The sequence below is a fragment of the Bradyrhizobium sp. USDA 4506 genome (genome assembly GCF_054058795.1).
The window spans coordinates 1321154-1377222 of sequence record NZ_JBSSBM010000002.1 but is presented as its reverse complement, the minus strand read 5'-3'; the positions used below and the strand labels follow the sequence as shown (position 1 = coordinate 1377222).

53 protein-coding genes (1 of these 53 cut by a window edge) are annotated in these 56069 nt (G+C 64.9%); 15 read left to right on the top strand and 38 right to left on the bottom strand.

All coding sequences use genetic code 11. The features are described 5' to 3' along the window. Window positions 1-963 carry the 3' portion of an ATP-binding protein gene (locus ACVIHF_RS08630; protein WP_307720409.1) on the top strand. 795 nt of this gene lie to the left of the window's left edge, so the window shows 963 of its 1758 coding nt (coding positions 796-1758); its start codon lies beyond the left edge, outside the window; its stop codon occupies window positions 961-963. 9 nt (window positions 964-972) lie between these two features. Here the strand turns inward: ACVIHF_RS08630 and ACVIHF_RS08625 are convergent, their stop codons facing one another. After that, a complete protein-coding gene (locus ACVIHF_RS08625) occupies window positions 973-1677 on the bottom strand; it encodes a TetR/AcrR family transcriptional regulator (protein WP_456791896.1) in 705 nt (234 codons plus the stop codon). A gap of 156 nt (window positions 1678-1833) precedes the next feature. Between ACVIHF_RS08625 and ACVIHF_RS08620 the strand changes: the two genes are divergently transcribed. After that, window positions 1834-3018 (top strand): HlyD family secretion protein, encoded by a 1185-nt coding sequence (locus tag ACVIHF_RS08620; protein ID WP_253609432.1) that lies wholly within the window; start codon window positions 1834-1836, stop codon window positions 3016-3018. Window positions 3019-3026: 8 nt separating this feature from the next. Then, on the top strand, window positions 3027-4640 hold the full coding sequence (locus ACVIHF_RS08615; protein WP_375166970.1) for a DHA2 family efflux MFS transporter permease subunit: 1614 nt from the start codon (window positions 3027-3029) through the stop codon (window positions 4638-4640). Between the two features lie 45 nt (window positions 4641-4685). On the opposite strand, the gene ACVIHF_RS08610 is transcribed toward ACVIHF_RS08615, so the two are convergent. From ACVIHF_RS08610 to ACVIHF_RS08600, 3 genes are all read right to left on the bottom strand, one after another. Next, window positions 4686-6329: a benzoate-CoA ligase family protein gene (locus ACVIHF_RS08610; protein ID WP_253609433.1), complete on the bottom strand. Its 1644-nt coding sequence runs from the start codon at window positions 6327-6329 to the stop codon at window positions 4686-4688. Between the two features lie 157 nt (window positions 6330-6486). Next, window positions 6487-7302 carry an alpha/beta hydrolase gene (locus ACVIHF_RS08605; protein WP_141339868.1) on the bottom strand — a complete coding sequence of 272 codons (816 nt, stop codon included), beginning with the start codon at window positions 7300-7302 and terminating at the stop codon, window positions 6487-6489. 4 nt (window positions 7303-7306) lie between these two features. Continuing rightward, the gene (locus ACVIHF_RS08600) at window positions 7307-7801 is read right to left on the bottom strand and encodes a MarR family winged helix-turn-helix transcriptional regulator (RefSeq protein ID WP_016845834.1); all 495 of its coding nucleotides are present in this window, start codon (window positions 7799-7801) and stop codon (window positions 7307-7309) included. A gap of 294 nt (window positions 7802-8095) precedes the next feature. Here ACVIHF_RS08600 and ACVIHF_RS08595 point away from each other — a divergent pair, with 294 nt between their 5' ends. Next, the gene (locus ACVIHF_RS08595; protein ID WP_253609434.1) at window positions 8096-9262 is read left to right on the top strand and encodes an ABC transporter substrate-binding protein; all 1167 of its coding nucleotides are present in this window, start codon (window positions 8096-8098) and stop codon (window positions 9260-9262) included. Between the two features lie 81 nt (window positions 9263-9343). Further along, window positions 9344-9796: a cupin domain-containing protein gene (locus ACVIHF_RS08590; RefSeq protein ID WP_026192554.1), complete on the top strand. Its 453-nt coding sequence runs from the start codon at window positions 9344-9346 to the stop codon at window positions 9794-9796. A gap of 134 nt (window positions 9797-9930) precedes the next feature. Here ACVIHF_RS08590 and ACVIHF_RS08585 read toward each other — a convergent pair whose 3' ends face one another. From ACVIHF_RS08585 to ACVIHF_RS08565, 5 genes are all read right to left on the bottom strand, one after another. Then, the gene (locus ACVIHF_RS08585; RefSeq protein ID WP_253609435.1) at window positions 9931-11172 is read right to left on the bottom strand and encodes a flavin-dependent oxidoreductase; all 1242 of its coding nucleotides are present in this window, start codon (window positions 11170-11172) and stop codon (window positions 9931-9933) included. Window positions 11173-11457: 285 nt separating this feature from the next. Then, the gene (locus ACVIHF_RS08580) at window positions 11458-11853 is read right to left on the bottom strand and encodes a RidA family protein (protein ID WP_253609436.1); all 396 of its coding nucleotides are present in this window, start codon (window positions 11851-11853) and stop codon (window positions 11458-11460) included. 1 nt (window position 11854) lies between these two features. Further along, complete coding sequence (locus ACVIHF_RS08575; protein WP_193375388.1) at window positions 11855-12694, bottom strand: enoyl-CoA hydratase family protein; 840 nt, start codon at window positions 12692-12694, stop codon at window positions 11855-11857. Between the two features lie 11 nt (window positions 12695-12705). Continuing rightward, window positions 12706-13485, bottom strand: a complete 780-nt coding sequence (locus ACVIHF_RS08570) for an SDR family NAD(P)-dependent oxidoreductase (protein ID WP_253609437.1) — start codon at window positions 13483-13485, stop codon at window positions 12706-12708. Next, window positions 13482-15797 (bottom strand): bifunctional salicylyl-CoA 5-hydroxylase/oxidoreductase, encoded by a 2316-nt coding sequence (locus ACVIHF_RS08565; protein WP_253609438.1) that lies wholly within the window; start codon window positions 15795-15797, stop codon window positions 13482-13484. Before ACVIHF_RS08565 ends, ACVIHF_RS08570 begins: the two co-directional genes overlap by 4 nt. 333 nt (window positions 15798-16130) lie before the next feature. On the opposite strand from ACVIHF_RS08565, the gene ACVIHF_RS08560 reads away from it, so the two are divergent. After that, window positions 16131-17099, top strand: coding sequence for an IS4 family transposase (locus tag ACVIHF_RS08560; RefSeq protein ID WP_310885498.1), 969 nt, complete (start codon window positions 16131-16133; stop codon window positions 17097-17099). Between the two features lie 399 nt (window positions 17100-17498). Here ACVIHF_RS08560 and ACVIHF_RS08555 read toward each other — a convergent pair whose 3' ends face one another. The 5 genes from ACVIHF_RS08555 to ACVIHF_RS08535 form a co-directional block, all read right to left on the bottom strand. Then, a complete protein-coding gene (locus ACVIHF_RS08555; RefSeq protein WP_092079835.1) occupies window positions 17499-19034 on the bottom strand; it encodes a sugar ABC transporter ATP-binding protein in 1536 nt (511 codons plus the stop codon). Window positions 19035-19045: 11 nt separating this feature from the next. Beyond that, complete coding sequence (locus tag ACVIHF_RS08550; RefSeq protein ID WP_253609439.1) at window positions 19046-20167, bottom strand: SMP-30/gluconolactonase/LRE family protein; 1122 nt, start codon at window positions 20165-20167, stop codon at window positions 19046-19048. Further along, window positions 20167-22299: an ABC transporter permease gene (locus ACVIHF_RS08545; protein WP_309144977.1), complete on the bottom strand. Its 2133-nt coding sequence runs from the start codon at window positions 22297-22299 to the stop codon at window positions 20167-20169. Before ACVIHF_RS08545 ends, ACVIHF_RS08550 begins: the two co-directional genes overlap by 1 nt. Window positions 22300-22593: 294 nt before the next feature. Next, window positions 22594-23619 carry a sugar ABC transporter substrate-binding protein gene (locus ACVIHF_RS08540; RefSeq protein ID WP_028331499.1) on the bottom strand — a complete coding sequence of 342 codons (1026 nt, stop codon included), beginning with the start codon at window positions 23617-23619 and terminating at the stop codon, window positions 22594-22596. Window positions 23620-23689: 70 nt separating this feature from the next. After that, window positions 23690-24715 carry an ABC transporter permease gene (locus ACVIHF_RS08535; RefSeq protein WP_225163682.1) on the bottom strand — a complete coding sequence of 342 codons (1026 nt, stop codon included), beginning with the start codon at window positions 24713-24715 and terminating at the stop codon, window positions 23690-23692. A gap of 91 nt (window positions 24716-24806) precedes the next feature. Between ACVIHF_RS08535 and ACVIHF_RS08530 the strand changes: the two genes are divergently transcribed. Next, the gene (locus tag ACVIHF_RS08530; RefSeq protein ID WP_253609441.1) at window positions 24807-25799 is read left to right on the top strand and encodes a LysR family transcriptional regulator; all 993 of its coding nucleotides are present in this window, start codon (window positions 24807-24809) and stop codon (window positions 25797-25799) included. A 5-nt stretch (window positions 25800-25804) separates the two neighbouring features. Here ACVIHF_RS08530 and ACVIHF_RS08525 read toward each other — a convergent pair whose 3' ends face one another. Genes ACVIHF_RS08525 through ACVIHF_RS08515 form a run of 3 tightly spaced genes read right to left on the bottom strand, consistent with a single transcriptional unit; the run spans window position 25805 to window position 27774 of the window. Further along, window positions 25805-26332, bottom strand: coding sequence for a VOC family protein (locus ACVIHF_RS08525; protein WP_092079822.1), 528 nt, complete (start codon window positions 26330-26332; stop codon window positions 25805-25807). A 16-nt stretch (window positions 26333-26348) separates the two neighbouring features. After that, the gene (locus ACVIHF_RS08520; protein ID WP_253609443.1) at window positions 26349-27212 is read right to left on the bottom strand and encodes an SDR family NAD(P)-dependent oxidoreductase; all 864 of its coding nucleotides are present in this window, start codon (window positions 27210-27212) and stop codon (window positions 26349-26351) included. 4 nt (window positions 27213-27216) lie between these two features. Then, window positions 27217-27774: a carboxymuconolactone decarboxylase family protein gene (locus tag ACVIHF_RS08515; protein WP_057020285.1), complete on the bottom strand. Its 558-nt coding sequence runs from the start codon at window positions 27772-27774 to the stop codon at window positions 27217-27219. 225 nt (window positions 27775-27999) lie between these two features. Between ACVIHF_RS08515 and ilvD the strand changes: the two genes are divergently transcribed. Next, window positions 28000-29844 (top strand): dihydroxy-acid dehydratase, encoded by a 1845-nt coding sequence (gene ilvD, locus ACVIHF_RS08510; RefSeq protein WP_253609444.1) that lies wholly within the window; start codon window positions 28000-28002, stop codon window positions 29842-29844. A gap of 241 nt (window positions 29845-30085) precedes the next feature. Here the strand turns inward: ilvD and ACVIHF_RS08505 are convergent, their stop codons facing one another. The 4 genes from ACVIHF_RS08505 to ACVIHF_RS08490 all read right to left on the bottom strand — a co-directional run bounded on the left by ACVIHF_RS08505 (window position 30086) and on the right by ACVIHF_RS08490 (window position 33886). Next, window positions 30086-30298: a hypothetical protein gene (locus tag ACVIHF_RS08505; RefSeq protein ID WP_028345217.1), complete on the bottom strand. Its 213-nt coding sequence runs from the start codon at window positions 30296-30298 to the stop codon at window positions 30086-30088. Between the two features lie 657 nt (window positions 30299-30955). Continuing rightward, complete coding sequence (locus tag ACVIHF_RS08500) at window positions 30956-32005, bottom strand: hydroxyacid dehydrogenase (RefSeq protein ID WP_253609445.1); 1050 nt, start codon at window positions 32003-32005, stop codon at window positions 30956-30958. Window positions 32006-32020: 15 nt separating this feature from the next. Next, a complete protein-coding gene (locus ACVIHF_RS08495; RefSeq protein WP_253609446.1) occupies window positions 32021-32917 on the bottom strand; it encodes an amidohydrolase family protein in 897 nt (298 codons plus the stop codon). Between the two features lie 3 nt (window positions 32918-32920). Next, entirely contained in the window at window positions 32921-33886 is a 966-nt protein-coding gene (locus ACVIHF_RS08490) for a Bug family tripartite tricarboxylate transporter substrate binding protein (RefSeq protein WP_456791895.1), read from the bottom strand. A gap of 171 nt (window positions 33887-34057) precedes the next feature. On the opposite strand from ACVIHF_RS08490, the gene ACVIHF_RS08485 reads away from it, so the two are divergent. Both ACVIHF_RS08485 and ACVIHF_RS08480 read left to right on the top strand, forming a co-directional pair. Beyond that, window positions 34058-34609, top strand: coding sequence for a thiamine pyrophosphate-binding protein (locus ACVIHF_RS08485; protein ID WP_253609448.1), 552 nt, complete (start codon window positions 34058-34060; stop codon window positions 34607-34609). Window positions 34610-34617: 8 nt separating this feature from the next. Next, a complete protein-coding gene (locus ACVIHF_RS08480) occupies window positions 34618-35220 on the top strand; it encodes a thiamine pyrophosphate-dependent enzyme (RefSeq protein ID WP_253609449.1) in 603 nt (200 codons plus the stop codon). Window positions 35221-35385: 165 nt separating this feature from the next. Here ACVIHF_RS08480 and ACVIHF_RS08475 read toward each other — a convergent pair whose 3' ends face one another. The 4 genes from ACVIHF_RS08475 to ACVIHF_RS08460 all read right to left on the bottom strand — a co-directional run bounded on the left by ACVIHF_RS08475 (window position 35386) and on the right by ACVIHF_RS08460 (window position 38732). After that, window positions 35386-36447, bottom strand: coding sequence for a ketopantoate reductase family protein (locus ACVIHF_RS08475; protein ID WP_253609450.1), 1062 nt, complete (start codon window positions 36445-36447; stop codon window positions 35386-35388). Window positions 36448-36792: 345 nt separating this feature from the next. Beyond that, a complete protein-coding gene (locus ACVIHF_RS08470) occupies window positions 36793-37182 on the bottom strand; it encodes a DUF1236 domain-containing protein (protein WP_253609451.1) in 390 nt (129 codons plus the stop codon). A gap of 214 nt (window positions 37183-37396) precedes the next feature. Continuing rightward, window positions 37397-38176: an NYN domain-containing protein gene (locus tag ACVIHF_RS08465; protein WP_253609452.1), complete on the bottom strand. Its 780-nt coding sequence runs from the start codon at window positions 38174-38176 to the stop codon at window positions 37397-37399. A 148-nt stretch (window positions 38177-38324) separates the two neighbouring features. Continuing rightward, a complete protein-coding gene (locus ACVIHF_RS08460) occupies window positions 38325-38732 on the bottom strand; it encodes a hypothetical protein (protein WP_253609453.1) in 408 nt (135 codons plus the stop codon). 365 nt (window positions 38733-39097) lie between these two features. Here ACVIHF_RS08460 and ACVIHF_RS08455 point away from each other — a divergent pair, with 365 nt between their 5' ends. Together ACVIHF_RS08455 and ACVIHF_RS08450 are read left to right on the top strand one after the other, a co-directional pair. Beyond that, the gene (locus ACVIHF_RS08455; RefSeq protein ID WP_057020275.1) at window positions 39098-40510 is read left to right on the top strand and encodes an MFS transporter; all 1413 of its coding nucleotides are present in this window, start codon (window positions 39098-39100) and stop codon (window positions 40508-40510) included. A gap of 106 nt (window positions 40511-40616) precedes the next feature. Further along, window positions 40617-41375: a GntR family transcriptional regulator gene (locus ACVIHF_RS08450; protein WP_253609454.1), complete on the top strand. Its 759-nt coding sequence runs from the start codon at window positions 40617-40619 to the stop codon at window positions 41373-41375. Window positions 41376-41381: 6 nt separating this feature from the next. Here ACVIHF_RS08450 and ACVIHF_RS08445 read toward each other — a convergent pair whose 3' ends face one another. The 6 genes from ACVIHF_RS08445 to ACVIHF_RS08420 all read right to left on the bottom strand — a co-directional run bounded on the left by ACVIHF_RS08445 (window position 41382) and on the right by ACVIHF_RS08420 (window position 46657). Then, window positions 41382-42491, bottom strand: a complete 1110-nt coding sequence (locus ACVIHF_RS08445) for a Zn-dependent alcohol dehydrogenase (RefSeq protein WP_253609455.1) — start codon at window positions 42489-42491, stop codon at window positions 41382-41384. 40 nt (window positions 42492-42531) lie between these two features. Beyond that, window positions 42532-42840: a DUF6166 domain-containing protein gene (locus ACVIHF_RS08440; RefSeq protein ID WP_253609456.1), complete on the bottom strand. Its 309-nt coding sequence runs from the start codon at window positions 42838-42840 to the stop codon at window positions 42532-42534. Between the two features lie 40 nt (window positions 42841-42880). After that, window positions 42881-43078 carry a hypothetical protein gene (locus tag ACVIHF_RS08435; protein WP_024579640.1) on the bottom strand — a complete coding sequence of 66 codons (198 nt, stop codon included), beginning with the start codon at window positions 43076-43078 and terminating at the stop codon, window positions 42881-42883. A gap of 12 nt (window positions 43079-43090) precedes the next feature. Further along, window positions 43091-43468 carry a DUF4175 domain-containing protein gene (locus ACVIHF_RS08430; RefSeq protein WP_253609457.1) on the bottom strand — a complete coding sequence of 126 codons (378 nt, stop codon included), beginning with the start codon at window positions 43466-43468 and terminating at the stop codon, window positions 43091-43093. Continuing rightward, window positions 43455-44252 (bottom strand): sterol desaturase family protein, encoded by a 798-nt coding sequence (locus tag ACVIHF_RS08425; protein WP_253610056.1) that lies wholly within the window; start codon window positions 44250-44252, stop codon window positions 43455-43457. Before ACVIHF_RS08425 ends, ACVIHF_RS08430 begins: the two co-directional genes overlap by 14 nt. A gap of 275 nt (window positions 44253-44527) precedes the next feature. Further along, the gene (locus ACVIHF_RS08420; RefSeq protein WP_057020270.1) at window positions 44528-46657 is read right to left on the bottom strand and encodes an acetate--CoA ligase family protein; all 2130 of its coding nucleotides are present in this window, start codon (window positions 46655-46657) and stop codon (window positions 44528-44530) included. A 217-nt stretch (window positions 46658-46874) separates the two neighbouring features. Here ACVIHF_RS08420 and ACVIHF_RS08415 point away from each other — a divergent pair, with 217 nt between their 5' ends. The 3 genes from ACVIHF_RS08415 (at window position 46875) to frc (ending at window position 50730) form a co-directional block, all read left to right on the top strand. Then, on the top strand, window positions 46875-47570 hold the full coding sequence (locus ACVIHF_RS08415) for a GntR family transcriptional regulator (protein ID WP_050387017.1): 696 nt from the start codon (window positions 46875-46877) through the stop codon (window positions 47568-47570). An 89-nt stretch (window positions 47571-47659) separates the two neighbouring features. After that, complete coding sequence (oxc, locus tag ACVIHF_RS08410) at window positions 47660-49393, top strand: oxalyl-CoA decarboxylase (RefSeq protein ID WP_253609458.1); 1734 nt, start codon at window positions 47660-47662, stop codon at window positions 49391-49393. A gap of 59 nt (window positions 49394-49452) precedes the next feature. Next, window positions 49453-50730, top strand: a complete 1278-nt coding sequence (frc, locus tag ACVIHF_RS08405; RefSeq protein ID WP_057020269.1) for a formyl-CoA transferase — start codon at window positions 49453-49455, stop codon at window positions 50728-50730. Between the two features lie 116 nt (window positions 50731-50846). Here the strand turns inward: frc and ACVIHF_RS08400 are convergent, their stop codons facing one another. The 7 genes from ACVIHF_RS08400 to ACVIHF_RS08370 form a co-directional block, all read right to left on the bottom strand. Continuing rightward, on the bottom strand, window positions 50847-51485 hold the full coding sequence (locus ACVIHF_RS08400; protein ID WP_225163705.1) for a NapC/NirT family cytochrome c: 639 nt from the start codon (window positions 51483-51485) through the stop codon (window positions 50847-50849). Continuing rightward, window positions 51482-51952 (bottom strand): nitrate reductase cytochrome c-type subunit, encoded by a 471-nt coding sequence (locus tag ACVIHF_RS08395; RefSeq protein WP_225163706.1) that lies wholly within the window; start codon window positions 51950-51952, stop codon window positions 51482-51484. The genes ACVIHF_RS08400 and ACVIHF_RS08395 overlap by 4 nt, the downstream gene beginning before the upstream one ends. After that, window positions 51949-54462, bottom strand: coding sequence for a nitrate reductase catalytic subunit NapA (gene napA, locus ACVIHF_RS08390; RefSeq protein ID WP_310882813.1), 2514 nt, complete (start codon window positions 54460-54462; stop codon window positions 51949-51951). Before napA ends, ACVIHF_RS08395 begins: the two co-directional genes overlap by 4 nt. Before the next feature lie 18 nt (window positions 54463-54480). After that, complete coding sequence (locus ACVIHF_RS08385; protein ID WP_256559050.1) at window positions 54481-54768, bottom strand: chaperone NapD; 288 nt, start codon at window positions 54766-54768, stop codon at window positions 54481-54483. A 43-nt stretch (window positions 54769-54811) separates the two neighbouring features. Beyond that, complete coding sequence (gene napE / locus ACVIHF_RS08380; RefSeq protein WP_225163708.1) at window positions 54812-54997, bottom strand: periplasmic nitrate reductase, NapE protein; 186 nt, start codon at window positions 54995-54997, stop codon at window positions 54812-54814. 182 nt (window positions 54998-55179) lie between these two features. Continuing rightward, window positions 55180-55422, bottom strand: a complete 243-nt coding sequence (locus ACVIHF_RS08375; protein WP_253610058.1) for a helix-turn-helix domain-containing protein — start codon at window positions 55420-55422, stop codon at window positions 55180-55182. Between the two features lie 11 nt (window positions 55423-55433). Further along, window positions 55434-55991: a DUF2975 domain-containing protein gene (locus ACVIHF_RS08370; RefSeq protein ID WP_159109482.1), complete on the bottom strand. Its 558-nt coding sequence runs from the start codon at window positions 55989-55991 to the stop codon at window positions 55434-55436. Window positions 55992-56069 lie beyond the last annotated feature (78 nt).

Genomic DNA, 56069 nt, shown 5'->3' with positions numbered 1-56069 from the left:
CTGCTGGCCTTCTCGCGGCTGCAGCCGCTGCAACCGCGTGAAGCGAATCTCAACACGCTGGTGCAGGACACCGCGCGGCTGCTGCGCCCCTCGCTTGGCGAGCAGATCGAGATCGATACCGCGCTCGAGCCCGATGCCTGGTCGGCCTTCATCGATCCGAACCACATGGCGACCGCGCTGCTCAATCTCGCGGTCAATGCCCGCGATGCGATGCCCGATGGCGGCAAGCTGATGCTGGAGACCAGCAACGTCATCCTCGACGAGGTTTATGCCGTCGCCAACCCCGATGTGCGGGCGGGTGAATATGTGATGGTCGCGGTCAGCGACACCGGCGGGGGCATCCCGGCGGGGATCCGCGACAAGGTGTTCGAGCCATTCTTCACCACCAAGGACACCGGCAAGGGCACCGGCCTCGGGCTCAGCATGGTGTACGGCTTCATCAAGCAGTCCAACGGACACCTCAAGATCTATTCCGAAGAGGGCCACGGCACCTCGATCAAGCTCTATCTGCCGCGCAGCAGCGGCGACATGATCGACGTCGAGCCGCCTCCTCCGGTCGACACGCGCGGCGGCAATGAATCCATCCTGGTCGTCGAGGACGATCCGCTGGTGCGCAATTACGTCAGCGCCCAGCTCGAGCAACTTGGCTATCACACCATGGTCACCGCCAACGGCCCGGAAGCATTGGCTGCGGTCGACAACGGGTTCGTCTGCGACGTGCTGTTCACCGACGTCATCATGTCCGGCGGCATGAATGGCCGGCAGGTCGCCGACGCCGTGATCGCCAAACTGCCCTCGGTGCGCGTGCTCTTCACCTCCGGCTACACCGAGGACGCGATCATCCACCACGGCCGTCTCGACCCGGATGTAACGCTGCTGCCGAAGCCCTACCGCAAATCCGATCTCGCGCGGATGATCCGGCAGGTGCTGGCCCAGCCGCCGGCGGCGGCAATGGGCAAGTGAGGCGGGGCGTCACGCGTCTCCGTTCTGCTTCTTGATCTGGTCGGCCGGCACCGCGCATCCGGACAAGAACAGTGCCGCGCAGGCCTTGGCGCGGGCCTCGATCTGCGCCCGCGACGGCGGCGGCCTGTGGCCGTACATCACGTCGCGTTGCGGCTGGAACACGAGCATGCCGAGCAGCATGCCCGCAGCGGCCTGCGCGTCGTCCACCGCGATCCGTCCCCGCCGCTGCTGCACGCCCAGCCATGCAGCCAGCGCGCCAAGCGTCCGCTGCATCGCCTTCTCGTAGAACATCTCGGCGATGTCGGGAAATTTGTCGCTGTCGGCCAGGATGATGCGCTGAAGCGCGATAACCTCGGCATCGAGTATCAGCTCGCCACAGGTCGAGAGTGCGGCCTCCAGTGCCGCCGCGATATCGCGGCCGTCGCAGGCGCCGAGATTTACGGCGGATATGAATCGGTCCATCCGGTCCGTCACCGTGCCCTCGAACAGCGCCAGCTTGGTCGGGATCAGCCGATAGAGTGTCTTGGTGGAGACGCCGGCGCGGCAGGCCACGTCGGCGATGTTGGCCGCAGCAAAGCCGCGCTCGGAGAACTCGCGCCGCGCGGCGTCATAGATCAGCGCGCGCGTCTCGTCGTCGGAACGCAGCTGCGGCCGCCCCCGGCCGCGCCGCGCCGGCGCGCCTTGCTCAGTCTGATCCTTGCCATTCCGGTTCATCCGCGAGCCATGCTTTTAAATGATGCATGTCATTCTATTGACACTCCCAATATGGGCTCTATTTTGGAAAACATCAAGTTTCCTAATTAATCCCGCGGGCATCGACCGAAATTTGCAAGATTTTCCAGCGGGATAGACGGATCAGGAGCGCCGCCCATGAGCCAGCATGAGACATCATTCAAGGCCGAAAGCCAGGTTCCGGCCGAGACCGCCAGGCAATTGATCGCAAATCCGGAGGCCGCCAGGCCGCCCGCCGCCAAGGGCAGGCTTCGCCGCCTGCTGCTGGCCGGCGCGGCGCTCGCCGTCCTTTCGGGCGGAGCCTGGTACGGCTGGGACTACTGGACGGTCGGCCGCTTCCAGGTCTCGACCGACGACGCCTATGTGAAGGCCGATAACACGACGATCGCGCCAAAAGTCTCCGGCTATCTCAGCGCGGTGCTGGTCGGCGACAACGAGCATGTGCGCGCCGGCCAGATGCTGGCGCGGATCGACGATCGCGATTTCAGGGTCGCGCTGGATCAGGCCAAGGCCGACGTCGACGCCGCCGAAGCCGCGATCGCCAGCAAGCATGCGCAGCTCGATGTGCAGCAGTCCGTGATCGAAGCGGCCCGCGCGACGCTCGCCGTGGACACCGCGACGCAGACCTTCGCCGAGCAGGAGAACAAGCGCTACACCGACCTCGCCGGCACCGGCTTCGGCAGCGTGCAGAACGCGCAGCAGGCGCAGTCGCGCTACGCCAGCGCACAGGCCGCTGTCGCCCGCGATACCGCGAACCTCGCCTCCGCGCTCCGCCAGGTGGAGCTGCTCAAGGCCGACATTGCCCAGGCGGTCGCGGCGCAGGCGCGGGCGACCGCGCTCCAGCATCAGGCCGAGTTGAACCTCGGCTACACCACCATATCAGCCCCGATCGACGGCGTGGTCGGCAACCGCACCCTGCGCACCGGCCAGTTCGTCCAGGCCGGCACCCAGCTGATGTCGCTGGTGCCCGCCGCCGGCGCCTATGTCATCGCGAACTACAAGGAGACGCAGCTCACCAATGTCCGCAAGGGTCAGCCGGTCGAGATCGCCGTCGACATGTTCCCGGGACAGGTGGTGCGCGGCCATGTCGACAGTCTCGCGCCCGCCAGCGGCCAGGAATTCGCGCTGCTGCCGCCAGACAATGCGACCGGCAACTTCACCAAGGTGGTGCAGCGCATTCCGGTGAAGATCGCACTCGACGCGACGGCGGTCGAATTGCGGCCCGGCATGTCGGTCATCCCGACCATCGCAACCTTGTCGCAACCTGGCGAGGCGCCGCGCTCCGGCGCCTCTCCCAAGCTCGCTGTCGCCTCCTTCAAATAGGTGATGTCATGTCCGATCTCGCGCTCTCGTCCCCGGCTGCTGCGCCCCGCGCGGCAGCTGTAGCGGCCGATCCCAACCGCGCCAGCATGGCGGTCTGGATTTCCATTGTCGCCGCCATGATCGGCGCCTTCATGGCGATCCTCAACATCCAGATCACCAACGCCTCGCTGCTCAACATCGAGGGCGGCATCGGAACCGGCGTCGACAACGGCTCCTGGATCTCGACCTCCTATCTGATCGGCGAGATCGTGGTGATCCCGCTGACCGACTATCTCAGCCGGGTGTTTTCCTTCCGCAAGATCATCATCGGCTTCGCCACCCTGTTCGCGATCTTCTCGGTCGCCTGTGCCTTCACCCACGACCTGCCCTCGATGATCGCGATGCGCGGCTTGCAGGGTTTCTTCGGCGGCGTGCTGATCCCGATGGCCTTCACGCTGGTCTTCACCAAGCTGCCGAAGGCCCAGCAGCCGGTCGGCCTTGCCATGTTCGCGCTCGCCGTGACCTTCGCCCCCGCGATCGGCCCGACCATCGGCGGCTACCTCACCGAGAATTACGGCTGGCAGACCATCTTCTTCGTCAACGTGATCCCGACCGCGGTGATGGTCATCACGCTCTACTTCACGCTGGAACGCCAGCCGATGCAGTTGCATCTGCTGCGCGAGGGCGACTGGCTCGGCATCGCCACGATGGCGATCGGCCTGTCGTCGCTGCAGGCCGTGCTCGAGGAAGGCAACAAGAACGACTGGTTCGGCTCGCCCTTCATCGTCAAGCTCGCGGTGATCGCAGCGGTCAGCCTCACTCTGTTCGTCTGGATCGAGCTCGTCGTCGAGAAGCCGCTGATCCGGCTGCGCCTCCTGACCCAGCGCAGCTTCGGCTTCGGCACCATCTCGGCGGTGTTCGTCGGCTTCGCGCTGTTCGGCTCGGTGTACCTGCTGCCGGCCTATCTCGGCCAGGTGCAGCGCTACAACGCCGAGCAGATCGGCCAGGTGCTGGCCTGGACCGGCCTGCCGCAGCTGATCCTGATCCCGCTGGTGCCGAAGCTGATGCAGCGCTTCGATCCGCGCTTCATCGCCTTCACCGGCATGATCCTGTTCGCGGTCTCCTCCTTCATGAACATCGCGATGTCGCTCGATTACTCCGGCGACCAGTTCTTCGTCCCGAACATCGTCCGCGCGATCGGCCAGGCGATCATGCTGGCCCCGCTGTCGGCGGTCAGCCTCGGCAGTGTCGCGCCGCAGGATGCCGCGGCGGCCTCCGGCATCTCCAACATGATGCGCAATCTCGGCGGCGCGATCGGCACGGCCCTGCTCGCCACCATCGTCACCAAGCGCGAGCAGTTCCACTCCAACATCATCGGCCAGTCGGTCGACCTCGGCCGCGAGGAAGTGCGCACCCGGATCGCCGAGGTGACCAATTACTTCCTCAGCCACGGCATCTCCGATCCGGCGACCGCGCACCACCAGGCGATCGTGGCGCTCGGCAATATCGTGAAGCGCCAGGCCCTGGTGCTTGGTTTCAGCGACACCTTTGCCGTGATCGGCATCGTGCTGGTGTTCGCCGCGATCGCGATCCTCTTGACCGGAAAGCCGAAGAACGCGGCCGGCGGCGACGCGGCGCATTGATCTGTCGGGCGGCGGCCGCGGGCCGTCGCCCTCCCCTTTTACTTGTCAGCTTGCCTCGCGCAGCTTGAAGCGCTGGATCTTCCCGGTCTGGGTCTTCGGCAGCGCCTCGACGAAGGCGATCGCGCGGGGATATTTGTACGGCGCGATCGTCGCCTTGACGTGATCCTGCAGCAGCTTGACCTCGACCTCGTCGCAGCGCGCGCCCTGCTTCAGCACGATGAACGCCGAGACGATCTGCCCCCGCTCCTCGTCGGGTGCGCCGATCACGGCGCACTCCGCGACATCGGGATGGCCGAGCAGCGCGGCCTCCACCTCGGGACCGGCGATGTTGTAGCCCGCCGAGATGATCATGTCGTCGGCCCGTGCCACGAAGGACAGCCGGCCGTTCTCGTCCCTGACGAAGGCATCGCCGGTGATGTTCCAGCCGTCGCGGACATATTTGGTCTGCCGGGAGTCGGCGAGATAGCGGCAGCCGGTCGGACCGCGAACCGCCAGCTTGCCGACCTGGCCCGCCGGCAGCTCGTTCATGTCTTCGTCGACGATCTTCGCCTCGTAGCCGGTGACAGGCGTGCCCGTGGTGCCGCCGACGGCGCTGCCGGTGCGGTTGGTGATGAAGATGTGCAGCAGTTCAGTGCTGCCGATGCCGTCGAGGATCGGCTTGCCGGTCTTCCTGGTCCAGCTCTCGAACACCGGCGCCGGCAGCGTCTCGCCGGCCGAGACGGCGAGCCGCAGCGACGACAGATCGGCGCCCTTGTCCATCGCGGCCATCATCGCGCGATAGGCGGTCGGCGCGGTGAAGCAGATCGTCGCCTTGTAGGTTTCGATGATCCGGATCATCTCGCTCGGCGCCGCGTTCTCCAGCAGCGTCGCGGTGGCGCCGAAGCGCAGCGGGAAGATCGCGAGCCCGCCGAGGCCGAATGTGAACGCAAGCGGCGGCGAGCCGACGAACACGTCGTCGGGTGTGACCTTGAGCACTTCCTTCGCATAGCCGTCGGCAACGATCAGGAGATCGCGGTGGAAGTGCATGGTCGCCTTGGGCTCGCCCGTCGTGCCCGACGTGAAGCCCAGCAGCGCGACGTCGTCGCGGCCGGTCTTCACCGCATCGAACTTGACCGGCTTGTTCAGCGCGATCCGGTCGAGCTCGGCGTCGTGGTTCTGCGTGCCGTCGAAATTGACGACCTGCTTGAGGAATTTGCTGGTCTTGGCGCAGGCCACCAGTTCATCCGCGATGCGGCTGTCGGTTAGCGCCAGCGAGATCTCGGCCTTGTCGACGATCTTGGCCAATTCGCCGGCGCGCAGCATCGGCATGGTGTTGACGACGACGGCACCGGCCTTGGTCGCAGCGAGCCAGGCCGCGACCAGCGCCGGGTTGTTGCCCGAGCGGATCAGCACGCGATTGCCGGGCTTGACGCCGTAATTCTCCACCAGCGCGTGCGCCAGGCGGTTCGACCAATCGGTCAGTTCCTTGTAGGTGCGCTGACGGCCATTGCCGATCAGCGCGATGCGATCGCCCATCCCCTGCTCGACGATGCGGTCGGTCAGCTCGACCGCGGCGTTGAGATAATCCGGATATTGAAACTCCGGCCGGTCGAGCAGCAGCTGCGGCCATTGCGCTGATGGCGGCAGGTTGCGCCGTGCGAAATCGTCGACATGCCCGGATGGGCCGAGCCCGGGAAATTCACCTGACATTCGATTGCCCCTCGCTTTCCATCCAGAAAGGCCAAGACCAATATCGAGAAGAACAAGGACGCCCCGCAGCGTTCCAATCGCCAATCATTTTATACTTAAAATAGTTTGGCGCAAGGGTGGAAATCGCGCGGCAATCGCCGGCCGATCCTTCAGAACCTCAGATTTGCGTAAGCTGCTTCAGCCGCGCGACCATCGCCGAGCCCGGGTCGGCGAGCGGCGCGATCGCGGTGAAATGATTGGCGTCCGGCACAACGCCGAACCGCGTTGCGACGCCCGCTTTGCCCCAGACATCGACGATGGTCCGGCTCTGCCGGTGATATTCCGCGCTCTCGGCGCCGCCGACGACGGCATCGAGCGTCGCGCCCGCAGGCGGCGTCCAGGACAGCGGGCTCGCCGCACGTGCTGCGGCGCGGTCGAGGCCAAGCGCCTTGTTGATGGAGGTGCCGACCAATGGCTCAAGCTCGAACAGGCCGGAGATCGCGTAAGCAGCCCTGACCAGGTCCTTCGGCAGCGACCCATCATAGGCCGGCCAATCGGTCGCGAGCATGCATGCGGCAAGATGTCCGCCTGCGGAGTGTCCCGACACGACCAGCGGCCGGCCGAGTCTGGCCAGTTCGCGGCACGCCGCACGCATCTCGCCGATGATGTCGCCGACCGTGACATTGGGACAGAGATCGTAGCTCGGCACCGCGACGCCGATGCCGTGGCCATTGAGCCCTCGCGCGCAGTGGCTCGATGACGAGCCGTCGAGCGCCTGCCAGTAGCCGCCATGGATGAAGACCACGAGCGGGCCGTCACGATCGCCTTCGAACAGGTCGATGACGTTGCGGCTGCCCGGACCATAGGTCAGCCGCCGCGGCGGATGCTGCTCGCGATAGGCCGCGGAGTCCCTCGCCCAGCCGGCCATCAGCGCCGGATTTTCCGGCACCCGCGCCCGGTTGTTGTATTCGACCTCGTAATCGACCTCGGTCACGGCTTTAAGCGCTCCTTGCCTTGGCGGAGCGCTGCGCCGAGCCCTTGGCCTTGGCGAGCAGCCGCATAAGTTCGCGGATATCCTTCGGCGAGAGGTCGCCGAAGATATCGGCGATCCACTTCTCGTGCTCGGCGGCCATCTTGCGGAATTCGGCGCGGCCGAGCTTTGTGAGCCGGATGAACTGCACGCGGCGGTCCGTCTCCGAGGTGCGGCGATCGAGATGGCCTGATTCAACCAGGCGCTCGACCAGCCCGGTGACGTTGCCGTTGGATACCATCATCCGCTTCGACAGGTCCGACAGCGTCATGCCGTCGGATACCTTGTCGAGTTGGGCCATCAGGTCGAAGCGCGGCAGCGTGACGTCGAACTTCTCGCGCAGCCGGCTGCGCACCTCGCCTTCGATCAGCGTGGTGCAGGTCAGGAGGCGCAGCCACAGCCTGAGCTCGGTGCCGTGGTCGTCGGGCAGTTCGACGGCTTTGGTTTCGGAATCGAGGATCATGCGGCGATCGTGCCTCCGCGGCGGGTTCCGGTCGGACCAATTGCTTTGAGCTTCAAGCAATTCGCGGCGCCCCGCAAGGACAATTGCGAATCGTGCCTGATCCGTCTGGGCAATCCTGCAATTTCTTTAAACTTCAAGCAATTGGCGCGGCGCTTGCATGTGCTACGCCTGCATGGTCCGCGGCGATCATCCTGACGCAATGCCGCATCGCTTGCAGCGGTCGCGCGCGTCAGACTAAGCTGCGGCCAATTGGGCTGAAGCCGAAACATCAAAAGCAGTGGTCGGGGGAGAGACATGAAACAATTGATGAAGCTCGCGGGATTGGCGGCGCTGCTGGGTGTCGCCGTCACCCCGGCGACCGCGGAGGAGAAGATCAAGATCGGCGTGCTGGTCACGACCTCCGGCCCGGCCGCGGCGCTCGGCCAGCAGGTCCGCGACGGCTTTGCGCTCGCGATCAAGGACCTCGGCGGCAAGATGGCCGGCCGCGATGTCGAGATCGTCAACGCCGACGACGAACTGAAGCCCGACGTCGCGGTGGTCAAGGTGCGTGGCCTGCTCGAGCGCGACAAGGTCGACTTCGTGGTCGGCCCGATCTTCTCCAACATCCTGCAGGCGATCCACCGCCCGGTCACCGACAGCAAGACCTTCCTGATCAGTCCGAACGCTGGTCCCTCCAGCTACGCCGGCAAGGAGTGCAACCCGTTCTTCTATGTGACGTCGTACCAGAACGACCAGGTGCACGAGATCCTCGGCAAGGTGGCGCAGGACCGCGGCTACAAGCGCGTCTACCTGCTGGTGCCGAACTATCAGGCCGGCCGCGACTCCGTCGCCGGCTTCAAGCTCGACTACAAGGGCGAGGTCGTCGAGGAATCCTACACGCCGCTGAACACGCTGGATTTCCAGCCCGAACTCTCCAAGATCGCCGCGCTGAAGCCGGACGCGCTGTTCACCTTCATGCCGGGCGGCATGGGCGTTAATCTCGTGAAGCAGTACAAGCAGGCTGGCGCCACCGTGCCGGTGCTCTCCGCCTTCACCGTCGACGAATCCACCCTGCCCGCGCAGCAGGACGCAGCGGTCGGCATGTTCGGCGGGGCGAACTGGGCCCCGAACCTCGACAATCCCCAGAGCAAGAAGTTCGTCGCCGCCTATGAGGCGGCCTACAACGGCGTGCCCGGCACCTACGCCATGCAGGCCTATGACGCGGCGCTGTTGATCGACAGCGCGGTCAAGGCCACAAAGGGCGACCTCTCCAACAAGGACGCGGTCGCGGCGGCGCTGAAAAAGGCCGACTTCACCTCGCTGCGCGGTAACTTCAAGTTCAGCAACAACGGCTATCCGATCCAGGATTTCTATCTCACCAAGGTCGCGAAACGGCCGGACGGCAAATTCCAGACCGAGATCGTCGAGAAGGTGTTTTCGAATTATGGCGATCGCTACGCCAAGGACTGCGCGGCAAAGTAAGGCACTCAAAGCGTTTTCGAGCGAAATGGGTATCGGTTCGCGTGAAGAAAACGCGTCAAATGGAGATCAAGAGACATGACGATGAAAGACGAGATCGCCGGCATCACCCGCGCCAATGAAGGCATCCAGGGCATTTCCTGGAGCATCCTTGGCCAGACCTACGTCCCGAAGAGCCGCACCGAGCATTCATTCTCCTGGCACGCCACCTTCCCGCCGGGCACCTTCGTTCCTCCGCATATCCACCCCGACCAGGACGAGTACCTCTACATCCTCGAGGGCAAGCTCGACTTCATGCTCGACGGCGCCGACGAATCCGCAACTCCTGGCGATCTGGTTCGCCTGCCGATGGGCAAGCCGCACGGCATCTTCAACAAGTCGCAGCAGCCGGCCAAGACGCTGTTCTGGGTGTCGCCGACGCGGAGGCTCTACGACCTGTTCTGGGCGATCCACAACATGAAGGAGCAGAACCCGGATGACGTGGTGCGGCTCGCCGCCGAGCACAACATCCACTTCCTGCCGCCGCCGCCGGCGTAGCTTATTCCGTCATTGCGAGCGAAGCGAAGCAATCCATATTTCCGCGATCGCGGAACGATGGATTGCTTCGTCGCTTTGCTCCTCGCAATGACGGTGTGGAGATGGCCTGCCGGACGTCTCCTCCTGCAAAGGACCTATTGCCGCGCCACCACGCGCGCGGCAAAGCCGGCCTTGGCGGCATAGCCGCGGACGATCGCCTCGCGCGCCTCGTAATTGAGGATGGTGTCGACGTCGGTAAAGCCCTGCGGCGCGAGCTGTTCGACGGCGTCGATCACGCCTTCCGGCCCGCCGCGGCGGTTGGAGGCAACGATGTCGGCGGTCATCGGCAGCCGCTGCCGCTCATAGGCCGCCAGCGCGTGGCGCGGATGCTCCGCCCGCGCCAGCAGGTCGGCCAGGCAGCGCGCATCGAGGATCGCCTGCGATGCGCCGTTCGAGCCGACCGGATACATCGGATGCGCGGCGTCGCCGAGCAGCGTGACCCGGCCGCTCGACCAATACGGCAAGGGATCGCGGTCGCAGCACGGATACTCCCAGAACTCAGGCGTCGCGTTGATCAGGCCGGCGAAGTCGACCTGCGGGATCGTGAAACCAGTGACATAGGGCATCATCTCGTCGCGCCGGCCGAGATTGGACCAGCCCTCGCGGCGCGGCGGCGGCGAGGTGCCGTCGCCGATCCGCACCAGCACCGCCCAGTTGGTGAGGCGGCTCGCGGGGCTCGAGCCCGCCGCGATCGGATAGATCACGGCCTTGGCGTTCAGGCCGCCGGCGATGATCATCGAGCGCCCGGTCAGGAACGCCGGCCAGTCGGTCGCGCCGCGCCACAGCATCAGGCCGTTCCAGCACGGCCCGCCCTCGTCCGGAAACAGCGTCTGCCGCACCTTCGAGTGGATGCCGTCGGCGCCGATCAGAATGTCGCCGCGCGCGGTGCGCACATGGGCGCCGCTGCGGTCGAAGAAATAGGCCGAGACGCCGCCCTCGTCCTGGGTGAAGGAGCCGAGCCGGCAGCCGGTGTGGATCGCATCCGCGCCGAGCCGGTCGATCACGGCCTGATGGATCACGCTTTGCAGGCGGCCGCGATGGATCGAGAATTGCGGCACGTCGTGGCCGGCATCGAGCCCGCGCTTCTCGTGCCAGACCTGCTGGCCATGTCGCGTCAGATAGAACAGCTCATAGGTGCGGATCGCCACCTCGTCGAGCTTGTCGAGCAAACCAAGCCCCGCCAGCTCGCGGATCGCATGGGGCAATGTGTTGATGCCGACGCCGAGCTCGCGGATCGTCTCGGACTGCTCGTACAGCTCGCAAGCGATGCCGCGCGAGCGCAGCATCAGCGCAGTGGTGAGGCCTCCGATTCCGCCTCCGACGATAATCGCCTTCATCGTCCTCACCTCCACTCACAACAGGACGCTTTTACGCTTTGGCCTAAGGTCGCATGCCCGCTCGCCCCGCCCGCAAGCGGGTTTGTCGTCTGGGACTTGGGCGGGCCCGCGACGATTGGGCTTAGGCTTATCATTGCTTCAGCGTACTCCGATCCATCTCCGTCACCCTGAGGCGCTCGCGCAGCGAGCCTCGAAGGGTAGACGGCCACCAGCCGGGCCGTGCATCCTTCGAGACGCCGCTTCGCGGCTCCTCAGGATGACGGGATTGGCGGAACTGCGTCGCCCTCAATCCGGCACCACCGCAATCGCCTGGATTTCCACCTTGGCGCGATCCTCGATCAGGCCGGCAACCTGGATCGCGGTCATCGCCGGAAAGCGCCGGCCGATGATGTCGCGATAGACCGTGCCGATCTCCTTCAGCCGCGCGGAATATTCCTTGCGGTCGAGCAAGTACCAGGTCATCGACACGATGTGCTCCGGCCCGGCGCCGCCGGCGGCGGCGACCGCGACGATGTTGCGCAAGGTCTGGCCGATCTGCGCGACGAGATCGTCGGTCTCGAACACGCATTGTCCGTTCCAGCCGATCTGGCCGGCGATGAAGAGCTGTTTGCCGCGCGCGGCGATGCCGTTGGCGTAGCCGATCGGCTTGGCCCATCCCTGGGGTTGCAGGATCTCGATCATCTCAATTGCCCTCGAAGGCCGGTTTCTGCTTTGCGGCGAACGCCTCGAAGGCGCGGCGGAAATCGCCGGTGACCATGCAGATCGCCTGCGCCTGCGCTTCCGACTCGATCATCTCGTCGACGCCCATCGCCCATTCCTGGTTGAACATCGTTTTCGTCACGCCATGCGCGAACCACGGTCCATCGGCGAGCGAGCGCGCCAGTTCTTGCGCGGCACCGGCGAGCTCGGCCGGCGGCACCAGACGGTTGTGGAAGCCCCACGCAAACCCTTCCTCGGCGCTCATCGCACGCCCGGTGTAGAGCAGATCGGCCGCATGCCCCTGCCCGATCACGCGCGGCAGCAGTCCGCACGCGCCCATGTCGGCACCGGCTAGGCCGACGCGGGTGAACAGGAACGCGGTCTTGGCCTGCGGCGTCGCCAGCCGCAAATCGGACGCCAGCGCCAGCATCGCACCGGCCCCGGCGCAAATGCCGTCGATCGCGGCGACGATGATCTGCGGGCATTTGCGCATCGCCCGCACGACCTCGCCGGTCATCCGCGTGAAGGCCAGCAGGTCCGGCATCGCCATCCGCGTCAACGGCTCGATGATCTCGAACACATCGCCGCCGGAGCAGAAATTACCCTCGGCGCCGGTCAGCACGATCGCGCGGACATCGGAGGCATATTTGAGATTGGTGAAGAGATCGCGCAGCTCCTCATAGGACTCGAAAGTCAGCGGATTCTTCTTGTCCGGCCGGTTCAGCGTGATGGTCGCGACACGGCCGCTCGCATCGACCTGCCAGCGGAAGTGCTTGGCGGGATAATCCTTGAACGGCCGGAGCTTTGCTTTCATCTCGGACATGACGTGTTCCTTCACCCGGTAAAGACTTCGCCGCCGGCGACCGCGACGGCTTGTCCGTTGATTGACGATGCGCCCTCGGCGGCAAGCCAGAGGATGGCGTCGGCGACCTCCTCCGGCGTCACCAGCCGCTGCATCGGATTGACTTTTGCCAACGCTGCGCGCGCTTCCTGTTCGCTGCGGCCGGTCTTGGCGACGATGTTAGCGGCGGCATCCGCCACCAGCGGCGTATCGGTGTAGCCGGGGCAGACCGCATTCACGGTGACGCCGCGCCGTGCATATTCCAGCGCCAGCGAGCGCGTGAGGCCGATGACGCCGTGCTTGGCCGCGACATAGGCCGAGACGTAGGCATAGCCAGTGAGACCCGCGGTCGAGGCGACGTTGATCACGCGGCCGCGGCCGCGTTGCGCCATGCCCGGCAACACCGCATGCGTCACCAGGAACACGCTGGAGAGATTGCTCGCCAGCATGTCCGCCCACAGCGCCGCATCCGTCTTGTCGAACGGCGCACTTCCGGCCTTGCCGGCATTGTTGACGAGAATATCGATCGGCCCCGCCTCAGCCTCGATCTGCGCGACACCCTTGGTCACCGCAGCTTGATCGGTCACGTCGATCGAAACCACGGCGCCAACCTGCTTGTCGAGCGATGCCGCCGTCGCCTTCAGCGCGTCGATCCGCCGCCCGGCGATGCTGACGCGCACGCCGGCTTTTGCGAGAGCGATCGCCGTCGCGGCGCCGATGCCGGAACCGGCACCGGTCACCAGCGCATGTGCGTTGGGCCAGAACCTCATCATGCCTTCACTCCCGCAGCCGCGCGTTCGAGATTGGCTTCATATTGCGACTTGCCCGACAGGTACTGCTTCGGCCAGGCGACCTGCTTGACGCCGATCTTCGCGGCCTCATGCAGCGTCCAGGCGGGGTCGGCGAGATGCGGCCGCGCGATGGCGCAGAGATCGGCGCGGCCGGCGGCGATGATCGAGTTGGCGTGATCCGCCTCCGAGATCGCGCCGACCGCGATGGTCGCGATGCCGACCTCGTTGCGGATCTTGTCGGCGAATGGGGTCTGGTAGAGCCGGCCATAGACCGGATGGTCGTCGGCCCAGACCTGCCCCGAGGAGCAGTCGATCAGGTCGGCTCCCGCCTCCTTGAACAGCTTCGCGAAGGCCAGTGCATCCTCGGGCGTGTTGCCGCCCTCGGCCCAGTCGTGACAAGACAGGCGGACCGACATCGGCTTGTCCTCCGGCCACACCGCGCGGACGGCGCGGAACACCTCCAGCGGATAACGCGCGCGGTTCTCGATCGATCCGCCATAGTCGTCGGTGCGGCGGTTGGTCAGCGGCGAGAGGAAGCTCGACAGTAGATAGCCGTGAGCGCAGTGCAGCTCCAGGATATCGAAGCCGGCGGCCGCACCGCGCCTGGCTGCGGCGACGAACTGCTCGCGCACCTCGTCCATCTCGGCGCGGCTCATCGGCTCCGGAATCTGGCCGTCGGGCAGATAAGGCACTGACGAAGCCGACACCAGCGGCCAGTTGTGGTCCGGCAGCGCTTCGTCCATGCCTTCCCAGGCGACGCGCGTTGAGCCCTTGCGGCCGGCATGGCCGAGCTGGATGCCGATCCTGGCTTGCGAATTCTGATGCACGAAGTCGACGATGCGCTTGTAGGCCGCCGCCTGCGCGTCGTTCCAGAGGCCGCAGCAGCCGGGCGTGATCCGCGCTTCCGGCGACACGCAGGTCATCTCCGTAAACAGAAGGCCGGCACCGCCGAGCGCGCGGGAGCCGAAATGCACCAGATGGAAGTCGGTCGGCACGCCCTCCTCCGCCGAATACATCGCCATCGGCGAGACGATGATGCGGTTATGAAGCGACAGGCCGCGGATCTGGAATGGCGTCAGCATCGGCGGCGTGACGCGGTCGTTGGTCGCGGCCACGCCGCTGCGCTCCGCGAACCAGCGCTCATAGCCCTCGAGCCATGTCTTGTCGCGCAGCCGCAGGTTCTCGTGGCTGATGCGCTGCGAGCGGGTCAGCAGCGAATACATGAACTGCTCCGGCTCCAGCGTGTCGGCATAGCGCGAGCCGACCACCTCGAACCATTCCATCGCGTTGCGCGCGGCGTTCTGGATCCGTGCCACGTCGACCCGGCGCAGCTCCTCGTAAGCCTTGAGCACCGCGGGAATGCTGTCCCGCGTCGCGCCGTGGATCTTGAACTGGTTGGTCAGCTCGATCGCATCCTCCAGCGCGAGCTTGGTTCCCGATCCGATCGCGAAATGCGCGGTGTGGGCGGCGTCGCCCATCAGCACGACATGGCTGTTGCCGTTGAACGCGGTCCATTTGCCGCAGATCAGCCTGGGAAACGACAGCCAGGCCGAGCCGCGCAGATGCCGCGCGTTGGAGACCAGATGATGCCCCTCGAGGATTTCCGCGAACACGTTCTCGCAGAACGCTATGGAGTCGTCCTGCTCCATCTTGTCGAGACCGTGGGCGAGATAGGCCTCCTCGGTGGTCTCGACGATGAAGGTCGCCGCGCCCTCCTCGAACTTGTAGATGTGCGCCTGGAACCAGCCGTGCTCAGTCTTGCGGAAGTCGAAGGTGAAGGCGTCGAACGGACGGTTGGTGCCGAGCCAGATATAGCGGTTCGGCCGCATCAGCATGTCGGGCTGGAAGGCCTCGGCATATTTGACGCGCACCTTCGAATTGACGCCGTCGCATGCCACGATCAGGTCGGCGTCGGGAAACTCGAGATCGGAATTCACCTCGCGTTCGAAGATCAATTCGACGCCGAGCTCCTCGGCGCGCGCCTGCAGGATGTTGAGCAGCCGCTTGCGGCCGATGCCGACGAAGCCGTGGCCGGTGGTGCGCATGCGCCGGCCCTTGATCAGGACCTCGATGTCGTCCCAGTGGTTGAAGGCCTGCTCGATCGTGTCAGCGGTGACCGGATCCCATTTGCGCATGTTGTCCATGGTCGCATCCGAGAACACCACGCCGAAGCCGAAGGTGTCGTAGGGCCGGTTGCGCTCGACCACCGAAATGACGTGCGCGGAATCCAGCATCTTCATCAGGATGCCGAAATAAAGCCCGGCCGGCCCGCCTCCAATGCAAACGATACGCATGGCGTTCTCCCGTTGGCTTCGGCGGGTTGGGGGTGCGGACGAGGCGTGTTCCCCCTGGAGCCGACAAGGGATAATATTTTATACTTAAAATAATTGTCAAGGGAGTTGGCGCCCCACCCAACGCTGTCGTCCCGGCGCAGGCCCATAGGCGCTAAAATAGGATTTGCGCCTTGGATTCGCTTGTGATTCCAAGATGGAATGGCACACGAATCGCTTGTGAACAAAGATTGGGCGCGCGTTGTCGCCCGACTTGGCGGAGCCGAGGCTCTGAACATTAGCGCGCGCAAGACGAAGGCGTTTGTCCGTCCGCGGGAGATCAGCAATGCGGTCGACTTGCTGCGCCTGATCTTGGCTTATTGCCTTGGTGAGAAAGGGCTGCGGTTGACGGCGGCATGGGCCACGTCGGTTGGGCTTGTCGATATCTCCAACGTGGCTCTGTTGTATCGCTTACGTCAGTGCGGAGATTGGCTGGCAATCTTGGTCGAGCAGGCGCTTGCCGCCGCGGCGCCGAAGGCGAGCCGCGGTCGTCTGATCCGTATTGTTGACGCCACGACGGTCCCCAAGGCTGGGACGAGCGGCAGGAACAAGAACGCAGTGTGGCGTATCCATAGCGCGTTCGATCTTCCGCAGGAGCGCTTTGGTCACTTCGAACTGACCGATCAGCGAGCGGGCGAGACGCTGGATCGGATACCGGCGGTTGCCGGTGAGATCCGTCTTGCCGATCGCGCCTATCTGCAACCGGAGCGCATGGCGCATCTCGTCGATGCCGATGCGGACTTCGTGATCCGGGCCGGCTGGAAGAGCGCGCGCTGGCTCGATGCCGAAGGTAATCTTGTTGACCTCACTGCCGAACTGCGCAACGCCTCGGCGCGTGGCCTGATCGATCGGCCGATTTGGATAAAGCGCAAGTCAGGTGCGCCGCCGCTCGCAGTGCGTCTGGTTGCCGCGAAGAAGCCGGCGCAAGCTGCTGCGGCTGCGCGACGCAAGGCGCGCCGGACTGCACAAAAGGGAGGTCATCAGCTCTCCAGGCAAACACTTGACGCCGCAGATTGGGTGATCCTGGTGACCTCACTCAGGCCAGAGGACTTCACGACTGCAGATATCCTCGCCCTCTATCGGCTGCGATGGCGCATTGAGCTCGGCTTCAAGCGGCTGAAAAGCCTGATTGGCCTGAAGGGACCTCCCGGAACCGACGAGCGGTCCGCCAGACCCCATATCCTCGCTCATCTGCTGATCATTCTATTGCTCGAGCCGCTCGTCGACGAACTCGAAGACTCTCCCCGCTTGGCCGACGCCGCCTGACCCACCCAGTGACGTGGCGTCTGCTGCGCCAGCTCGTAGCTTCGCTACGGCAAGCGATCATTCCACAGCCCGCAATCGCTCTACTCTGCAGAGCCAGTCACGCTCTCCGGCGACATCTACGCGAGCCACCCAGACATAAGCGCCACTATCAGACTATGATCAAACTATCTTAGCGCCTATGGGCGCAGGCCGGGACCCATACGCCGCAGCAGATATTGTCGGCGGGACTCGTCGTTCCAGCGACGTACAACAATGACGATCTGTGGTTATGGGTCCCGGCCTGCGCCGGGACGACACTGAACTTGTTGCCCCTGATTTGCCCGTCGAAGGCGTGGCAAGACGGCGGATTGCGCTGCGCTAATCCGCCCTACGCCGAGGATCTACCCACTGCACGCGCCGTCAATGCACCGCGGCGTACAGGATCTTGTCCTGCGTCGCGTCCGCCGCATCGAACTCGGCGACGATGCGGCCGGTGCGGGCGACCAGGATGCGGTCGGACACCGCGAGGATCTCCGGCAGGTAGGACGAGATCACCACCACCGCCTTGCCCTCGTCGGCGAGGCGGCGGATTTCGCCGTGGATGTGCGGGATGGTGCCGACGTCGACGCCGCGCGTCGGCTCGTCGAAGATGATGATCGAGGGGTCCTGCACCAACGTCTTGGCCAGCACCACCTTCTGCTGGTTGCCGCCGGACAGCTCGATGATCCTGGCCTTGCGCTGCAATGCGCTGATCTTGAGCCGATCGACCCAGTAGCTGGCGAGCTTGCTACGCCGCGCGCGCGACAGCAGGAAGCTCCAGCCCTTTCCGGTGGCGAGGCTGCCGATATAGACGTTGTCGTCGACCACCATGGTCTCGAAGAAGCCGTTGGCCTTGCGGTCCTCGGTGATGTAGGCGATGCCGTCATTGATCGCCTGCCGCGGCACGCGGTAGCGGATCGGCTTGCCGCGCAGCCGGATGGTGCCGCCATTGACCAGATTGCGCTTCAGTGCGCCATAGATGATCTTGGCGATCTCGGTGCGGCCGGAGCCGATCAGGCCGGCGATGCCGACCACCTCGCCGGCATAGACCGAGAACGACATGTTCTTGACCGCCATGCCCATGGTGACGTTCTCGACCGTCAGCACCTTCTCGCGGCGCTGATGGGTTTTCGCCTTGCCGCCATAGACCGCCTGCGCCACCTCGCGGCCGACCATGTGCTGCACCAGCGCGTCGCGGGTGAGCTGCCTGGCCGGCGCCGTGATCACCAGCTTGCCGTCGCGCAGCACGGTGATGCGGTCGGCGATCTGCAGGGACTCCTCCAGCGCATGCGAGATGTAGATGATCGAGACGCCGCGGGCGCGCAGGTCGCGCACCAGATGGAAGAAGTGGACGATCTCCTCCGGCGTCAGCGACGCGGTCGGCTCGTCGAAGATGATGATGCGCGCCTTGTTGTAGATCGCGCGCGCGATCTCCACCATCTGCTTCTTGGCGGTGCCGAGCAGCGCCACCGGCGTTGCCGGATCGACGTGGAAGTTGAGCGACTGCAGCAGCTGCTGGGCCTGGATGTTCAGGGTCCGGAACCGCGTCAGCAGCTTTTCGTTGCCGAGCTCGATGTTCTGCGCGGCGGTCATGGTCGGCACCAGACTGGTCTCCTGATAGACCATGCAGATGCCGGCATTGAGCGCGTCGCGCGGCTGCTCGAAGCCTGTCGGCTTGCCGTCGAGCAGATAATCGCCGGAGGTGAGCTGGATCGCGCCCGCGATCGCCTTGCACAGCGTCGATTTGCCGGCGCCGTTCTCGCCGACCAGCGCATGCACCTCGCCGGGATAGAGGTCGAAATTGACGCCCTCGATGGCGTGGACGCCGCCATAGATCTTCGAGCCGTTGGTGATCCGCAGCACCGGCTCGCGGGCTGCGGAGCTCTCTGCCGTCCTGGCGCCGGGGGCCGCCTGCATCACACCGTCATTCATCGCAGCTCTCCCGTATGGCGCAGCAGGCGTCCGGCGCCGCGCGCCGCGATCACGACGCCCGATGGCGTGGCGCAGGCGGCGGTGATGCCGTGGAAGCGGCCGCCGGCGCGGCTGTGCAGGCTGTCGGTCGCATCGCCCTCGGCATCGAGATGCACCAGCAGACCGTAGGAGCGCGGCGGCGCCCACGGCTTCTGGATACCGAGCGCCTTGACGCTGCCGATCTGCATCGGCTCGAGGCAATCGCTGCCGCCGGCGAGCGCCGGCGCGACCCAGTAATCCGGCGGCATCGTCGCCATCATCTCCTCGCGGAAATCGTCTTCCTTGAGCACGAACTCGATCAGATGGGTGCGGCGGGCGAAGATGCCGAGCAGCATGCCGCCGTGGCCGTCCGGATGCAGCCGCGCCGGATAGCCCGGCATGTTGGCGGCGACGGTCTCGCGCGGACCAAGCCCGTTGCCGCCAAGCGCGAACCGGCTGAGGCGATGCGCCCAGCTTTCGGTGAGCCACAGGCTGTTGCCGTCGGCCGAAACACTCACGCCATAAGGATAGGGCAGATCGCGCAGCAGCACCTGCGGATTGTCGAGGCCGGCGCCGCAGCTGATGAGCCGGCCATTGGCGCGCTTCTCCATCAAATCGTGCCGCCATTCGCCTGGACGGCGACCGCTACTGCCTTCGACGGCATAGATGCGGCCATCGGGCGCCGCCGTCACCGACAGCAGCCCCGTGAGCGCGCTGCCGCCCACGGACTCCAGCCAGCGCGGATCGGGCTTCGCCGGATCGATCGCGGCAAGGCCCCTGCCCGCGACGCAGACCAGGAGGCGGCCGTCCGGATGCAGCGCGAGCCCGCCGGCATCATCCTCGAATTCGGCGACGACCGTACGTGTCGACAAGTCACTGCCGCCGAGCTTCAGCACCCGGCGTCCGGCCGAGACATAGACCGTGCCGTCGCCGGCGTCGATCACGTCGTCGACGCCGGGCAACGGCTCGCCGATCGGTGTGGCGGTGTCGAGCCGGTCGTTCGAGCTCAGCGCGCCGTCGAGCGGCGGGATCGCGTTCTGGCCGCCGTCGCGGTCGATGACGCTGCGGATGTCGCGCAGCAGATGATCGAAAAATCCCATTACTTCGTCACCCTGCTCTTTGCGCCCCAATAGGCATCGTAGCCGGTCCAGCTGTCGTCGACGCCGTCGAGCTTGATGCGACCGATCCGGTTGTTCTCGAGCCCGCCGAGATAGAGATAGCCCTGATGCTCGCGCATCGACGTCAACGTCGAATGCGAGATGCCGGTCGGGTCCCACCAGGATTCCAGCGCCTCGCCGTTCTCGTTGAATTTCAGCACGCAGCCATGGTTGAGCGCCGGCGCCAGCCACTCGTCGGTCGGCACCTGCTTCACCATGCGCAGGCGGAAGCCGGGCTTTCGCGCGGCAAGGTCGAAGGTCGGTGTGCGGATGCCGACCAGCGCCAGCCAGTAGGTGCCGTCGGAAGCGCGGTTGATGTTGTCCGGGTTGCCCGGCAGTTCGTCCATCAGCACCTCGGTCTTGCCCTTGTTCGGCCCGTCGATCCAGTGGCGGAACACCTTGCACAGCGAGGTCGACGCGATCAGAATCGACTTGCCGTCATGCGAGACGCAGATCCCGTTCGGGAAATAGAAGTGGTTGATCACCGTGCGCGTGGTCCTGGTCGCCGGGTCGTAGCAGACCACACGGCCGTTCGGCCGGCCCTCGAGGATGTCGAGGGTGTTGGTGGTCATCTCGTAGCGCGTGGTGCAGTCGCTGAAATAGATCTTGCCGTCGGGCGCGATGTCGAGGTCGTCGGCCATGCGCAGGCGGGAATCGTCATTCAGCTTGTACCAGGTGCGGTTGGTCTCGTCGGTGACCTTGAAGATGCGGCCATCGGGGGCGACGCCGTAGACGCCCATGCCGGCGACGGCGACGATCAGATTCTCATCGCGATCGAACTGCATGCCGAGCGGCCGGCCGCCGATATGGGCGAACACCTCGCGGGTCTCGAAGTTCGGCCCGGAGAAGCGGATCACATTGCCGTCGCGGGTCGAGCCGTAGAGCCGGCCCTGGCGGTCGAGGATGACGTCCTCGGGCCCCTCGACCTGATCGACGCCGATCGCCTGCGCATTGATCAGCCGGTCGTTCTGCGCGTAGGGCGAGGCCGCGCCGGGCTGCACCGCGGGCGCCGAGGCGAGCGGCACGAAGGCCGGATTGACATAGATCTTCTGGATCGCCTTGCCGCGGTTCTTCGACCATTTGACATCGATGCCGACGGCGGCGAGCAGGATCATGCCGGTCACCGCCGAGGTGACGTAGCCCGGGATGCCCATCCGCACGAGGCCGTTGATCAACAGGAAGATGATCAGCGCGCCGATCATCGCCCGCCATACCGTGCCCTTGCCGCCGGCGAGCGACACGCCCCCGAGCACGACGGCGGTGAGCGCCTGGAATTCCCACCCCACGCCGGTGGTGGAATCCGTCGAGGCTTGCCGCGCGGCGTAGAAGATGCCGCTCGCCGCGCACAGCGTTCCCGACAGCACATAGGTCATGAACAGCATCACGCGGACGCGGATGCCGGCGTGGCGCGCCGCCTTGCGGCTGGCGCCGATCGCGGTGAGATGCCAGCCATAGCGCGAGCGCGACAGGAAGATGTGGCAGATCAACAGCACCACGAACAGCGTCGCCGCATTGACGGGAATGCCGAGCACGCTGCCGCCGCCGATGAAGTCCCAGGCGTCGCTCTCGACCGAGTTGGTCGCGAACACCTGAGCGTAGCTGGTGTTGAGCAGGTTGACCGAGGCGCGCAGGATGATCAGCGTCACCAGCGTGGTCAGGAACGGCCGCGTCTTGAGGAAGCCGATCAGGAAGCCGTTGAGGCTGCCGAGCAGCGCGCCGACCAGAAGCGTCGCCGGCACGGCGAGGCCGACCGGCCATTCGCGCACAAGCAGGAAGTACAGTGCCGCGAAGTTGCACAGCGCGAAGATCGCGCCGACCGACAGGTCGATGCCGCCGGTGACGAGGCAGAACCCCATCGCCAGCGCGACGAAGCCGAATTCGGCGAACAGCCGCAGCAGCGACACCGAGTTCTGCACCGAGGCGTAGTCGGGAATCGTGAGCGCGAAGTACGTCCACAGCCCGATCATCACGGTGAAGGGAACCACCGGCTCGAACCACTGTTTCAGCAACAGCTCCGACAGCAGGAGCCGGGGTGAAAATCGCCGCACCGATGCGGCAAAGGAATCAACGGCCATCGACATCGCCAAAGCACCCTCTTGATTGAGCACGACCTTGCGGAAAACCGGCTTCCACTTTTCCGGATCGTGCTCGTGATCGCGCACGATCTTGCGGAGAGCCGGCTTGCACGTCCCGGATCATGCCCTGGTCATGACGCGATCGGCCATCGCATCGCGACCTCGTCCCTTGATGAACACGCTCTCCGTGAACGCTGCGCGTCGGTCGGAGAAAAACCGGCTCCACCATGCCGGATCGTGCTCTTTGATACAGCCGGCGCGGGAATGCCCCCCGCGCCGGCTGTCCGCGCCTTGTTAATTTTTCTTGGGTAGCGCGAAGCAGTTAGCGCCCGAGGCGTTCGACTTATCGAGCCAGATCGGACGCGTGTAATAGACGAGATTGCGGCTGCCCGGCTTCTCGCCTGATACCAACAGGGTCTCGGCGGCGAACATCAGGTCGTGGCCCTGCTCGGTCGCCTTGTAGCTCAGGAACTTGTAGAAATTGCCCGAATTGACCTGGTCGCAATCGAGCTGCGAGCCTTCACCGGAGGCGAACACCTTCACATCGTCGATCTTGCCGGCATTGCGGATCGCCTGCGCCGCGCCCGACTCCATGATGCCCCAGAACCCGATCGAGGCGCAGAGGTCGGGATGCTGCTGGATCACCGTCGCGGTGACGTTGAGCGCGGTGTTGGCGTCCCAGTTCGCGGCCTGGTTCGAGACCACCTTGATGTTCGGATCCTTGTTCAAGACCTCCATGATGCCGCCGACCTGGTCGACGCTGGCGGCCGCGGTCAGTTCGCCCTGCACGATCTGGACCTTGCCCGACTTGCCGGAGCCGGTGCCGCAGGCCTTGACGGCTTCGTTCGCCAGCATCCTGCCGATCTCGCGCCAGTCGGCGCCGACAAAGGCGCCGGACTTGTAGTTCGAGGACATGTTGATCTGGATCACATGCGTGCCCTGGCTTTCGGCGCGCTTCAGATCCTTCATCAACAGCGTGACGCTCGGATTCTGCACGATCAGCACGTCGGGCTTCTGATCGACCAGCGCGGTCAAGGCCTGCTGCATCGCCGACGGATTGTTGTTGGGATCGCGCACGACATACTTCATGCCGCGCCACTCGGCCTCTTCCTGCACCACCCGGCCCCATTCGTCGGACAGCGGCACGCCGAGCGCGATCGGCAGATAGGCGATCGTCTTGCCCTGCAGCGCCTTGTCGTAGACGGCACGCAGCTCGCGCGCGGTCTTGGTGCCTTCCTCCTGCGCCGATGCCGCAAACGGCATCGCGGCCAGCGTCACGCCGGCCAGCAGGATCGTCCAGAATTTTGTCGTCGTCTTCATCGTCTCCCTCCACAAAGCAATTTCTTTTGATTGATCTATTTGGCGCGGCGGCCGGCTCAGTCGCCTCGTCTCAGTCCCCTTGCCGCGCGGTCTCCTCGTCGCGGGGATGCAGCCAGTTGTCGAGCACGATGGCGGCCAGCAGCACCACGCCCTTGATGATGTTCTGCACCTCGCTGTTGACGTCCATGATGGTGAAGGCGTTGAGCAGCGTGCCGATCAGGATGCAGCCGACCACGACGCTGAACACGCTGCCGCGGCCGCCGATCAGGCTGATGCCGCCGATCACGACAACGAGCACGACGTCGAAGATCATGGTGCCCTGGGTGATCGCCATCTGCATGCTGCCCGTGGTGCCGACCCAGACCAGGCCCGCAATCCAGGCGAGCAGTGCAACCAGCACGTGCTCGAGCACGATCAGCGGCCGCAGCGCGACGCCGGTCAGCCGCGCGGCCTCCGGATTGTCGCCCTGCGAATAGATGAAGCGGCCGATCGAGGTGCGCGACAGGAACAAATGCATCGCGATTGCACAGGCCGCGAACACCAGGATCGGAACCGGGATGCCGAACAGCCGTCCGGCGCCGAGATACATCAGGCCCGGCGCATCCTTCGGCGCATAGACCACCCAGGCCGGCGCGATCCAGAAGGCGAGGCCATAGATCACGAAGCCGGCAGCCAGCGTCACGAACAGCGCCGGCGCCTCGACGAAGGCGACCATCACGCCGTTGACGACGCCGATCAGCACCGCGACCGCCAGCGCCAGCAGCACTGCCGTGAAAACAGGCATGCCGTTCTGCATGTAGATCAAAGCGATCGCCCAGGAACCCGCCATGATCGCGACCTCGGAGAGGTCGATGCCGCGGCTGATCACGATCAGCCCCATGCCGAGGCCGAGCACGCCGAGGATGGAAATACTCCGCAACAAATTCAGGAGATTGGAGACGGTGGCGAAGCCGTTCAGCGTCAGGCCGAACACGATCAGGAGCGCGATGGTGATCAGGAGCACGATCTGCTCCTGGCTCGGCTTCGCAAACATTGCGCCCAGGCGAGATGATGCCGCAGGGACAGCAACGCCGCGCGATGGCGATTGCACGCTCATCGTTTCCTCCAGGTATTATTTTGCTTGAGACTTTAAGAGTGCCGATTAGTATTCGTCAAATGCATTCGACGGATACGGATTGATCATTTCCATGCATGTACGCGACGTCGATCTGAACCTGTTCGTCGTGTTCGACGCGATCTATTCCGAGGGCGGCGTCAGCCGCGCCTGCTTCCGCCTCAACCTGACGCAGCCCGCGGTAAGCCATGCGCTGAGCCGGCTGCGCGCGATGTTCAACGATCCGCTGTTCGTGCGCCGCAACCACGTGATGACGCCGACCCCGCTGGCCCGGCAGATCATCACCACGGTGCGCCAGGCGCTCAACGGCCTCGAGACGACGCTGACCCACACCCACCGGTTCGATCCGGCGCAGACGCCGAAGCGGTTCGTGATCGGGCTGCGCAACAATCTCGAGGCACCGATGCTGAGCGCGCTGGTCAACCGGATCAGCACCGTGGCGCCGCTGGTCGAGATCGCCACCGTGCGCAGCGAGCGCAACAATCTCGAGCGCGAGCTTGCCGCCGGCACCCTCGACGTCGCGATCGATACGCTGTTGCCGCTGTCGGCGGAGGTGCGGCGCGAGCAGATCCTGACCGAGCATATCGCGGTGTTCGCGCGGCGCGGCCATCCCGAGCTCGGCAGCCGGCTCGACAAGAAGGCTTATTTGCGCATGGAGCATGTCTGCGTGACGTCGCGGCGCAGCGGGCTGTCGTTCGAGGATTTTCAGCTCCAGCGCCTCGGCCTGACCCGCACTGTTCGCCTGACCTGCCAGAATTTCGCAACCGCCTGCCATGTCGTGAGCCGCAGCAACATGCTGCTGACCGCCTCGGAGAGCGCCGCCTCCGTGCTGGAAGATCCCGGGCTGCTGCAGTGCTTCCCCTGCCCGTTCCCGATCAGTCCGCACGTCAATTATCTCTACTGGCACGCCACCGCCGAGGACGACACCACCAATCAATGGCTGCGCGAGCAGTTGCGCGCCGCGGCGGCGCTGCTGGCCGGCAGCCAGTTCGGCCGCAGGAACGGGCGCGCGAAGATGCGGCCCCGCGTGGGATATCCGGCGCCGGCCAGCCTCGCCGCCGAATAGCCGCGTCAGCCCACCACGCGGATCGGGTCCGAGCCGTCCCAAGTCGCGGCCACGGTCCTGATCTTCTCGAAGAACCGCCCCTTCGATCCCGAGATGTCTGAGATCTCGATCACGGTGCCGGCATGGCCGGCGGTGTCGAAATAGGCGAAGCGTCCCTTGGGGCCGCCGATCTGGCCTTCATGACCGACCGTGAAGCCTGCCGCGACGGCGCGGTCATAGAGCGACTGGTAGTCCGTGCTCCAGTACGACATGTGCTGCAGGCCCTCGCCGTGGCGCGCCAGAAAATCCAGATACATCGACGGCGCGTCGTTGCGCTGTTGGATCAGCTCGATCTGCAGATCGCCGGAATTGGCCAGCGCGATCGACATCTCGACCGCGGAGTCCACGCCGCGATAGCGGAACCAATCGACCTTGACCGAGGGGATCAGGAAGAATGGCCCGACCCGCAGTGTCTCGGTCCAGAACTTCAGCGCCGCATCGATGTCGCGAACGACGTAGCCGTTCTGACAGACCTTGCCGAACAATGCGCTCATGCGCCCTCCCCGCCGCTCACAAACCGCTGAGCCCGCTGTCGACCGCGAGCGTCTGCGCGGTGACATAGACGCTTTCATCCGACATGAAGAACAGCACCGCATAGGCGATCTCCCACGCCGTCGCCTGACGGCCGAACGGGATATGCCCCTTGCCGCGCGACGGCCGGCCCGCGCCGGCCTCGCGGCCGTTCGGGGTGTCGACCAGCCCGGGATAGACCAGATTGGCGCGGATGCCGCGCCGCGCGCCCGTGTGTGCGATGTTGCGCATCAGGCCGCCGAGCGCGGCCTTGGAGGAATCATAGACCGCCATCTGCGATCCCGCCTTCAGCGCCGCGATCGAGGAAATGAACACGATCGAGCCGCCGTCTTCGAATTTCGGCAAGGCCGCGCGGCAGCACAGCATCGGGCCGCGGACATTGACGTCGTAGATCCTGTTCCATTCCTCCGCGCTGACATTGTCGAGCCCGGTCTTGCCGAAGGTACCGATGTTCAGCACCATGCCGTCGAGCCCGCCCATCGTGCGATGCGCCTCGTCGATCATCCTGATGACGTCGGCTTCCATGGTGACATCGGCGGCGATCGCGAAAGCGTGGCCGCCGTCAGCAGCGATGCGCGCAACCGTGTCCTCGGCCGAGGCGCGGTTGAGGTCGGCGACCGCGACATGCGCGCCCTCGCGTGCGAACAGCAGGCTCATGGCGCGGCCGTTGCCGATCGGATCGGTCGCGGCATCGAACACCCGCTGGCCGCCGCCGACCACGAGGATGCGGCGGCCGTTGAGCCGCCCCCTGCCCGGCGCGGTGCCGGCCGATTCCGCGCAGAGCGGACGGACATAGCGCTCCGGCTTCGTGTCTTTATTGGCCTCTTGCGAAATCTCCGACATCTCGTCAATCCCGCTTCTTGCCGCCTTCGAACACGGCCATGCCGGCGGCCGGATCGAGATCGGTCTCGGTCGCCTCGGTCAGCCGCGCCATCATCATGTAGAAGCCGAGCGCGACGATCGTCTCGACGATCTCCTGATCGCTGAAATGCTCGCGCACCGTGGCAAAGGCCGCATCGCCGACGCGGACCTTCTCGACCACCTCGCGGCCGAAGCGAAGCAGCGCACGCTCGGCTGCGTTGAGTGCAGCATCGTCGTATTCGCCGCGCTCGACGGCATCGATCTGCGCCTGGGTGACGCCGACACCGAGCGCGATCGGCACATGTTGCCGCCATTCGTAGGCGCCGCCCTCGAGCTGCGCGGCCTGCAGGATCAAGAGCTCGCGGTTGACCGCCGACAGCTTCTGCTTGTGCAGGATCGAATTGGCGAGCCGCATCGCCGGGATCATATTGGCCTCGGCATGGGCCATCATGCGGAAGATGTTGAGCTTGACCGGCATGCGGTCGAATGAGGCGCGGATCTCTCCGCTCGTCGTCTCCGGATCAATCAGGGGCAGTCTTGCCACGCGTGTCCTCTCCCTTGTTCTTCGTTTTTTCTTGTTCGTCCGGCTTTCCCGGCGCGTCCACCTAAAGCACCTCGCCGACCGAGATCAAGCAGGCCACCCGAGATGGCCCGAATTGCGGGGTTCTGCCATGCGGTTCCGCGCTTGAATCCCCGTGCACGGGCAGGCATAAGGACCCTCATCTCCCTAAAAAATGCCCTTAGCCCAAGGATTTGAGAAGGATTTACGATGCCCGCCTATCGCTCCCGCACCACCACCCACGGCCGCAACATGGCGGGTGCACGCGGCCTCTGGCGCGCCACCGGCATGAAGAACGAGGATTTCGGCAAGCCGATCATCGCGGTGGTCAATTCCTTCACCCAGTTCGTGCCCGGCCACGTCCATCTGCAGAATCTCGGCCAACTGGTCGCGCGCGAGATCGAGAAGGCCGGCGGCGTCGCCAAGGAGTTCAACACCATTGCGGTCGATGACGGCATCGCGATGGGTCACGACGGCATGCTGTACAGCCTGCCCTCGCGCGAATTGATCGCCGACAGCGTCGAATACATGGTCAACGCGCATTGCGCCGACGCGATGGTCTGCATCTCCAACTGCGACAAGATCACGCCCGGCATGCTGATGGCGACGCTGCGGCTCAACATCCCGACCGTATTCGTCTCGGGCGGACCGATGGAGTCGGGCAAGATCCTGCTTAAGGGCAAGAAGCGCGCGGTCGACCTGATCGACGCGATGGTCGCGGCCGCCGACTCCAACGTGTCGGACGAAGAGGTCGCGGTGATCGAGCGCTCGGCCTGCCCGACCTGCGGCTCCTGCTCCGGCATGTTCACCGCGAACTCGATGAACTGCCTGACCGAGGCGCTCGGCCTCGCGCTGCCCGGCAACGGCTCGGTGCTGGCGACCCACGCCGATCGCAAGAGCCTGTTCGTCGAGGCCGGCCACCTGATCGTCGACCTCGCCCGCCGCTATTACGAGCAGGACGACGCCAAGGTGCTGCCGCGCAACATCGCGAACTTCAAGTCGTTCGAGAACGCGATGACGCTCGATATCGCGATGGGCGGCTCGACCAACACCGTGCTGCATCTGCTCGCCGCCGCGCGCGAGGGCGAAGTGCCGTTCACGATGACCGACATCGACCGCCTGTCACGCAAGGTGCCGGTGCTCTGCAAGGTCGCGCCCTCGGTGCAGGACGTCCACATGGAGGACGTGCATCACGCCGGCGGCATCATGGCGATCCTCGGCGAGCTCGACCGCGCCAAGCTGCTCACGACCGACGGGCCGACCGTGCACGCCGCAACGCTGGACGATGCGCTGAACCGCTGGGACGTGGTGCGGACCACGAGCGACAAGGTACGCAACTTCTATTGTGCCGCGCCGGGCGGCGTGCCGACCCAGGAGGCGTTCAGCCAGGACCGCCGCTTCGACGAGGTCGATCTCGACCGCGCCAAGGGCTGCATCCGCGACGCCGCGCACGCCTATTCCAAGGACGGCGGCCTCGCCGTGCTGTTCGGCAATCTTGCGGAAGACGGCTGCATCGTGAAGACCGCCGGCGTCGACGAGAGCATTCTGAAGTTCTCAGGTCCCGCCCGCATCTTCGAGAGCCAGGACGCATCGGTCGAAGCCATCCTTGGCAACAAGGTGAAGGCCGGCGACGTCGTGCTGATCCGCTATGAGGGACCGCGCGGCGGCCCGGGCATGCAGGAGATGCTGTACCCGACCAGCTATCTGAAGTCGAAAGGCCTCGGAAAGGCCTGTGCGCTGATCACCGACGGCCGCTTCTCGGGCGGATCGTCGGGCCTGTCGATCGGCCACGTCTCGCCGGAAGCCGCCGAAGGCGGCCTGATCGGCCTCGTCGAGGAAGGCGATATCATCGAGTTCGATATCCCGAACCGCAAGGTCAACCTCAAGGTCGACGATGCCGAGCTGAAGCGCCGTCGCGCAGCGATGGAAGCCAAGGGCAACGCGGCCTGGAAGCCGGCAGCGCCACGCAAGCGCGCCGTCTCGACCGCGCTGAAGGCCTATGCGGCGTTCGCCAGCAGCGCGGCCAAGGGTGCGGTTCGCATCCTGCCGGAGTGATCGGGGCGAGCTGAACTCGGCCGTTCACTTCGCAAGAGCGAGTTGGCTTCTCCTGTGTCATTGCGAGCGCAGCGAAGCAATCCTTCTGTCCGCACATGCGGAACCATGGATTGCTTCCACGCTTCAGCGCAAAATTGCTCTGCAATTTTGTCGCGAGCTCCTCGCAATGACGGCACCATTGGATCGCGCCCCAAACTCCCACAGGGAGAGGTCGGATGCCGCCACACGCGGTCCATCTGGTTCAGGCGTGCAAGTCGGCCGCCTCGATCCGGATGCGGTCGGCATGCAGTGACCAGTCGCACAGCGATTGTTCCTGGCAAAACTTGACCTTGGCCATCTCGGTGGCCTGGCCCTCGCTCGAGGCGTCGATCTCAAGCGCGCCCTGGCAAACCTCGCGCTCGCGGCCATTGCCGCCGAGCACGTCCTTCATGAAATGAACGACGAAGCGTGACATGGAACCCTCCCTGCTGCACCGGCAGAGCCCGGGGGTACCACGCTAGCACTAACACGAAAGGGTAGTGAGTTAATTCGGCTGATACGCGTGCGACTGTTCGCAGCGGGGAAAGCTACGCGCCGGCCTGCGGCAGGCTGGCGGCAGCGATCGCGACGATCTGCGCAAGACGGCGGCCGATCCTGGCGGGCGCGTTGCGGAGCAATGACTGGACCTGTCGCATGAACCTCTTCCTTCCGTGCCCGGAATGGACGGGCACCGACGGAAAATGGCGATTTCAGGCTAAGTCGTCGATATCTCAGGGAAAATAACAACGGACGCGTTGCGAGGCGGTCGTCCGGCAGTGGATTTATTGCCCCGATCGAGGCTACGACGAAGGAGATTTTCTCCGGTGTTTTTGCCCGCGCAACAACGCTCGCACGGCTGGCCGCTTGTGCGAGGGAAGCACCGGCGGAAGAGTTCCCTTCCGCCCTTGCGGGTATTCTCCCCCGCAAAGCCCAGCGCTTGTACGATTTCTGAATATTGGAAATGTACCCCTGAGTTGCCCGACGCGTCAAGCTGCCTGCTCGAACGCCGACAGCCGCCAGCTCCTTTGCATGGGGTTGTTTTCGATATTTTTGGCCGCGCGCAGCCGCGGCCCCCGCTGGGGAAGGCCCGACCCTACCCCGGCATGAACCCGAACGCCCTCTCGAACCGTCTTGCGTAGACCGGCCACACCTCGGGATTGATGATGCGCGGCGGGCGCTTGCCGTCGAGGGCGTCGAGGATCTGCTCGGCCGCGATCCGGCCCATGTTGATGCGCGCCTCGCGGGTGACGCCGGCGGTGTGCGGGCTCGCCAGCACATTGTCGAACTGCAGCAGCGGATGATCCGGCAGCGGCGGCTCCTTGTCCCAGACGTCGAGGCCCGCACCCGCGATGCGCTTTTCACGTAGTGCCTCTTCCAATGCCTTCTCGTCGTGGATGAAGCCGCGCGCAGTGGTGACGAAGTAGGCGTGCGGCTGCATCAGCGCGAACTGGCGCGCGCCGATCATGCCGCGGCTGTTCTTGTCCAGCGGACACGAGATCGAAACAAAGTCCGCGCGACGCAGGAGATCGTCGAGCTCGACCTTCTCCCCGCCCCGCTTTGCCATCTCATCCGCCGTGAGATAGGGATCGTAGGCGATCACCTTCATGTGCAGGAGGCCCTTGCACAGCTCGGCGATGCGGCGGCCGACATTGCCGAGCCCGACGATGCCGACGGTCTTCTCCTTCAGCTCGTTGCCGATCAGGTCGTTGCGGTTGACATTGGCCTCGCGCCGCAGCCTGCGGTCGGACTGGATGATCCGCTTCGACAGCGTCAGCATCATGCCGAGCGCGTGTTCGGCGACCGAATTGGCATTGCCGCCGGACTGGTTGACGACAAGCACGCCCGCCGCGGTGCAGGCATCGACATCGACGGGATCGAAGCCGGCACCATTCGACGACACGATCAGAAGATTCGGCGCACGCTTCAACAGCTCGGCGTGGGCATGGAAATGCGGCGCCAGCTCATCGCGGGCCGCGCCGATCTGATAGGCATGCGCGTCCGCGAGAACCGGCGCGAACGTCGCCTCCGGCGTCTCGTTCTCGAGACGATCGAGCCGGACGTCCGGCCGCTTCTTCAGGATGTCGACGTAGATCTCGTGGGCGAGGTATTTGACGTAGAACACGCGCTTGTTGTTGACGGTCATGTCTTCGAGCAGCTTTCAGTTTGGGAAGCCATAGAGTCGTGCGGGATTGTCGACCAGGATACGGTGCCGGGTCGCCGCATCCGGCGTCCAGTCCTGGAACAGCGTCAGCAGATGGCCGGCGTCAGGCATTTCGCCTTCGACCCGCGGATGCGGCCAGTCGCCGCCCCACACCAGCCGTTCAGGATTGGCCGATACCAGCGCCTCGTGGAACGGCCGCGCATCGGGATAATCAGGGGCCCGCCGGCTCAGGCGATGCGCGCCCGAGAGCTTGGCCCAGCACCAGCCTTCGTCCACCGCACGCAGCAGGCTCTGAAAGCCCGCGGTGTTGATGCCGGCGGCAGCATCGGTGCGGCCCATGTGATCGACCACGACCGGCAACCCGAGCGCCTTCAGCGTCGGGATCGTGTCAGGCAAATCCCTCACGTCGATCCAGAGCTGCAGATGCCAGCCGAGCTCGGCCATCACGCCCGCATGCGTCTCGGCAACGTTCAAGGGAATGCCGCCGCGATAGTGCAACTGCCCGCCGCGGAAGAAATGGTTGAAGCGCAGACCGCGGACGCCGAGCACATGCCATTGCCGCAGCGTGCCTGCCGCCACATCGGCATCGGCCACCGCGACGCCGCGCAGCCGCGCGGGCTCACGCTGCAACGCATCCAGCATCGCCGAATTGTCGTGGCCGTGCGCGCTGCCCTGCACCAGCACGCCGCGGGCGAAACCGAGTGCATCGAGCATGCCGAGATAGGTCGCGAGCGGCGCGTCCGGCGGCGTGTAGCTGCGATCGCCGGCATAGGGGAAGCGGTCAGCCGGGCCGAACACATGCGCATGCGTATCGCAGGCCTTTGGCGGCAGCTTGTCCCTTGGCGGCGTCACCGGACGCGGCGGCAGGCAGGCGGGAATTTCCGACGCAGCCATGTTCTATTCCGTCTTCATTCCGGCAGCCTTGATGATCGGCCCCCATTTGTCGTAGTCGGCCTTGATCTTGGCGGCGAACTTGTCCGGCGTGGAGCCGATCGGGATCGCACCGAGCTTGCCGAGCCGCTCCTTCACGGCATCGGTGTTCACGGCCGCGACGAAATCATGCGAGATCTTGGCGACGAGGTCGGCCGGCATGTTGCCGGGCCCGAGCAGCCCCCACCACACCTCGGTGTCATAGCCCGGCACGGTCTCCGACATGCTGGGCACGTCAGGCAGGAACGGCGCACGCGAGCCGGTCGTCACCGCCAGCGCGCGAACCGTGCCGGCCTGCAGCTGCCCGACCGATTCTGGTCCGTTGTTGAACGACAGCGGAATTTGCCCGCCGAGCAGATCGTTGATCGCGGGCGCTCCGCCCTTGTAGGGGATCGCACTGATCTCGATCTTGGCGAGATTGTTGAGCAGCTCGCCGGCCAGATGGGTCGAGGTGCCGTTGCCGGCATGGGCGAAGGAGAGACTGCCGGGCTTCGCCTTCGCCGCAGCGATGACGTCGGCGACCGATTTGAACGGCGAATCCGCGCGCACCAGCAGCACGTTCGGCGACGACGCCAAGAGCGAGATCGGCGAGAAATCCTTGAAGGTGTCGTAGGGCAGCTTTGGATAAAGGAACGGATTGGTGGCATGGCCGCTCGCCACCATGATCAGATTGTAACCGTCGGGCGCGGAGGTCGCGATCGCCTGCGAGGCGATCACCCCGCCGGCGCCGGGCCGGTTCTCGACCACGATCGATTGCGTCCAGGTCTTCGACACCGCTTCGGCGAGCGTCCGCGTCAGCACATCGACGCCGCCGCCGGGCGGATATGGAACGAGAATGTGAACGGCCTTGGCCGGGAACGGCTGCGCGGACGCAAGCCCGGTCACAAAAATGGCCGCTGCCGCAATGGCGGTCCGCCAGACCCATCCGGCCATCGACGCCTCCCGTCCCTTTTTTCGTTACGCCTGTATCGCACGTTGGTTCGGCGCTGCGATGGCCGAATTCCGCAGATCGCGTTGCGGCCGCGACATGTTGACAATCGCAGGCACCGCGTCAAGTTTCGTGCGGCAAGCGGCCACCAGCGTCGCGCGAGCAGGGAGAACAGGATGGCGGCCGCGGAACAAGCCTCGTCCCAGAAGTCAGCGACCAGCTGGCACGGCATCGTGCTGCAGACGCTGAAGCGGAACGAGATCAAGCTGGTGCCCTATGTGCCCGACCGGGTGCTGACCACGCTGATCAAGGACCTGCACGCCGATCCCTATTTCACGACATTTCCGACCGCGCGCGAGGAAGAAGCGGTCGGCATCGTTTCCGGTGCCTGGATGGCGGGCACGCGCGGCGCGGTGCTGATGCAAACCTCGGGCTTTGCCACACTGGCCAATGTGCTGGCCTCGCTCGCGGTGCCCTATCAGATTCCGCTGATCATGTTCGTCTCCGAGCGCGGCACGCTAGGCGAGTTCAATTACGGCCAGGCGCTGGTCTGCCGCACCATGCGCCCGGTGCTGGATTCGCTGGCCATGGAGCATCACACCATCACCCGGCTCGACGAGCTCGAATTCATTGCCGACCGCTCGATCAAGCAGGCCGTCACCACCCAGGCGCCGGTGGCACTGATCCTCTCGCCGCTGCTGACCGGCGGCAAGACCTTCGACAAGTGAGATCAGCCATGACCAGCACCCCCGCGCGCAACACCAAGGTGATGAACCGCTTCGAGCTCACCCAGCGCCTCGTCGCCGGGCTGAAGGACGAGGCCGTGATCGGCGGCATCGGCAACACCAATTTCGACCTCTGGGCCGCCGGCCACCGCCCGCAGAATTTCTACATGCTGGGCAGCATGGGCCTCGCCTTCCCGATCGCGCTCGGCGTCGCGCTGGCGCAGCCGAAGCGGCGCGTATTCGCGCTCGAAGGCGACGGCTCGCTGCTGATGCAGCTCGGCTGCCTCTCGACCATCGCGACACTGGCGCCGAAGAATCTCACCATGGTGGTGATGGACAACGGTATCTACCAGATCACGGGCGCGCAGCCGACGCCGGCCGCCGGCCATACCGATATCGTTCAGGTCGCAATCGCCAGCGGCATCGCGAGCAGCTCATGGGCCGCCGACGAGGACGATTTCGAGCGGCTGATCGAACAGTCGAAACAGACCTCCGGCCCGACCCTGATCGGCGTCCGCATCGACGACAAGCCCGGCACCGGCACCACCCGCCGCGACCCCGTGCAGATCCGCGAGCGGTTCATGCATGGGATGGGGGTGAGGCAGCTGCTGTAGGCAAGACCCGGCGGCCGCGCATCCGTCATTGCGAGGAGCTCGCGACAAAATTGCAGAGCAATTTTGCGCTGAAGCGACGAAGCAATCCATGCATCCGCGCATGCGGTTGGATGGATTGCTTCGCTGCGCTCGCAATGACGGCAGTCGGGCCCGTATGAGTTCGACTCAATTCATCCTCAACTCCGTGATGTGCCGCGGATCCGGTGCCAGCTCGCCGCGTTCGACGCGCTTGACGATGTCGGTCAGCGCGGCATTGGCATTGCAGGTGATGCCGAGCTTCTCGCCTTCGCGAACCACGAGCCCGTTGAGGAATTCGATCTCGGTGCGGCGGCCCTTCTGCATGTCCTGGCCCATCGAGGGACGCTGCGCCGACGAGGTGCGCTTGGCATCCTTGAAGCGCTGCTCGTCACAGGCGCGCGTTGCGGCCTCGTCGCCCTCGCCGGCGCGGGCGATGGTCTCGGGCGGCAGATGCAGGATCTCCTCCAACTGATAGCCCTGCGCCTGGCCGACGCGGATCGCCTCGCTGCCGAGCCGCGTCGAGAAGCGGCGCAGCGGTTCGCTTTGCAGCACTTCGCCGCCCGTTAGATCAGTGCAGGCCGAGAGCCCGTTGCCCATCACGTTGGCGACGAGCTTGGACCAGCGCTCGCCCCAGAGATTGGAGGTGACCTTGGCGCTGTCGGAATAACCGACCAGGCGGCAGACTTCCTCCGCCCGCGCCGTGATGCGGCCATGCACCTCGCCGGCGCGAAACACGGTGTGCGCTGCACCGCCCTTGCCGGCGCCGCGGTGGATGTGGCCGGGCTCGGGCAGATTGACGGTGATGCTGCTTGCGATGCAGCCAAGCGTCTTGCCCCAGCCGACGATGCCGGCGATGGTCTCCTCGTTCATGCAGTTCTGCAGCGACACGACGTAGCCGTCCGCCGCCAGATATTGCCGGATCAGCATGGTGGCCCAGTCGGTGTCGTAGGACTTCATGCAGACGAAGGCGATGTCGACCGGTTTCTCTTTCGCCAGCTGCTGCGCGTCGGTGACATCAAGCGCGCGCACCGGCACCGAGAATTCCGCGACGTCCATCGCGTGCGTGACGCGCAGTCCGTGCTTGCGCATGTGCTCGACATGCGCGGGCCAGGGATCGATGAAGGTGACGTCCTCTCCCGCCTGCACCATATGCGCACCGGCGTAGCCGCCGACAGCGCCCGCGCCGACGATCGCGATCTTCCGAGCCATGTCTCCATCCCCTGCTCTTGATTGAGACGAACGCTGGCTGCGTCCATCCGTTGCGGATCAGTTTAGGGGATCGCGGCGTCAGGCCAACCGGTCGCTTCATGAAAAAAGCGGGCCCGTGCCATGCCGGTATTCATGGGACCCACGAAAATCGGACCACGAAAATCCCCGCGGGCGATGGGCCCGCGAGGATGTCATTTCCTTGCTTTCGTCATTGCGAGCGTAGCGAAACAATCCATGCTTCAGCATACGCGGCGCGACGGATTGCTTGGTCGCTTCAGCGCAAAATTGCTTGCAATTTTGTCGCGAGCTCCTCGCAATGACGGTGGAACAGGCGCGATCACGCGATCAGTCGATGATCTTGACGATCCGGCGGGTGCGCGGCTCCACAATCACGCGGCGATCATTGACGACCGCGTAGCGATACTCGGTGTAGCGCGGCACCGGGCGCAGCACGACGGTGTCGGGCAGCGGCTCGCCGACGACGACGCGTTCACGCACCACCACCGACGGCTCGCTGCGCGGGATCGATGTGATCACCGCATTCGGAATCTCGAGGCCGGCGCCGACCGCGGCACCCACCGTGCCGCCGACGATCTCGCCGACAGGGCCCGCGATTTCGCCACCGGCCCGCGCGCCGTTCGCGGCACCCGCCGCGGTCGTGGACTGCGCGAAGGCCGAGCCGGACGCGAGCAGCGACGCAGCAGCGACAAGGGACACAGCAAAACGCTTGTTCATGATTCTCCTCCTCCGAATTGATCGATGCCCCCTCAACATCGCAAGCAACGAGAACGTTCCAGTTCCAACGCTGCAACCCGCGTAACTCCAGTTCCGCGCACAATTCGCTTGATTCCGGCACGAACGAAAATGCTACTCCGAACAACCTTCGAAGCAGCATTCATCCTGGGTTCAGATTCAGAGATCGTTCAGAACAGAGCGCGCGGCGCGCCGTTCATTCCGACGGCTTTTGATCGGCTCGCCGTCTCGGAGCTCGCCGTCTTGGCGGCGGTGCAGCCGCTGGCTTGATGCGGATTCGCATCGTCCCGCCCTTCGACTCGATCTCGAAAGCGTTGGTCCTGCGCACCAGCTCGCCGAGGGTGCGGAAGCCGTAGGTCCTCTGATCGAAATCCGACGCGAAATTGGCCAGCTGCCGTCCGACCTCGCCAAGCGTGACCCAGCCGTCTTCGCTCGCCATCTGGCTGATGACCTTCTTGATGATCGGCGTGGCGGCCTCGGGCGGCTGCAACGGCTGCGCCCGCACGGCGGCATCCTGATTGCTCGGCGCGCCGCCGCGCAGATTCTCGGTATAGACGAACCGGCGGCAGGCCTGCCGAAAACTCTCCGGCGTCTTCTGCTCGCCGAACCCGAACACGTCGATGCCGTGCTCGCGGATGCGGGCGGCAAGCCGGGTGAAATCGCTGTCCGACGACACCAGGCAGAACCCGTCGAACCGGCCGCTGTGCAGTAGGTCCATGGCGTCGATCACCAAGGTGATGTCGGATGCATTCTTCCCGGTCGTATAGGCGAATTGCTGCTGCGGGATGATGGCGTGCTTCGACAGTATGTCGGCCCAGCCCTTGGACCTGGGATTGGAGAAGTCGCCGTAGATGCGGCGCACACTGGCCTCGCCGATCTTGGCGATCTCCTCGAACAGCCCATCGGCGATCTTGGCAGATGCGTTGTCGGCGTCGATCAGGACGGCCAGACGAGGCGAACGGAGTTCGGAAGGCATGGCATTTCTCGGCTGGGACAGGATGAATGGACAATTCCGCAGACAGCTGCGGAACCTGCGCAGCTGCCGTATCGGAGCACATCGCGCGTCCCAAGCATAGGCGGCATCGCCAAGACGTCGCGGCGATGCCAGCCTTGAGGCGGCGAGGTCAGATCACCTCGCCCAAGTCGATCGCCCGCCTGGCGAACTCGATGGCCTTCTCGGCGGTGATCGCGTCCGCTGTGGTCGTCGCCTCGTCGCGCACCGACGGCGGCGAAGCGATCCGGATCTTCTTGCCGTTCGAACGGCGGATGGTCGCGCGCCAGCGATCGACATCGCGCCGGTAGGCATCGATGACAAAATCCCGATAGCTGACGCCGCTCATCAGCGGCTGAATCGATGCCGCTTCGACAGTGAGCGGCCGGCTTGCGATGTCGCGCACCATCTCGACAATGGTCTCGACGGCATGCTCACGCGCGACGCCGGTCGCGTCCCTGAGCAGATAGTTCACCGCCGCGCCGATCTGCGCCCTCGCGCGATCGTCGCTCGCAAAATCCAGATCGGCCTGAACTGACATATGGGGAAAACGCCTCCGCCCGACGCAACATCGGATACCTCCAGGCATCCGGCACCTTGCAACTACGTGACGTTTAGTCGGCTCCCCATTAAAGCCGGATTATCCGTTAGCCCCCGATTTCTCGGATGCCGTTAACCGGCTCTTGATGCCGCTTCACAGGATGCTCGACGCGACAAGGATGGTCGGCCGGATCACGGGAGGACCGCGCTACGCGCCGATGTGTCCGCGGCCCCGCCCGGTGCCGCAGCCCGGTCCCCGCCGCCAATTCGCGCGTGATCAGCAATTGACATATCACTGCTATCCGTGTGACATTTTATTAAAAGGGGCCGACAAGAGCCCATCAATCTCTACTTGGGGAGGCAGCAATGACCATTTCCGACGTCACCGCGGCAGCGGGAAGCCGGGCTCCGGCCGCCGTTGCGCGAACCGCGCAGGCGCAGCAGGTCGCCGATATCGCGGCGCGGCTCGAACGCCTGCCGCTCACCTCCTATCAGCGCTGGATCTTCGGAATCATCGCGACCGCGTGGTTCTTCGACAGCATGGATCTGGCCGCGCTCACCTTCGTGCTCGGTTCGATCCGCCAGACCTTCGGCCTGTCGACGGCGGAAACCGGGCTGCTGTCCAGCATGAGCTTCCTCGGCATGTTCGCGGGCGCCGCGTCCGCCGGCCTGCTCGCCGACCGTTTCGGCCGCGCCCGCGTCTTCCAGGTCAGCATGATCTTCTGGGGACTGGGCAGCCTGTGCTGCGGTCTGTCCACCACGGCGACCGCGCTCGGTGCGTCCCGCCTGCTGCTCGGCTTCGGCATGGGCATGGAGTTTCCGGTCGCGCAGTCGATGGTCTCGGAGATCATGCCGGCGCGCAACCGCGGCCGCTACATCGCGTTCCTCGAAGGATTCTGGCCGCTCGGCTTCATCGCGTCGGGCTTGTTGACCTACTTCGTGCTGCAGGTCGCCGACTGGCGCTGGGTCTTCATCCTGCAGGCAATCCCGGCCGTGTTCGTGCTGGTGGTGCGCCGCTTCGTTCCGGAATCGCCGCGCTGGCTTGCGTCCCACGGTTATTCGGAGCGGGCCGAAGCGACCGTGCGCGACATCGAATCCAGGGTCCGCGACCGTCTCGGCGGCAAGGAGCTGCCGCCGGTGGTGCGCCAGGTGGCCGCCCCCGCGTCCGAAGTGACCGGCCTGAGAACGCTGTTTTCGGGCATCTATGCCAAGCGGACCACGATGTTGTGGACCCTGTGGTTCTTCGCGCTGCTCGGCTTCTACGGCCTGACCACGTGGCTCGGCGCGCTGCTGCAGGCCAAGGGCTTCCCGATCACCAAATCGGTGTTCTACACCATCCTGATCTCGCTCGCGGGGATCCCCGGCTTCCTGGTCTCGGCGTGGCTCGTCGAATCCTGGGGCCGCAAGGCGACGCTGGTGATGAACCTGCTCTGCGGCGCGATCGCCTGCCATTTCTACGGCTCGGCGGCGGACCAGACCCAGCTCATCATTGCCGGCCTCTGCATGCAATTCTTCCTGTTCGGCATGTGGTCGGCGCTCTACGCCTATACGCCCGAACTGTACCCGACCCATGTCCGCGCCACCGGAACGGGCTTTGCCTCCGCGGTCGGCCGAATCGGTTCGCTGATCGGCCCCTATGTGATCGGCGTGATCCTGCCGGCGGCCGGACAAGGCGGCGTGTTTGCGCTCGGCGCCGGCGCGTTCGTGGTGGCGGCGCTTGCGGTGCTGTTGCTCGGCGAGGAAACCCGCGGCCGGACGCTGGAAAGCATTTCGCACTGATGGGCGCGCGGCGCGCCGTCCGGTTCGGCGCGGCGCCGATCGACCGGCCTTGTCATTGCCATCGGGCGTGTGAGATATCTGCTGTACAGCAGCACTCACGATCCTGATGGTAAATTCGAGCAAACGATCCAGCACGGTGCGCGTGCGCACAGCAGGAAGCCGCCGGCCGGCACGGCAATCGTCCGCCGCCGGCGACAAGCCGCGCGGTTCCGCGCCGGCCCCGCTCCCGCAAAGCGACGTCACGCTCACCGATCGCGCCTATGCCGAGCTGGAAGAGCTGATCGTGACGCTGCAACTGCCGCCGGGCACCGCGCTCTCCGAGCTCGTGCTCGCCAAACGGCTCAACATCGGCCGAACCCCGATCCGCGAGGCCTTGCAGCGCCTGTCGCGCGACGGCCTCGTCAACATCCTGGCCCGCCGCGGCGTGCTGGTGTCCGAGATCGACCTCAGGGCCCAGCTGCGCCTGCTCGAAGTCCGGCGCGAGCTGGAACGGCTGATGGCGCGCGGCGCCGCCGAGCGCGCCACCAGCGAGCAGCGCACCCAGTTCTCCGAGATCGCCGCCGGCATGCGGCGCGCGGCGGAGAAATCCGACGACCTGCTGTTCATGCGGCTGGATCACCAGTTCAACACCCTGATCTCCGCGGCGTCGCGCAACGAGTTCGCCTCCCGCGCCATGGGCCTGATGCATGGCCTGTCGCGCCGGTTCTGGTACCAGCATTACAAGGAAGCGGCCGATCTGCCGCTCGCGGCGCGGCTGCATGCCGACGTCGCCGAAGCCGTCGCCGAGCGCCGCGTCGACGCCGCGGGCGCGGCCTCCGATAGCCTGATCGACTACATCGAGAGTTTTGCACGTTCGACGCTGTAACGGCTCTCAGAGCTCGACGACCGTGCGGATCGAACGTCCGCGCCGCAGCGCCTCGAAGCCGTCATTGATGCTGTCGAGGCTGCAGCGGCCTGTGATCAGTTCGTCGAGCTTGAGCCGGCCGTCCAGATAGGCCTGCGCCAGAAAGGGAAAGTCGCGCCGTGGCCGCGCGCCGCCATAGCTCGAGCGGCGAAATCGCTTCTCGCCCATCAACGCGCCCCAGCGAAAACTCACGTCCCGCGTGACGTCGATCTTGCCGAGCCAGATCACCTCGCCGCCCGGCCGTACCGCCTCCGCGGTCTGCCGAAACGCGTTGGGATGGCCCGCCGCCTCGAGGATGACGTCGGCGCCGCGGCCGCCCGTCGCCTGCTTTGCGAACTGGACCGGGTCCTCGCGGGCCGCGTTGACGACGTGCGTGGCGCCGAGCTGCCGCGCCAGCGCCAGCTTTGCATCATCGAGGTCGACCGCGATGACAGCACCTGCGCCGGCAAGCCGGGCGCCCTGCACCGCTGCCAGCCCGACCGCGCCGCAGCCGGTGACCATCACGGTATCGCCGTGACCGATGGCGGCGACGTTCAGCGCGGCGCCGACGCCGGTCATGACGCCGCAGCCGATCAGGCACGCGCGGTCGAACGGGATGTCGTTCGGCACGACGATCGCCTGCTGGGCCGGCAGCACGACATATTCCGAGAACGCGCCGAGGAACATCAGGTGCGTCAGCTTGCGTCCGTCCGCGAGCTGCGCCTTCGATGCGCCGTCGAAATGCACGCCTTCCGCGCCCCGCGCGAGATAGGTCTCGCACAGGATCGGCTGCGCGCGGTCGCAGTGAAAGCAGTGCCCGCAATGCGGATTCCAGGACAGGATGACGCGATCGCCGACGCTGATGTCGCGCACCGCGCTGCCGATTTCCTCGACCACGCCGGCCGCCTCGTGCCCGAGGATTATCGGCAAGGGATAGCGCAACGATCCGTCGATGACTTCCAGATCGGTGTGGCAGAGCCCCGCGGCGCGCACCTTCACCACGACGTCGGTCGGCATGGGCGGCGCAAGCGATACGCGCTCGACGGAGAGCGGCGTTCCGCTTTGATGCAGCACCGCCGCGCGACAGGTCAGGGTCATCTCAGGAATTCTCTGCCGGGGGCATCAGATCAGCACGGGCTCAGGCCGTCTGTCCGGAGCGCAGCGCCGCGACCGCCTCGTCGAGCTCGGCCGAGGAGAGCTCCCATTCATTGTCGAAATTGGCGACGACGCGCCGCATGAAGCTCTCGTGCAACGCTTTCGCGGCAGCGGCATCGTGCAGATGGTCATAGAGCAGCGCGAAGGCCAGTTGTGCCGGCTCGGGCCCCTCGTAGCTCCATTCAAAGCCGTGTTCGGTGAGACGAAGCTGGTCGTAATGCGGTGACAGCGGCTTGCCGTCGACCAGCACCGAAATGCCGTCGATGGTGCGGTCCCCGGTATAGCTCGCCATCGGATCCTCCCTGTGCTGCAGCATCATATCAGGAGCTCGGTCAGGATCCCGGCGGACGCATCTTGAGGTCCTTCTTGACGACCTCGGGGAATATCCACATCGCGACGGTTGCGAACACGCCGAGGAAGGCGACCGCATAGCTCGGTCCCTGCTGGCCCAGATAGACCATGAAAAAGTATCCGCAGGCTGCCGTGGCGAGGCACGCCAGCGACAGCATGAGCTTGATGTGGCTTGGCATCGAGACCTCCCTTCAGGTCATCCAGTTGTGAAACGACGGTGCCGCCACGCGGACCAACAGCGCGAGCGCGGCGATCATGGCGCAACAGGACAGCCGCAATCCCGCGCGTCCGTCGCGCCACCATTCCGGCAGCGCCTGAAACAGCCCGGGCAAAAACAGGAACAGCACGCCGCCGACGACAACGATTGTGGTCCAGCGCAATTCGGCCAGCGCGAACGCCAGCGTGCCGGCGAGCAGCACCACCCATAGTGCAGTCGTCATCGTCACCGGCAGGACGGCGCGCCCGCGCAGCGGGTACATCCCGGCCAGTTGCAGGAAGCCGATGCAGCACACGCTCCACAGCAGGCCGAACCAGGCGAGGCCTGCGAGATTGGGTTCAAGCTGCGGCATGCGGCACCGATTGCTCCTTCGCCACGACCCGCGGCGTCCGCGCCGTGCGGCGCATGTCGGTCTTCACGTAGCGCGTGCTGTAGCCATTGAAGACGTGGCCAAGCAGGCCGCGATTGAGGTCGGAGGTGCCGAACACATAGTCCATCACCGGGAAGGTCAGATTCATGTTCCGCTCCATCATGATCGACTGGTTGTGATGGGCGGTATGATGCCGGCGAATGGTGTTGACGAAGGGCATGTTGCGCACGAAGGCATTTTCCTCGACGTGGCAGCAGAAATGCATGAACTCGTAGATCAGGTACATCGAGGTCGTCGTGGTGATCAGCAGCCAGCCGGTGTTGGCCGAGATCACAAGGCCCGCGACGATCGCCGGCGGGATCGACATCAGAGTAAACACCACGAGCGCATAGGGCGGGAAGAAGGTGACGCGCCAGTCGTGATGATCGGCGAAGCGCATCTCCTCCTCGGTGAAGAACTGATGGTGCATCAGCGTGTGGCGGCTGTAGATCGCGCGCAGCAAGGGCACATTCGAGGGCCGGTGCATGACGAAGCGGTGCACCGCCCATTCGAAGAAGTTTGCGATCAGGAAGACCACGGGAATGGTGAGGTATTCCCACCATTTCACGTCGTGCACATTGGCCAGATAGACGTACAGCGCCGTGAATCCGATCGTGTAGATCAGCACGACATGCAGCCAGCCATTGTACCAACCCACCACGCGCTCGCGGTAGGTCGCGCGATATTTGCGCTGGCGGTCGGTCATCCCTGTTGCAGCCAACTCCATCGCGGGTCCCTCCGTCATTCATTATCTGACATATCAGTAGCACATCAGTTGCCAAAGGCAAGCTGCCTTGGTGGGCCGGACGCGGTCAGGAAAAGGGATCGGCGCGCGGAACCCACGCAAGACGGAGCAGGAAGGCCTGGCTGGATTCGAACGGTCAGGCGGGTTGCGCCCTGCCCGCCCACCCCGGCGAAGGCTCGGACGGAAGCGACCCCCATGAAAAAAAGCCGCCCCGGACGGTGTCCGAGGCGGCCTGTGGTATTCGACAGATCAGAAGGTCAGAGCAGGCCCGCGCCGCGCGCCCACTTGTACTTGGCGCCGAGCACCTCGACCGGGAGTTCGGTCGAATAGGCGTAGGCCGGGATGCCGTTCTGGTAGAGATACTCGGCGGCTTCCTCGACCTCGACGTCGCCGGCGAGCGAGGCGACGATCGGCTTGACGAAGCCCTTGGCCTCCATCTCCTTCTTCACCTCGACCATGTTGCGCGCGAACACCATCGGCGGCGTCACGATGGTGTGCCAGTAGCCGAGGATCAGCGCGTGGATGCGCTCATCCGACAGGCCGAGCTTGACCGTGTTGACGTAGGTGATCGGCGGCTCGCCGCCGGTGATATCCACAGGATTTCCGGCCGCGCCGAACGGCGGGATGAACTTGCGGAACGCCGCATCGAGATCCGGCGGCATTTGCATCAGCGACAGGCCGTTGTCGACCACGGAGTCGGAGAGCAGCACGCCGGAGCCGCCGGCACCGGTGATGATCAGCACGTTCTCGCCCTTCGGCGTCGGCAGCACCGGCACGCCGCGGGCGAATTCGAGCAGCTGCCGCAGGCTGCGGGCACGGATCACGCCCGACTGCTTGAACACGTCCTCGTAGATCTTGTCGTTGCCGGCGAGCGCGCCGGTGTGCGACGAGGCCGCCTTCGCACCCGCAGACGTGCGGCCGGCCTTGAGCACGACCACCGGCTTCTTCTTGGAGACGCGCTTGGCGGCTTCCGCGAAGGCGCGGCCATCCTTCAGGTCCTCGCAGTGCTGCGCGATCAGGTTGGTGTTGGGATCCTGCTCGAAAAAGGCGAGCAGATCGTCCTCGTCGATGTCGGACTTGTTGCCGAGGCCGACGATCGCCGACACGCCCATCTTGGCCGAGCGCGAGAAGCCGATGATCGCCATGCCGATGCCGCCCGACTGCGACGACAGCGCGGCGTGGCCCTTGACGTCATAGGCGGTGCAGAACGTGGCGCAGAGATTGGCCGGGGTATAATAGAAGCCGTAGATGTTCGGCCCCATCAGGCGGATATTGTACTTCTTGCCGACCTCGACGATCTCGGCCTGCAATTCCGGCGCGCCGGCCTCGGCAAAGCCCGAGGGAATCAGCACCGCGCCGGGGATTTTCTTCTCGCCGCATTCGGCGAGCGCGCCGGCGACGAATTTCGCCGGGATCGCGAACACCGCCGTGTCGATCACGCCGGGCACGTCCTTGACGCTCTTGTAGGCCTTGTAGCCGAGGATCTCGTCGGCCTTGGGGTGGATCGGATAGATCTCGCCCTTGTAGCCGCCGTTGATGAGGTTCTTCATCACGGAGTTGCCGATCTTGCCGTCCTCGGCGGAGGCGCCGATCACAGCAACGCCCTTCGGCTGCATGATTCGGTTCATCGCGGCGACGATCTCTTCGGTCGGACGCGGCGCCGGGCGCGGCTTGTAGTTGAAGTCGACGACGATGCGGACGTCGGCCGCGATCGCGTTCTTGCTGGTGGCGAACACCGGGTTGAGGTCGAGCTCGACGATCTCGGGGAAATCGCTGACCAACTGCGACACCTTGACGATGACGTCGGCGAGCGCCTCGCGATTGACCGCCTCGCCGCCGCGCACACCCTTCAGCATCTCATGCGCCTGGATGCCGTCGAGCATCGACAGCGCATCATCCTTGGTCGCGGGCGCGAGGCGGAAGGTGATGTCCTTGAGGATTTCGACCAGCACACCGCCGAGGCCGAAGGCAACCAGCTTGCCGAACGAGCCGTCGGTGATCGAGCCGACGATCACCTCGGTGCCGCCGCCCAGCATCTGCTGGACCTGGATGCCCTCGATCTTGGCATCGGCCTTGTACTTCCTGGCGTTGGCGAGAATCGTCTCGTAGCTCTTCTCGGCCTCGGCGGCGCTCTTGACGCCGACCACCACGCCGCCAGCCTCGGTCTTGTGGAGGATGTCGGGCGAGACGATCTTCATCACGACCGGGAAGCCCATGTCGGAGGCGATGCGGGCGGCCTCGGCCGCCGACTTGGCGACACCCTCTTTCGGCACCGGAATGCCGTAGGCGTCGCAAACCACCTTGCCTTCGGGCGCGGTGAGGCTCGTGCGCTTGTCGGCCCTGACCGCATCGAGAATTTTGCGGACCGCATCCTTCGAATTTGACATTGGCTTCCTCCTGGGACAGATTTCGTGGCATTTGGTATGCCAAAAACGCAATTGTCAAGGTCGGTCGAGGTCCAAAAAGATCGAAAAATATAGGCAGCTTGACATTCTGGTATTTGGCATGCCAAAAATCTAAGGTAATTTCTTCTGCTAAGAAGACGTCTCCAAGAGGAGGAGACGAGTCGTGCCAGAACCGAAACAGACCAAGGCGTCGCCCACCATGGCTGACACAGATATCGCCATCGTCCGGATCGCGCCGGAGACGAGCTTCAAGAACAAGGCCTATGAAGCCTTGAAGGAAGCGATCCTGAAGATGGACATCTACGCGACGCCGGAGCCGGTGATGCTCGACGAGCGCGCACTGTCCGAGCGCCTCGGCGTCAGCCGCACGCCGATCCGCGAAGCGATCGCGATGCTCGAGCAGGACGGATTCGTGAAGACCGTGCCGCGCCGCGGCATCGTCGTGGTCCGCCGCACCAAGGCGGAGATCGTCGACATGATCCGCGCCTGGGCGGCGCTGGAGAGCATGGCGGCGCGCCTGATCACGACCACCGCGCGCAAGAAGGACATCTCGGCGCTGCGCGACTTCTTCAAGGACTTCAGCGACGATCGCCTGCCGCAGGATCACGTCGAGGAATATTCCAAGGCCAACATCGCCTTCCACCAGGCGCTGATCTCGCTGTCGGAATCGCCTGTTCTGGTCGACCTCACCAATGACCTGCTGCTGCATGTGCGCGGCTATCGCCAGCTCACGATCGGCCGCAAGGACCGCACCGCGACCTCGCTGCCCGAGCATCTCGGGATCATCGAGGCGCTGGAAGCGCGCGACACCGAGCTTGCCGAGAAGCGCGCGCGCGACCACACGCTTGGGCTTGCCGCCTATGTCGAGGCGCACGGCCAAGAATTATTCACGTAGAGAACCGTTCACTTAAGTTTGAGAGTCCACACCCGCTTCAGACGACAATCAGATCGTCCGAACAAAGAACGATCAGGGAGACGATGCCGATGCTGAATACCGCTACGAAGTCCGAGGCACCGGGCACCGAGCAAGAACTGACCGATGGCTTCCATCTCGTCATCGATGCGCTCAAGCTCAACGGCATCGACACCATCTATGGTGTGCCGGGTATCCCGATCACGGACCTGGGCCGCATGGCCCAGGCGGCGGGCATTCGCGTGCTCTCGTTCCGCCATGAACAGAATGCCGGCTATGCGGCCTCGATCGCCGGCTTCCTGACCAAGCGGCCCGGCGTCTGCCTCACGGTGTCGGCGCCCGGCTTCCTCAACGGCCTCACCGCGCTCGCCCACGCCACCACCAACTGCTTCCCGATGATCCTGGTCTCGGGCTCGTCCGAGCGCGAGATCGTCGACCTGCAGCAGGGCGACTATGAAGAGATGGACCAGCTCGCGATCGCCAAGCCGCTGTGCAAGGCGGCGTTCCGCGTGCTGCACGCCCAGGACATCGGCATCGGCCTTGCGCGCGCGATCCGCGCCGCGGTGTCGGGCCGTCCGGGCGGCGTCTATCTCGACCTGCCCGCAAAGCTGTTCTCGCAGGTGATGAACGCCGACGCCGGTCAGAAGTCGCTGGTCAAGGTGATCGACGCCGCGCCCGAGCAGATCCCCTCCCCGTCTTCGGTCAAGCGCGCGCTGGACGTGCTGAAGAGCGCGAAGCGTCCGCTCGTCATCCTCGGCAAGGGCGCGGCCTACGCGCAGGCCGACGAGGCGATCAAGAATTTCGTCGAGAAGAGCGGCGTGCCGTTCCTGCCGATGAGCATGGCCAAGGGCCTGCTGCCCGATCTGCATCCGCAATGCGCGGGTGCGGCGCGCTCGACCGTGCTGAAGGAAGCCGACGTCGTGATGCTGATCGGCGCCCGCCTCAACTGGCTGCTCTCGCATGGCAAGGGTAAGAGCTGGGGTGAAGCTCCGAAGAAGTTCATCCAGGTCGACATCGAGCCGAAGGAAATGGATTCCAACGTCGAGATCGTCGCTCCCGTGGTCGGCGATATCGGCTCCTGCGTCTCGGCGTTCCTCGACGCCATGGGCGCGAACTGGACCGCGGCGCCGTCCGACTGGCTCTCGACCATCGCCAAGAAGCGCGACGACAACGTCGCCAAGATGGCGCCGAAGCTGATGAGCAACGCTTCGCCGATGGACTATCACGGCGCGCTCGGCGCGCTGCGCGCCATCATCGCGGAACGTCCGGACACCATCTTCGTCAACGAGGGCGCCAACACGCTCGACCTCGCCCGTGGCGTCGTCGACATGCACAAGCCGCGCAAGCGGCTCGACGTCGGCACCTGGGGCGTGATGGGCATCGGCATGGGCTATTCGATCGCCGCTGCGGTCGAGACCGGCCTGCCCGTGCTCGCGGTCGAAGGCGACAGCGCGTTCGGGTTCTCGGGCATGGAGATCGAGACCATCTGCCGCTACAGGCTGCCGATCTGCGTCGTGATCTTCAACAATGACGGCATCTATCGCGGCACCGACGTCAACAGCGCCGGCGACGATCCGGCGACCACCGTGTTCGTCAAGGGCTCGCGCTACGACAAGATGATGGAAGCCTTCGGCGGCGTCGGCGTCAACGCCACCTCGCCGGACGAGTTGAAGCGCGCGGTCAATGCGGCGCTGGATTCCGGCAAGCCGACGCTGATCAACGCGGTGATCGATCCGGCGGCGGGCTCGGAGAGCGGCCGCATCGGCAACCTCAATCCGCAGAGCGTTCTGCAGAAGAAGAAGTAACCCCTAACCCCCATCACTCCCTGCGGGTGCAGGGGCAGACAGAGTACGGAGCAAACATTATGACCAAGGCGCTGAAGGGCGTTCGCATTCTCGATTTCACCCACGTCCAGTCGGGTCCGACCTGCACGCAATTGCTGGCCTGGTTCGGCGCCGACGTGATCAAGGTCGAGCGTCCCGGCGTCGGCGACATCACGCGCGGCCAGCTGCAGGACATCCCGAACGTGGACAGCCTGTATTTCACCATGCTGAATCACAACAAGCGCTCGATCACGCTCGACACCAAGAACCCGAAGGGCAAGGAAGTGTTGACCGCGCTGATCAAGCAGTGCGACGTGCTGGTCGAAAACTTCGGCCCCGGCGTGCTCGATCGCATGGGCTTCCCCTGGGAGAAGATCCAGGCCATCAACCCGAAGATGATCGTCGCCTCGATCAAGGGTTTTGGCCCCGGCCCGTATGAGGACTGCAAGGTCTACGAGAACGTCGCGCAGTGCACCGGCGGTGCCGCCTCGACCACCGGCTTCCGCGACGGCCTGCCGCTGGTCACCGGCGCGCAGATCGGCGACAGCGGCACCGGGTTGCATCTCGCACTCGGCATCGTCACCGCGCTGTACCATCGCACCCACTCCGGCAAGGGCCAGCGCGTCACCGCCGCGATGCAGGACGGCGTGCTCAACCTTGCCCGGGTCAAGCTGCGCGACCAGCAGCGGCTCGCCCACGGTCCGCTGAAGGAATACAGCCAGTTCGGCGAAGGCATTCCGTTCGGCGATGCCGTGCCGCGCGCCGGCAACGATTCCGGCGGCGGCCAGCCCGGCCGCATCTTGAAGTGCAAGGGCTGGGAGACCGACCCGAACGCCTACATCTACTTCATCACCCAGGCCCCGGTCTGGGAGAAGATCTGCGACGTGATCGGCGAGCCGACCTGGAAGACCGATCCGAACTACGCCAAGCCGCCGGCCCGCCTGCCGCGCCTCAACGAGATCTTCGCCCGCATCGAGCAGTGGACGATGACCAAGACCAAGTTCGAGGCGATGGAGATCCTCAACAAGGACGACATCCCCTGCGGTCCGATCCTGTCGATGAAGGAGATCGCCGAAGACCAGTCGCTGCGCGCGACCGGCACCGTGGTCGAGGTCGATCATCCGACCCGCGGCAAGTACGTCTCGGTCGGCAACCCGATTAAGCTCTCGGATTCGCCGAGCGACGTTCAGCGCTCGCCGCTGCTCGGCGAGCACACCGACGAGATCCTGCGCGAGGTGCTCGGCTTCAGCGATCACCAGGTCGCCGAGATCCACGACTCCGGCGCGCTCGACCCGCCGCGCAAGCAGGCGGCCGAGTAAAGGCAGCGCTCAAGCAGAAACACGAATGGCCGCGGGCAACCGCGGCCATTTTCGTTCCGGCCGGTCGTCAGTTCCGCCGTCGTGGCGAGATCAAGGTCCCCGGCGAAAGCCGGCGCTCATTGCCAGCCCGGAACTCCACGCATGTCGGGTAAGTGATGTGCAATGCCCTTGTGGCAATCGATGCAGGTCTTCTCGCCGGTAAACAGGAAGCGCTGGTGCGCCACCGACGCGCGCGGTGACTGCTTGGTGATATCCATCGATTCCGCGCTGTGACAGTTGCGGCATTCGAGTGAATCGTTGGCCTTGAAACGCGCCCACTCATGCAGCGCGAGCTCGAGCCGCTTGTCGACAAACTTGTCGCGGGTGTCGATGACACCGAACAGGTGGCCCCACACCTCCTTGGAGGCCTGCATCTTGCGTGCGATCTTGTCGGTCCAGTTGTGCGGAACGTGACAGTCCGGGCAGGTGGCGCGGACGCCGGAGCGATTGGTGAAATGGATGGTCGACTTCAGTTCCGCAAACACGTTTTCGCGCATCTCGTGGCAGCCGGTGCAGAATTTCTCGGTGTTGGTCAATTCGAGCGCGGTATTGAACCCGCCCCAGAAAATCACCCCGGCGACGAAGCCCGCGATCACCAGCACGCCGAGCCCAAACACCGTGCTCGGCCGCACCAGCACGTCCCACAGCTCGCGCGCGAAGGCCCATGCGCGTCGGAAGAGCCCCTCCTTCGAGGCTTGGGGGTCGGCCGCCTTCATCGACGGCCGCCCGGACCCGCGCGGCTCAGCATGGTGTCGATGTCGACGAAGTCGTTGCTGATGGGCGGATTGCTCACGCTCTGCGGTACGTGACATTCAGTGCAGAAAAAACGGCGCGGCGAGATCGACGCAAGGAACTGGCCGTCGCGATCCATGAAATGAGTAATCGAGACCATCGGCGCCTGCGACTCGCCGGTGCGGGCGCGCGCGTGACAGGACAGGCATTTGTTGCTGTTCAGATCGATCTGGTAGCCGTCGATCGAATGCGGAATCACCGGCGGCTGCTCGGGATAGTTCCTGACCTCCCGCTCGGACGTGTTGCGCGTCGGCATCATCGGCGGAGCCGGGCCTTCATTATCGAGCGGCGTCGGCCCCCGCAGCCCGGAATCGAGCGATTGCGCCGCCAATGTGCCGGTGCCGGCCCCTATCGCCAGGACGAGCAGAACGACGCGCAGGTCCCTGATCATGACGGCAGCACCTTCTCGATGCGCACGGCGCATTTCTTGAAATCGGTCTGCAGCGAAAGCGGATCGGTGGCGTCGAGCGTCACCTTGTTGATCAGCTTCGACTCGTCGAACCAGGGGACGAACACCAGACCTCGCGGCGGCCGGTCGCGGCCGCGGGTCTCCAGCCGCGCCCGGATGAACCCGCGGCGAGAGATCACCTTGACCTCGTCACCGCGTCGCAGCTTGGCCTCCTGCGCATCATCCGGATGCATGAAGCAGACGGCCTCGGGAAACGCGCGATAGAGTTCGGGCACGCGGCGGGTCATGGTGCCGGAGTGCCAATGCTCCAGCACCCGGCCGGTGGAAAGCCACAAGGGGTATTCGCTATCAGGCGATTCCGCCGGCGGTTCGTAGGGAAGCGCAAAGATGCGCGCCTTGCCATCGGCAAAACCGTAGAACTGCACGCCTCTGCCCTGCCCGACATACGGGTCCGAGCCTTCGCGGAAACGCCACTTCGTCTCCTTGCCGTTCACGACGGGCCAGCGCAGCCCGCGCTCGCCGTGATAGGCATCGAACGGCGCGAGATCGTGGCCGTGGCCGCGGCCGAAGCTGGCATATTCCTCGAACAGCCCTTTCTGGACATAGAAGCCAAACGCCTTGGATTCGTCGTTGGCGTAGCCCGACGCGACGTCGGAGACCGGAAACTTGTCGACCTGGCCGTTGCGATAGAGCATGTCGAACAGCGTCTTGCCACGATACTCCGGCTTCTTTGCCAGCAACTCTTCCGGCCAGACCTCCTCGATCTTGAAGCGCTTGGAAAACTCCATCAATTGCCAGAGATCTGAACGCGACTCGCCCGGAGCGGTGACGAGCTGGTGCCAGAACTGGGTGCGCCGCTCGGCATTGCCATAGGCGCCTTCCTTTTCCACCCACATCGCGGTCGGCAAGATCAGGTCGGCGCCGAGCGCGGTGACGGTCGGATAGACTTCCGAAACGACAATGAAATTGTCGGGGTTGCGGAAACCGGGATAGGTTTCCTCGTTGATGTTGGGACCGGCCTGCAAATTGTTGTTGACCTGCACCCAGTAGGCGTTGAGCAGACCGTCCTTCAGCATCCGGCTTTGCAACACCGCGTGATAGCCCGGCTTGTCCGGAATCGTGCCTTCCGGCAACTTCCAGATCTCCTCCGCCTTGTCGCGATGCGCCTTGTTGGTGACGACCATGTCTGCCGGGAGGCGGTGCGAGAAGGTACCCACCTCGCGTGCGGTACCGCAGGCCGAGGGCTGGCCGGTCAGCGAAAACGGGCTGTTGCCGGGCTCCGCGATCTTCCCGGTCAGAAGGTGAAGATTGTAGACCAGATTGTTGCACCAGACGCCGCGGGTGTGCTGGTTGAAACCCATGGTCCAGAAGCTGACGACCTTGGTCTTCGGGTCAGCGTAGAGCTCGGCCAGCGCCTCCAGGCGATTGAGCGGAACGCCCGACATCTTCGCCGCCTTTTCCAGCGTGTAGTCGGCGAGGAATTTGACGTAGTCGTCGTAGCTCATATCGGTGGCATCGTTGGCCTTGGCCGCACCCGTCGCCTTCTTCTGCAGCGGATGATCGGGCCTCAGGCCGTAGCCGATGTCGGTCTGGCCGCGCTTGAACACGGTATGCGCGGTGACGAAATCCTTGTTCACGCGCCCGGTCTTGATGATGTGATTGGCGATCGCATTGAGGATGTAGAGATCGGAGTGCGGCGTGAACACGATCCCGATGTCGGCAAGGTCGAACGATCGGTGCTCGAAGGTCGAAAGCACGGCGACCCGCACATGCGCCGCCGAAAGCCTGCGGTCGGTCACCCGCGTCCACAGAATCGGGTGCATCTCCGCCATGTTGGAGCCCCACAACACGAAGGCATCGGTGGCCTCGATGTCGTCGTAGCAGCCGGCCGGTTCGTCCATGCCGAAGGTGCGCATCATGCCGACCACGGCTGAGGCCATGCAGTGGCGCGCGTTGGGATCGATGTTGTTGGAGCGAAAGCCGGCCTTGAACAGTTTTGAAGCCGCATAGCCCTCCCAGACCGTCCATTGGCCGGAGCCGAACATGCCGATGCCGCTCGGCCCGCGCTGCTTCAGCGCCGCCTTGAACTTCTCGGCCATGATGTCGAACGCCTCGTCCCACGCGACCGGGGTGAAGTCTCCGTTCTTGTCGTACTTGCCGTTCGTCTTGCGCAGCATCGGCTGCGTCAGGCGATCGTGGCCGTACATGATTTTGGAGAGGAAGTAGCCCTTCACGCAGTTGAGGCCGCGATTTACCTCGGCCTTGATATCGCCGTGGGTGGCAACGACGCGATTGTCCTTGGTTGCCACCATGACGCTGCAGCCGGTGCCGCAGAAGCGGCAGGGAGCCTTGTTCCAGTCGAGTTCGCTGGCATCACGGTCAGCGACGAGGTTTGCCGCGACCGACGCAACTGGCATTCCGCCGGCCGCAGCGGCGATCGCGGCGGCCTCCAGCTTCAGCATCTGGCGGCGGTCGAGCTTGGTTTCGGTCATGGCTTGCCTCCCGGCACTTCAGCAGACGTCGATGGCGTGAAACACCAGCGAGGCGGAATGGACGTGCGGTAACAGAGCGATCGTGTTCAACGTCGCGCCGAGCGCACCGGCATCGGGTGCATCGACCACCACGACGAGCTTGCCTCTGGGGTCGCGGCCGAAAATCTCGCAGCCGGAAACGGCGAGGATGTCGGCTTCGACCGCATCAAGGCTCTCGGGGCGGGCCTGCACCAGGATGCTGGCGATCTCGCCCCCCGGGGGCGTCACGACGCGCTCCGCTGTCAAGGCGCGGCCGGTAATCAACATACGGCGATTGATCGCGGTCTTGCGCACAACGATGCTCTCCCTGTCAGTGCGGTGGGGGCGGACCGGGAGGGCCGGCCACCATTTGGTAGATCCAGATCGCGAGTCCGTATGACCCCACAGTCGCGACCGCGAGCCCCGGCATCAGGATGGCGGTCAGGAACAGGAAGGCGAAGATTTCCATTCGCGTTCGGCGACGCCGTGCATCTGCGTCGCCGTCTGCGACCGCCATGATCGTGTCTCTCGCTTGGGACGTTGGGGGGACGGCATCCGGGCCGCTGCCTTGGACATCAACCTAAGGAGCGGCGGTGAGCGGACATTGATTCAGATCAATGTGCGGAGCGACGGCCTCACGCAGCAAACATATCTCGGGCGAGCGAGACGACTCTACGTGGTAATCAATCGCACGCCGGATCAACCACCCTCGCCGCTCTCGCCGTTACCGCCCTCGTCGCCCGGCACATATTCCAGGATATCGCCCGGCCGGCAGTCCAGCTCGCGGCAGATTGCCGACAGCGTCGAGAAGCGCATCGCCTTCGCCTTGCCGGTCTTCAGGATCGACAGGTTCTGGATCGAAATGCCGATCGCGTCCGCGAGGTCTCCGAGGCGGCGCTTGCGCTTTGCGAGCATGACATCGAGGTTCACCACGATGGGCACAAGCATCACCCTCAGATCGTCAGATCGTTTTCGGACTGCAACAGGATGGCCTGCTCGATCACGAATTTCAGCGCCATCAGGAACACGCCGCCCGCGACGGTGCCGACGTCGACGCCGTAGCTCGGCAGGAAGAACTTGATGTCGCCGAGCTGATACAGCGCATAGGTCACCGCGATGGTCGTGATCGTATCCACAAACGGCCAGACCACCAGGAAGATCCCCATCCACCAGACACCCTGCAGCGTTTCGGACACGAAGATCCGTCCGTTGGCGAATCGGTTCACCATGCGATGTAGGATGCCGATCAGCACGGCGTAAAACGATACCCCAAGCGCGAACAGCGACCAGAACAACACCTGGCCCTTGGCGGACATGGTCAGCGGGTTGGCGACGATGCTGGCGCACTTCGCCTGCTCGCCGATCAGGCTCTCGGCGATCGTCGCCGACGCCGTGGTGGTGCGGTAATAGGCCAGCCACAACACCACCGGCAACGCCGCCCAGATCAACCAGAACGCCCGATCGAGCCTGCGAAACCAGAGCTGGCGCTGCTCACGAACCGATTTCCCCATCGCACCCATCCGAAAAATTCTTGCCAGAAAGCCGTTACGGCCGGATTGCATCATGCCCAGGCAATGTCATTGACTCAA

What these genes read in the sequence shown, in the direction of transcription:
- ACVIHF_RS08625 (WP_456791896.1), bottom strand. Translation starts at nt 1,677, where the DNA reads ATGAACCGGAATGGCAAGGATCAGACTGAGCAAGGCGCGCCGGCGCGG.
- ACVIHF_RS08620 (WP_253609432.1), top strand. Translation starts at nt 1,834, where the DNA reads ATGAGCCAGCATGAGACATCATTCAAGGCCGAAAGCCAGGTTCCGGCC.
- ACVIHF_RS08615 (WP_375166970.1), top strand. Translation starts at nt 3,027, where the DNA reads ATGTCCGATCTCGCGCTCTCGTCCCCGGCTGCTGCGCCCCGCGCGGCA.
- ACVIHF_RS08610 (WP_253609433.1), bottom strand. Translation starts at nt 6,329, where the DNA reads ATGTCAGGTGAATTTCCCGGGCTCGGCCCATCCGGGCATGTCGACGAT.
- ACVIHF_RS08600 (WP_016845834.1), bottom strand. Translation starts at nt 7,801, where the DNA reads ATGATCCTCGATTCCGAAACCAAAGCCGTCGAACTGCCCGACGACCAC.
- ACVIHF_RS08595 (WP_253609434.1), top strand. Translation starts at nt 8,096, where the DNA reads ATGAAACAATTGATGAAGCTCGCGGGATTGGCGGCGCTGCTGGGTGTC.
- ACVIHF_RS08590 (WP_026192554.1), top strand. Translation starts at nt 9,344, where the DNA reads ATGAAAGACGAGATCGCCGGCATCACCCGCGCCAATGAAGGCATCCAG.
- ACVIHF_RS08585 (WP_253609435.1), bottom strand. Translation starts at nt 11,172, where the DNA reads ATGAAGGCGATTATCGTCGGAGGCGGAATCGGAGGCCTCACCACTGCG.
- ACVIHF_RS08580 (WP_253609436.1), bottom strand. Translation starts at nt 11,853, where the DNA reads ATGATCGAGATCCTGCAACCCCAGGGATGGGCCAAGCCGATCGGCTAC.
- ACVIHF_RS08575 (WP_193375388.1), bottom strand. Translation starts at nt 12,694, where the DNA reads ATGTCCGAGATGAAAGCAAAGCTCCGGCCGTTCAAGGATTATCCCGCC.
- ACVIHF_RS08570 (WP_253609437.1), bottom strand. Translation starts at nt 13,485, where the DNA reads ATGATGAGGTTCTGGCCCAACGCACATGCGCTGGTGACCGGTGCCGGT.
- ACVIHF_RS08565 (WP_253609438.1), bottom strand. Translation starts at nt 15,797, where the DNA reads ATGCGTATCGTTTGCATTGGAGGCGGGCCGGCCGGGCTTTATTTCGGC.
- ACVIHF_RS08555 (WP_092079835.1), bottom strand. Translation starts at nt 19,034, where the DNA reads ATGCAGGCGGCCCCCGGCGCCAGGACGGCAGAGAGCTCCGCAGCCCGC.
- ACVIHF_RS08550 (WP_253609439.1), bottom strand. Translation starts at nt 20,167, where the DNA reads ATGGGATTTTTCGATCATCTGCTGCGCGACATCCGCAGCGTCATCGAC.
- ACVIHF_RS08545 (WP_309144977.1), bottom strand. Translation starts at nt 22,299, where the DNA reads ATGGCCGTTGATTCCTTTGCCGCATCGGTGCGGCGATTTTCACCCCGG.
- ACVIHF_RS08540 (WP_028331499.1), bottom strand. Translation starts at nt 23,619, where the DNA reads ATGAAGACGACGACAAAATTCTGGACGATCCTGCTGGCCGGCGTGACG.
- ACVIHF_RS08535 (WP_225163682.1), bottom strand. Translation starts at nt 24,715, where the DNA reads ATGAGCGTGCAATCGCCATCGCGCGGCGTTGCTGTCCCTGCGGCATCA.
- ACVIHF_RS08530 (WP_253609441.1), top strand. Translation starts at nt 24,807, where the DNA reads ATGCATGTACGCGACGTCGATCTGAACCTGTTCGTCGTGTTCGACGCG.
- ACVIHF_RS08525 (WP_092079822.1), bottom strand. Translation starts at nt 26,332, where the DNA reads ATGAGCGCATTGTTCGGCAAGGTCTGTCAGAACGGCTACGTCGTTCGC.
- ACVIHF_RS08520 (WP_253609443.1), bottom strand. Translation starts at nt 27,212, where the DNA reads ATGTCGGAGATTTCGCAAGAGGCCAATAAAGACACGAAGCCGGAGCGC.
- ilvD (WP_253609444.1), top strand. Translation starts at nt 28,000, where the DNA reads ATGCCCGCCTATCGCTCCCGCACCACCACCCACGGCCGCAACATGGCG.
- ACVIHF_RS08505 (WP_028345217.1), bottom strand. Translation starts at nt 30,298, where the DNA reads ATGTCACGCTTCGTCGTTCATTTCATGAAGGACGTGCTCGGCGGCAAT.
- ACVIHF_RS08500 (WP_253609445.1), bottom strand. Translation starts at nt 32,005, where the DNA reads ATGACCGTCAACAACAAGCGCGTGTTCTACGTCAAATACCTCGCCCAC.
- ACVIHF_RS08495 (WP_253609446.1), bottom strand. Translation starts at nt 32,917, where the DNA reads ATGGCTGCGTCGGAAATTCCCGCCTGCCTGCCGCCGCGTCCGGTGACG.
- ACVIHF_RS08490 (WP_456791895.1), bottom strand. Translation starts at nt 33,886, where the DNA reads ATGGCCGGATGGGTCTGGCGGACCGCCATTGCGGCAGCGGCCATTTTT.
- ACVIHF_RS08485 (WP_253609448.1), top strand. Translation starts at nt 34,058, where the DNA reads ATGGCGGCCGCGGAACAAGCCTCGTCCCAGAAGTCAGCGACCAGCTGG.
- ACVIHF_RS08480 (WP_253609449.1), top strand. Translation starts at nt 34,618, where the DNA reads ATGACCAGCACCCCCGCGCGCAACACCAAGGTGATGAACCGCTTCGAG.
- ACVIHF_RS08475 (WP_253609450.1), bottom strand. Translation starts at nt 36,447, where the DNA reads ATGGCTCGGAAGATCGCGATCGTCGGCGCGGGCGCTGTCGGCGGCTAC.
- ACVIHF_RS08470 (WP_253609451.1), bottom strand. Translation starts at nt 37,182, where the DNA reads ATGAACAAGCGTTTTGCTGTGTCCCTTGTCGCTGCTGCGTCGCTGCTC.
- ACVIHF_RS08465 (WP_253609452.1), bottom strand. Translation starts at nt 38,176, where the DNA reads ATGCCTTCCGAACTCCGTTCGCCTCGTCTGGCCGTCCTGATCGACGCC.
- ACVIHF_RS08460 (WP_253609453.1), bottom strand. Translation starts at nt 38,732, where the DNA reads ATGTCAGTTCAGGCCGATCTGGATTTTGCGAGCGACGATCGCGCGAGG.
- ACVIHF_RS08455 (WP_057020275.1), top strand. Translation starts at nt 39,098, where the DNA reads ATGACCATTTCCGACGTCACCGCGGCAGCGGGAAGCCGGGCTCCGGCC.
- ACVIHF_RS08450 (WP_253609454.1), top strand. Translation starts at nt 40,617, where the DNA reads ATGGTAAATTCGAGCAAACGATCCAGCACGGTGCGCGTGCGCACAGCA.
- ACVIHF_RS08445 (WP_253609455.1), bottom strand. Translation starts at nt 42,491, where the DNA reads ATGACCCTGACCTGTCGCGCGGCGGTGCTGCATCAAAGCGGAACGCCG.
- ACVIHF_RS08440 (WP_253609456.1), bottom strand. Translation starts at nt 42,840, where the DNA reads ATGGCGAGCTATACCGGGGACCGCACCATCGACGGCATTTCGGTGCTG.
- ACVIHF_RS08435 (WP_024579640.1), bottom strand. Translation starts at nt 43,078, where the DNA reads ATGCCAAGCCACATCAAGCTCATGCTGTCGCTGGCGTGCCTCGCCACG.
- ACVIHF_RS08430 (WP_253609457.1), bottom strand. Translation starts at nt 43,468, where the DNA reads ATGCCGCAGCTTGAACCCAATCTCGCAGGCCTCGCCTGGTTCGGCCTG.
- ACVIHF_RS08425 (WP_253610056.1), bottom strand. Translation starts at nt 44,252, where the DNA reads ATGGAGTTGGCTGCAACAGGGATGACCGACCGCCAGCGCAAATATCGC.
- ACVIHF_RS08420 (WP_057020270.1), bottom strand. Translation starts at nt 46,657, where the DNA reads ATGTCAAATTCGAAGGATGCGGTCCGCAAAATTCTCGATGCGGTCAGG.
- ACVIHF_RS08415 (WP_050387017.1), top strand. Translation starts at nt 46,875, where the DNA reads ATGGCTGACACAGATATCGCCATCGTCCGGATCGCGCCGGAGACGAGC.
- oxc (WP_253609458.1), top strand. Translation starts at nt 47,660, where the DNA reads ATGCTGAATACCGCTACGAAGTCCGAGGCACCGGGCACCGAGCAAGAA.
- frc (WP_057020269.1), top strand. Translation starts at nt 49,453, where the DNA reads ATGACCAAGGCGCTGAAGGGCGTTCGCATTCTCGATTTCACCCACGTC.
- ACVIHF_RS08400 (WP_225163705.1), bottom strand. Translation starts at nt 51,485, where the DNA reads ATGAAGGCGGCCGACCCCCAAGCCTCGAAGGAGGGGCTCTTCCGACGC.
- ACVIHF_RS08395 (WP_225163706.1), bottom strand. Translation starts at nt 51,952, where the DNA reads ATGATCAGGGACCTGCGCGTCGTTCTGCTCGTCCTGGCGATAGGGGCC.
- napA (WP_310882813.1), bottom strand. Translation starts at nt 54,462, where the DNA reads ATGACCGAAACCAAGCTCGACCGCCGCCAGATGCTGAAGCTGGAGGCC.
- ACVIHF_RS08385 (WP_256559050.1), bottom strand. Translation starts at nt 54,768, where the DNA reads ATGTTGATTACCGGCCGCGCCTTGACAGCGGAGCGCGTCGTGACGCCC.
- napE (WP_225163708.1), bottom strand. Translation starts at nt 54,997, where the DNA reads ATGGCGGTCGCAGACGGCGACGCAGATGCACGGCGTCGCCGAACGCGA.
- ACVIHF_RS08370 (WP_159109482.1), bottom strand. Translation starts at nt 55,991, where the DNA reads ATGGGGAAATCGGTTCGTGAGCAGCGCCAGCTCTGGTTTCGCAGGCTC.